The sequence below is a fragment of the Mesorhizobium sp. NZP2298 genome (genome assembly GCF_013170825.1).
GTDB lineage: Bacteria > Pseudomonadota > Alphaproteobacteria > Rhizobiales > Rhizobiaceae > Mesorhizobium.
The window spans coordinates 7,101,605-7,156,772 of sequence record NZ_CP033365.1 but is presented as its reverse complement, the minus strand read 5'-3'; the positions used below and the strand labels follow the sequence as shown (position 1 = coordinate 7,156,772).

Annotated in this window: 58 protein-coding genes and 2 pseudogenes (2 of these 60 cut by a window edge); 25 read left to right on the top strand and 35 right to left on the bottom strand. The window is 62.1% G+C overall.

Going from position 1 to position 55,168, the window contains the following annotated elements; genetic code table 11:
- The 3 genes from EB231_RS33940 to ggt all read left to right on the top strand — a co-directional run.
- Positions 1-1,224, top strand: the 3' portion of a protein-coding gene (locus EB231_RS33940) for a bifunctional rhamnulose-1-phosphate aldolase/short-chain dehydrogenase (RefSeq protein ID WP_172352592.1). 879 nt of this gene lie to the left of the window's left edge; only the last 1,224 of its 2,103 coding nucleotides appear in the window; the start codon falls outside the window, past its left edge; the stop codon is at positions 1,222-1,224.
- A gap of 153 nt (positions 1,225-1,377) precedes the next feature.
- Positions 1,378-2,670 carry an L-rhamnose catabolism isomerase gene (gene rhaI, locus EB231_RS33935; protein ID WP_172352591.1) on the top strand — a complete coding sequence of 431 codons (1,293 nt, stop codon included), beginning with the start codon at positions 1,378-1,380 and terminating at the stop codon, positions 2,668-2,670.
- A gap of 98 nt (positions 2,671-2,768) precedes the next feature.
- Positions 2,769-4,508, top strand: a complete 1,740-nt coding sequence (gene ggt, locus EB231_RS33930) for a gamma-glutamyltransferase (protein ID WP_172352590.1) — start codon at positions 2,769-2,771, stop codon at positions 4,506-4,508.
- Between the two features lie 47 nt (positions 4,509-4,555).
- Here the strand turns inward: ggt and EB231_RS35685 are convergent, their stop codons facing one another.
- From EB231_RS35685 to EB231_RS33910, 4 genes are all read right to left on the bottom strand, one after another.
- Positions 4,556-4,891: a hypothetical protein gene (locus EB231_RS35685; protein ID WP_445299339.1), complete on the bottom strand. Its 336-nt coding sequence runs from the start codon at positions 4,889-4,891 to the stop codon at positions 4,556-4,558.
- A 289-nt stretch (positions 4,892-5,180) separates the two neighbouring features.
- Complete coding sequence (locus EB231_RS33920) at positions 5,181-5,669, bottom strand: hypothetical protein (RefSeq protein WP_172352589.1); 489 nt, start codon at positions 5,667-5,669, stop codon at positions 5,181-5,183.
- Between the two features lie 198 nt (positions 5,670-5,867).
- The gene (locus EB231_RS33915) at positions 5,868-6,308 is read right to left on the bottom strand and encodes a hypothetical protein (protein WP_172352588.1); all 441 of its coding nucleotides are present in this window, start codon (positions 6,306-6,308) and stop codon (positions 5,868-5,870) included.
- Between the two features lie 433 nt (positions 6,309-6,741).
- Positions 6,742-8,109, bottom strand: coding sequence for an aminotransferase-like domain-containing protein (locus EB231_RS33910; protein ID WP_172352587.1), 1,368 nt, complete (start codon positions 8,107-8,109; stop codon positions 6,742-6,744).
- Positions 8,110-8,250: 141 nt separating this feature from the next.
- Here EB231_RS33910 and EB231_RS33905 point away from each other — a divergent pair, with 141 nt between their 5' ends.
- From EB231_RS33905 to EB231_RS33875, 7 genes are read left to right on the top strand one after another with little or no spacing between them, the layout of a single operon-like run.
- Entirely contained in the window at positions 8,251-9,570 is a 1,320-nt protein-coding gene (locus EB231_RS33905) for a hydroxymethylglutaryl-CoA reductase, degradative (RefSeq protein ID WP_172352586.1), read from the top strand.
- Positions 9,571-9,572: 2 nt separating this feature from the next.
- On the top strand, positions 9,573-10,580 hold the full coding sequence (locus tag EB231_RS33900) for an ABC transporter permease (RefSeq protein WP_172352585.1): 1,008 nt from the start codon (positions 9,573-9,575) through the stop codon (positions 10,578-10,580).
- 47 nt (positions 10,581-10,627) lie between these two features.
- The gene (locus EB231_RS33895) at positions 10,628-11,635 is read left to right on the top strand and encodes a sugar ABC transporter substrate-binding protein (RefSeq protein WP_172352584.1); all 1,008 of its coding nucleotides are present in this window, start codon (positions 10,628-10,630) and stop codon (positions 11,633-11,635) included.
- 15 nt (positions 11,636-11,650) lie between these two features.
- Positions 11,651-13,765 carry an ABC transporter permease gene (locus EB231_RS33890; protein ID WP_172352583.1) on the top strand — a complete coding sequence of 705 codons (2,115 nt, stop codon included), beginning with the start codon at positions 11,651-11,653 and terminating at the stop codon, positions 13,763-13,765.
- A complete protein-coding gene (locus EB231_RS33885) occupies positions 13,765-14,877 on the top strand; it encodes an SMP-30/gluconolactonase/LRE family protein (protein WP_172352582.1) in 1,113 nt (370 codons plus the stop codon). The genes EB231_RS33890 and EB231_RS33885 overlap by 1 nt, the downstream gene beginning before the upstream one ends.
- Positions 14,870-16,369: a sugar ABC transporter ATP-binding protein gene (locus EB231_RS33880; protein ID WP_172352581.1), complete on the top strand. Its 1,500-nt coding sequence runs from the start codon at positions 14,870-14,872 to the stop codon at positions 16,367-16,369. Before EB231_RS33885 ends, EB231_RS33880 begins: the two co-directional genes overlap by 8 nt.
- Entirely contained in the window at positions 16,353-17,243 is an 891-nt protein-coding gene (locus EB231_RS33875) for a hydroxymethylglutaryl-CoA lyase (protein ID WP_172352580.1), read from the top strand. The genes EB231_RS33880 and EB231_RS33875 overlap by 17 nt, the downstream gene beginning before the upstream one ends.
- A 165-nt stretch (positions 17,244-17,408) precedes the next feature.
- Here the strand turns inward: EB231_RS33875 and EB231_RS33870 are convergent, their stop codons facing one another.
- Positions 17,409-18,233 (bottom strand): universal stress protein, encoded by an 825-nt coding sequence (locus tag EB231_RS33870; RefSeq protein ID WP_172352579.1) that lies wholly within the window; start codon positions 18,231-18,233, stop codon positions 17,409-17,411.
- 91 nt (positions 18,234-18,324) lie between these two features.
- Positions 18,325-18,858, bottom strand: coding sequence for a flavin reductase family protein (locus EB231_RS33865; RefSeq protein WP_172352578.1), 534 nt, complete (start codon positions 18,856-18,858; stop codon positions 18,325-18,327).
- A gap of 404 nt (positions 18,859-19,262) precedes the next feature.
- Here EB231_RS33865 and EB231_RS33860 point away from each other — a divergent pair, with 404 nt between their 5' ends.
- From EB231_RS33860 to EB231_RS33850, 3 genes are all read left to right on the top strand, one after another.
- Positions 19,263-19,646 carry a phasin family protein gene (locus tag EB231_RS33860; RefSeq protein ID WP_172352577.1) on the top strand — a complete coding sequence of 128 codons (384 nt, stop codon included), beginning with the start codon at positions 19,263-19,265 and terminating at the stop codon, positions 19,644-19,646.
- A gap of 30 nt (positions 19,647-19,676) precedes the next feature.
- Positions 19,677-20,009, top strand: a complete 333-nt coding sequence (locus EB231_RS33855) for a c-type cytochrome (protein WP_172352576.1) — start codon at positions 19,677-19,679, stop codon at positions 20,007-20,009.
- Positions 20,010-20,146: 137 nt separating this feature from the next.
- Complete coding sequence (locus EB231_RS33850; protein ID WP_172352575.1) at positions 20,147-20,656, top strand: hydrolase; 510 nt, start codon at positions 20,147-20,149, stop codon at positions 20,654-20,656.
- 11 nt (positions 20,657-20,667) lie between these two features.
- On the opposite strand, the gene EB231_RS33845 is transcribed toward EB231_RS33850, so the two are convergent.
- The 5 genes from EB231_RS33845 to EB231_RS33825 all read right to left on the bottom strand — a co-directional run bounded on the left by EB231_RS33845 (position 20,668) and on the right by EB231_RS33825 (position 25,712).
- Positions 20,668-21,078 carry an amino acid kinase family protein gene (locus EB231_RS33845; RefSeq protein ID WP_246740842.1) on the bottom strand — a complete coding sequence of 137 codons (411 nt, stop codon included), beginning with the start codon at positions 21,076-21,078 and terminating at the stop codon, positions 20,668-20,670.
- Positions 21,079-21,372: 294 nt separating this feature from the next.
- Positions 21,373-21,801, bottom strand: coding sequence for a DUF2267 domain-containing protein (locus EB231_RS33840; protein WP_172352574.1), 429 nt, complete (start codon positions 21,799-21,801; stop codon positions 21,373-21,375).
- An 80-nt stretch (positions 21,802-21,881) separates the two neighbouring features.
- Positions 21,882-23,159, bottom strand: coding sequence for a 5-aminolevulinate synthase (hemA, locus tag EB231_RS33835; RefSeq protein ID WP_172352573.1), 1,278 nt, complete (start codon positions 23,157-23,159; stop codon positions 21,882-21,884).
- 464 nt (positions 23,160-23,623) lie between these two features.
- Positions 23,624-24,247, bottom strand: coding sequence for a response regulator FixJ (gene fixJ, locus EB231_RS33830; RefSeq protein ID WP_445299294.1), 624 nt, complete (start codon positions 24,245-24,247; stop codon positions 23,624-23,626).
- Positions 24,228-25,712, bottom strand: coding sequence for a PAS domain S-box protein (locus EB231_RS33825; protein WP_172353143.1), 1,485 nt, complete (start codon positions 25,710-25,712; stop codon positions 24,228-24,230). Before EB231_RS33825 ends, fixJ begins: the two co-directional genes overlap by 20 nt.
- A 265-nt stretch (positions 25,713-25,977) precedes the next feature.
- On the opposite strand from EB231_RS33825, the gene EB231_RS33820 reads away from it, so the two are divergent.
- Together EB231_RS33820 and EB231_RS33815 are read left to right on the top strand one after the other, a co-directional pair.
- A complete protein-coding gene (locus tag EB231_RS33820; RefSeq protein WP_172352572.1) occupies positions 25,978-26,787 on the top strand; it encodes a universal stress protein in 810 nt (269 codons plus the stop codon).
- A 10-nt stretch (positions 26,788-26,797) separates the two neighbouring features.
- The gene (locus EB231_RS33815; protein WP_246740841.1) at positions 26,798-27,241 is read left to right on the top strand and encodes a cation-transporting P-type ATPase; all 444 of its coding nucleotides are present in this window, start codon (positions 26,798-26,800) and stop codon (positions 27,239-27,241) included.
- A 219-nt stretch (positions 27,242-27,460) separates the two neighbouring features.
- Here EB231_RS33815 and EB231_RS33810 read toward each other — a convergent pair whose 3' ends face one another.
- Positions 27,461-27,928: a DUF2231 domain-containing protein gene (locus EB231_RS33810; RefSeq protein ID WP_172352571.1), complete on the bottom strand. Its 468-nt coding sequence runs from the start codon at positions 27,926-27,928 to the stop codon at positions 27,461-27,463.
- A 56-nt stretch (positions 27,929-27,984) separates the two neighbouring features.
- Entirely contained in the window at positions 27,985-28,251 is a 267-nt protein-coding gene (locus EB231_RS33805; protein WP_172352570.1) for a hypothetical protein, read from the bottom strand.
- Positions 28,252-28,378: 127 nt separating this feature from the next.
- Between EB231_RS33805 and EB231_RS33800 the strand changes: the two genes are divergently transcribed.
- From EB231_RS33800 to EB231_RS33790, 3 genes are read left to right on the top strand one after another with little or no spacing between them, the layout of a single operon-like run.
- The gene (locus EB231_RS33800) at positions 28,379-28,705 is read left to right on the top strand and encodes a PepSY domain-containing protein (protein ID WP_172352569.1); all 327 of its coding nucleotides are present in this window, start codon (positions 28,379-28,381) and stop codon (positions 28,703-28,705) included.
- Complete coding sequence (locus EB231_RS33795; RefSeq protein ID WP_172352568.1) at positions 28,702-29,367, top strand: response regulator transcription factor; 666 nt, start codon at positions 28,702-28,704, stop codon at positions 29,365-29,367. The genes EB231_RS33800 and EB231_RS33795 overlap by 4 nt, the downstream gene beginning before the upstream one ends.
- Positions 29,367-30,707 (top strand): sensor histidine kinase, encoded by a 1,341-nt coding sequence (locus EB231_RS33790; RefSeq protein ID WP_172352567.1) that lies wholly within the window; start codon positions 29,367-29,369, stop codon positions 30,705-30,707. The genes EB231_RS33795 and EB231_RS33790 overlap by 1 nt, the downstream gene beginning before the upstream one ends.
- Before the next feature lie 7 nt (positions 30,708-30,714).
- Here the strand turns inward: EB231_RS33790 and EB231_RS33785 are convergent, their stop codons facing one another.
- The 3 genes from EB231_RS33785 to EB231_RS33775 are packed head-to-tail and all read right to left on the bottom strand — an operon-like array spanning position 30,715 to position 33,753.
- Positions 30,715-32,226, bottom strand: a complete 1,512-nt coding sequence (locus EB231_RS33785; RefSeq protein WP_172352566.1) for an RnfABCDGE type electron transport complex subunit D — start codon at positions 32,224-32,226, stop codon at positions 30,715-30,717.
- Entirely contained in the window at positions 32,223-32,942 is a 720-nt protein-coding gene (locus EB231_RS33780; RefSeq protein ID WP_246740840.1) for an FAD:protein FMN transferase, read from the bottom strand. The genes EB231_RS33785 and EB231_RS33780 overlap by 4 nt, the downstream gene beginning before the upstream one ends.
- A 25-nt stretch (positions 32,943-32,967) precedes the next feature.
- On the bottom strand, positions 32,968-33,753 hold the full coding sequence (locus tag EB231_RS33775; protein ID WP_172352564.1) for an FMN-binding protein: 786 nt from the start codon (positions 33,751-33,753) through the stop codon (positions 32,968-32,970).
- Positions 33,754-33,942: 189 nt separating this feature from the next.
- Between EB231_RS33775 and EB231_RS33770 the strand changes: the two are divergent.
- The 3 genes and pseudogenes from EB231_RS33770 to EB231_RS33760 all read left to right on the top strand — a co-directional run.
- Positions 33,943-34,561: pseudogene (locus tag EB231_RS33770) on the top strand (VIT1/CCC1 transporter family protein); the annotation flags it as partial.
- A 193-nt stretch (positions 34,562-34,754) separates the two neighbouring features.
- Complete coding sequence (locus EB231_RS33765; protein ID WP_172352563.1) at positions 34,755-35,015, top strand: DUF6455 family protein; 261 nt, start codon at positions 34,755-34,757, stop codon at positions 35,013-35,015.
- A gap of 166 nt (positions 35,016-35,181) precedes the next feature.
- Complete coding sequence (locus EB231_RS33760; RefSeq protein WP_172352562.1) at positions 35,182-35,730, top strand: hypothetical protein; 549 nt, start codon at positions 35,182-35,184, stop codon at positions 35,728-35,730.
- A 111-nt stretch (positions 35,731-35,841) separates the two neighbouring features.
- On the opposite strand, the gene EB231_RS33755 is transcribed toward EB231_RS33760, so the two are convergent.
- From EB231_RS33755 to EB231_RS33710, 10 genes are all read right to left on the bottom strand, one after another.
- Positions 35,842-36,603, bottom strand: a complete 762-nt coding sequence (locus EB231_RS33755) for a CBS domain-containing protein (protein WP_340163199.1) — start codon at positions 36,601-36,603, stop codon at positions 35,842-35,844.
- The gene (ccoS, locus tag EB231_RS33750) at positions 36,603-36,773 is read right to left on the bottom strand and encodes a cbb3-type cytochrome oxidase assembly protein CcoS (protein ID WP_140775307.1); all 171 of its coding nucleotides are present in this window, start codon (positions 36,771-36,773) and stop codon (positions 36,603-36,605) included. Before ccoS ends, EB231_RS33755 begins: the two co-directional genes overlap by 1 nt.
- Complete coding sequence (locus tag EB231_RS33745; RefSeq protein WP_172352561.1) at positions 36,770-39,055, bottom strand: cation-translocating P-type ATPase; 2,286 nt, start codon at positions 39,053-39,055, stop codon at positions 36,770-36,772. Before EB231_RS33745 ends, ccoS begins: the two co-directional genes overlap by 4 nt.
- Positions 39,052-39,567: a FixH family protein gene (locus tag EB231_RS33740; protein WP_172352560.1), complete on the bottom strand. Its 516-nt coding sequence runs from the start codon at positions 39,565-39,567 to the stop codon at positions 39,052-39,054. The genes EB231_RS33745 and EB231_RS33740 overlap by 4 nt, the downstream gene beginning before the upstream one ends.
- The gene (ccoG, locus tag EB231_RS33735) at positions 39,564-41,123 is read right to left on the bottom strand and encodes a cytochrome c oxidase accessory protein CcoG (RefSeq protein ID WP_172352559.1); all 1,560 of its coding nucleotides are present in this window, start codon (positions 41,121-41,123) and stop codon (positions 39,564-39,566) included. Before ccoG ends, EB231_RS33740 begins: the two co-directional genes overlap by 4 nt.
- 169 nt (positions 41,124-41,292) lie before the next feature.
- Positions 41,293-42,156, bottom strand: coding sequence for a cytochrome-c oxidase, cbb3-type subunit III (gene ccoP / locus EB231_RS33730; protein WP_172352558.1), 864 nt, complete (start codon positions 42,154-42,156; stop codon positions 41,293-41,295).
- Positions 42,157-42,158: 2 nt separating this feature from the next.
- Positions 42,159-42,308 carry a cbb3-type cytochrome oxidase subunit 3 gene (locus tag EB231_RS33725; RefSeq protein ID WP_172352557.1) on the bottom strand — a complete coding sequence of 50 codons (150 nt, stop codon included), beginning with the start codon at positions 42,306-42,308 and terminating at the stop codon, positions 42,159-42,161.
- Between the two features lie 12 nt (positions 42,309-42,320).
- Positions 42,321-43,052 (bottom strand): cytochrome-c oxidase, cbb3-type subunit II, encoded by a 732-nt coding sequence (gene ccoO / locus EB231_RS33720; RefSeq protein ID WP_172352556.1) that lies wholly within the window; start codon positions 43,050-43,052, stop codon positions 42,321-42,323.
- Between the two features lie 10 nt (positions 43,053-43,062).
- A complete protein-coding gene (ccoN, locus tag EB231_RS33715; RefSeq protein WP_172352555.1) occupies positions 43,063-44,673 on the bottom strand; it encodes a cytochrome-c oxidase, cbb3-type subunit I in 1,611 nt (536 codons plus the stop codon).
- A gap of 229 nt (positions 44,674-44,902) precedes the next feature.
- The gene (locus tag EB231_RS33710; protein WP_172353141.1) at positions 44,903-45,616 is read right to left on the bottom strand and encodes a Crp/Fnr family transcriptional regulator; all 714 of its coding nucleotides are present in this window, start codon (positions 45,614-45,616) and stop codon (positions 44,903-44,905) included.
- 154 nt (positions 45,617-45,770) lie between these two features.
- Between EB231_RS33710 and hemN the strand changes: the two genes are divergently transcribed.
- Positions 45,771-47,120: an oxygen-independent coproporphyrinogen III oxidase gene (gene hemN, locus EB231_RS33705; protein ID WP_445299338.1), complete on the top strand. Its 1,350-nt coding sequence runs from the start codon at positions 45,771-45,773 to the stop codon at positions 47,118-47,120.
- A 20-nt stretch (positions 47,121-47,140) separates the two neighbouring features.
- Here hemN and EB231_RS33700 read toward each other — a convergent pair whose 3' ends face one another.
- From EB231_RS33700 to EB231_RS33675, 6 genes are all read right to left on the bottom strand, one after another.
- The gene (locus EB231_RS33700) at positions 47,141-47,572 is read right to left on the bottom strand and encodes a potassium channel family protein (RefSeq protein WP_172352553.1); all 432 of its coding nucleotides are present in this window, start codon (positions 47,570-47,572) and stop codon (positions 47,141-47,143) included.
- A gap of 93 nt (positions 47,573-47,665) precedes the next feature.
- Positions 47,666-48,112, bottom strand: a complete 447-nt coding sequence (locus tag EB231_RS33695) for a group III truncated hemoglobin (protein WP_172352552.1) — start codon at positions 48,110-48,112, stop codon at positions 47,666-47,668.
- Between the two features lie 24 nt (positions 48,113-48,136).
- Entirely contained in the window at positions 48,137-49,015 is an 879-nt protein-coding gene (locus tag EB231_RS33690) for a formylglycine-generating enzyme family protein (protein ID WP_172352551.1), read from the bottom strand.
- Positions 49,016-49,084: 69 nt separating this feature from the next.
- Positions 49,085-50,188: a copper-containing nitrite reductase gene (nirK, locus tag EB231_RS33685; protein WP_172352550.1), complete on the bottom strand. Its 1,104-nt coding sequence runs from the start codon at positions 50,186-50,188 to the stop codon at positions 49,085-49,087.
- 258 nt (positions 50,189-50,446) lie between these two features.
- Complete coding sequence (locus tag EB231_RS33680) at positions 50,447-50,893, bottom strand: pseudoazurin (protein ID WP_172352549.1); 447 nt, start codon at positions 50,891-50,893, stop codon at positions 50,447-50,449.
- 162 nt (positions 50,894-51,055) lie between these two features.
- The gene (locus EB231_RS33675) at positions 51,056-52,255 is read right to left on the bottom strand and encodes an NnrS family protein (RefSeq protein WP_172352548.1); all 1,200 of its coding nucleotides are present in this window, start codon (positions 52,253-52,255) and stop codon (positions 51,056-51,058) included.
- Between the two features lie 204 nt (positions 52,256-52,459).
- On the opposite strand from EB231_RS33675, the gene EB231_RS33670 reads away from it, so the two are divergent.
- Entirely contained in the window at positions 52,460-53,164 is a 705-nt protein-coding gene (locus EB231_RS33670; RefSeq protein WP_172352547.1) for a Crp/Fnr family transcriptional regulator, read from the top strand.
- Here EB231_RS33670 and EB231_RS33665 read toward each other — a convergent pair.
- Positions 53,161-53,361, bottom strand: a complete 201-nt coding sequence (locus EB231_RS33665) for a DUF1858 domain-containing protein (RefSeq protein ID WP_340163198.1) — start codon at positions 53,359-53,361, stop codon at positions 53,161-53,163. The genes EB231_RS33670 and EB231_RS33665 overlap by 4 nt on opposite strands.
- A 95-nt stretch (positions 53,362-53,456) precedes the next feature.
- Between EB231_RS33665 and EB231_RS35855 the strand changes: the two are divergent.
- A pseudogene (locus tag EB231_RS35855) lies at positions 53,457-53,600 on the top strand (hypothetical protein); the annotation flags it as partial.
- Between the two features lie 13 nt (positions 53,601-53,613).
- Positions 53,614-53,754, top strand: a complete 141-nt coding sequence (locus EB231_RS33655) for a hypothetical protein (protein WP_206681945.1) — start codon at positions 53,614-53,616, stop codon at positions 53,752-53,754.
- A gap of 216 nt (positions 53,755-53,970) precedes the next feature.
- Here EB231_RS33655 and EB231_RS33650 read toward each other — a convergent pair whose 3' ends face one another.
- Together EB231_RS33650 and EB231_RS33645 are read right to left on the bottom strand one after the other, a co-directional pair.
- Positions 53,971-54,486 carry a GNAT family N-acetyltransferase gene (locus EB231_RS33650; RefSeq protein WP_172352545.1) on the bottom strand — a complete coding sequence of 172 codons (516 nt, stop codon included), beginning with the start codon at positions 54,484-54,486 and terminating at the stop codon, positions 53,971-53,973.
- 45 nt (positions 54,487-54,531) lie between these two features.
- A protein-coding gene (locus EB231_RS33645) for a helix-turn-helix domain-containing protein (RefSeq protein WP_172352544.1) crosses the window boundary here: on the bottom strand, positions 54,532-55,168 show its 3' portion. 11 nt of this gene lie beyond the right edge of the window; 637 of the gene's 648 nt are visible here — the last part of the coding sequence; its start codon lies beyond the right edge, outside the window; the stop codon is at positions 54,532-54,534.

Sequence of the window (55,168 nt, the reverse complement as noted above, 5' to 3'; positions counted from 1 at the left end):
CCGCTAGCGGCACTGGGCACCTCGTGCCCCGACCATTTCCTGCGCACCAAGATCCGCCCGCTGGTCATCGAGTTCGATCCGGCCAAACCCGATGTCGATGCGGTGATCGCGCGCCTCGCCGACGACATCGCCGCATACCGCGTCGGCTACCAGGCCTATTACGACAGCTGCAAGCATCCGGATTCACCCGCCATCCGCGATCCCAATGCCGTGGTCTATCTGATGCCCGGTGTCGGCATGTTCACCTTCGCCGGCGACAAGGCGACGGCGCGTATCTCCGGCGAATTCTACGTCAACGCCATCAATGTCATGCGCGGCGCCTCGACCGTCTCGTCCTATGTCGGCCTGCCCGCCCAGGAAGCCTTCGACATCGAATACTGGCTGCTCGAGGATCTGAAGCTGCAGCGCATGCCGAAGCCGAAGTCGCTGGCCGGGCAGATCGCGCTGGTCACCGGCGGCGCCGGCGGCATCGGCCGCGCGACGGCCAATCGCCTGTTGCGCGAAGGCGCCTGCGTGGTGCTGGCCGACATCGACGAAACAGCGCTCGCCAGCGCCAATGAGGAACTGGCGAAGGCGTACGGCAAGGATTTCGTCCGGCCTGTGGTCATCAACGTCACCTCGGAGGATCAGGTCGTAGCCGGTTTCGCCGAAACGGCGGTCGAGTTCGGCGGCATCGACATCCTGGTGTCCAACGCGGGTCTCGCCTCCTCGGCGCCGATCGAGGAGACGTCGCTGGCGCTGTGGAACAAGAACATGGACATATTGTCGACCGGCTATTTCCTGGTTTCGCGGGAAGCGTTCCGGCTGTTCAGGGTGCAGAAGATCGGCGGCAATGTCGTCTTCGTCGCGTCCAAGAACGGCCTTGCCGCCTCGCCCAACGCCGCCGCCTATTGCACCGCCAAGGCCGCCGAGATCCATCTCGCCCGGTGTCTGGCGCTGGAGGGCGCGGAGGCGCAGATCAGGGTCAATGTCGTCAATCCGGACGCGGTGCTGCGCGGCTCCAAGATCTGGACCGGCGAGTGGAAGGAACAGCGTGCCGCCGCCTACAAGATGTCCACGGACGACCTCGAGGAACATTACCGTTCGCGCTCGATGCTCAAGCGCTCGGTCTTCCCGGAAGACATCGCCGAAGCGATCTATTTCTTTGCCTCCGACATGTCGGCCAAGTCGACCGGCAACATCATCAACGTCGACGCCGGCAATGCGCAGAGCTTTACGCGCTAGGCCCCGTTCACAGGGGTGAGAAGTGGTCCGCGAAGCGGTCGGGGAGCCAATTGCTAGGCTTCCCGAACGACGAACGCCCGGCGCGATAGCTAAGGGCTGCAGTGCCGGCAGGCGGGACGGCGCCGACGGAACAAATATTGGGAGGAATAGCAGTTGTCCGAAACGATCATTTCCGCCGACGTCGTCGCCAGCCACAACGCCGTCCGCAAGGTCGATCTCGAGCGCGACTACGCCTCGCTCGGCGAGCGCCTCGACCGTCGCGGCATCGCCATCGACGCTATCCGCGACAAGGTCGAGAAATTCGCCGTGGCCATCCCCTCCTGGGGCGTCGGCACAGGCGGCACCCGCTTTGCCCGCTTCCCCGGAGCCGGCGAGCCGCGCGACATCTTCGACAAGATCGAGGATTGTGCCGTCATCAGCCAGTTGACGCAGGCGACACCGACCGTTTCCTTGCACATTCCTTGGGACAAGGCCGACCCGAACCGGCTGAAGCAGGCGGCCTCGCGTTTCGGTCTCGGCTTCGATGCCATGAATTCCAACACCTTCTCCGACGCGAAGGACCAGGCGCTTTCCTACAAATTCGGCTCGCTCTCGCATGCCGATGCCGGTACGCGCCGGCAGGCGATCGAGCACAATCTCGAATGCATCGAGATCGGCAAGACGCTCGGCTCCAAGGCGCTGACGGTGTGGATCGGCGACGGCTCGAACTTTCCGGGCCAGGTCAATTTCGCCAAGGCATTCGAGCGCTATCTCGATGCGATGAAAGAGGTCTATGCCGGGCTGCCCGCCGACTGGAAGCTGTTCACCGAGCACAAGATGTATGAGCCGGCCTTCTATTCCACCGTCGTGCAGGACTGGGGCACCAACTACATCATAGCGAAAGAACTCGGCGACAAGGCGTTCTGCCTCGTCGACCTCGGTCACCATGCGCCCAACGTCAACATCGAGATGATCGTGTCTCGGCTGATCCAGTTCAAGAAACTCGGCGGCTTCCACTTCAACGATTCCAAATATGGCGACGACGATCTCGATGCCGGTTCGATCGATCCCTACCGGCTGTTCCTCGTCTTCAACGAACTGGTCGATGCTGAACTTTCCGGCGCCGACGGCTTTGACCCGGCCCACATGCTCGACCAGAGCCACAACGTCACCGATCCGATCGAAAGCCTGATGCTGTCGGCGGTCGAAGTGCAGCGCGCCTATGCGCAGGCCCTGCTGGTCGACCGCAAGGCACTCGAAGGTTTCCAGGACGGCAATGACGCGCTGATGGCGACGCAGACGCTGAAGGCGGCCTACCGCACCGATGTCGAGCCGATCCTGGCCATGGCGCGTCTGAAAACCGGCGGCGCCATCGATCCCGTCGCCGCCTACCGGGCGGCTGGCTACCGCGCCAAGGTAGCGGCCGAACGCCCTGCCGTCGCCGGCGGCTCGGGCGGGATTGTCTGACGCGCCTGACATCTGAATTGATCCGTCTGGCCCACCATTGATGGTGGACTTGACGGCGGCGACAGGGTCTTCTGGGCACCCCACCCAGGAGCACCGCCATGCGCCATATCAGCCAAACCCTGATCGCCGTCAGCCTCTCTTTTGCGTTTGCGATAGCGCCACTTCAGGTGACGTTTGCGGCGTCGCCAGCGCCCGCCAAAGGCGAACACGGCATGGTGGTGACGGCTCAGCATCTGGCGTCGGAAGTCGGCGTCGAGGTGTTGAAGAAGGGCGGCAACGCGGTCGATGCGGCGGTCGCGGTAGGCTATGCGCTGGCCGTCGTTTACCCCAATGCCGGCAATATCGGCGGCGGCGGCTTCATGACCATCCGTTTCGCCGACGGCAAATCGACTTTCCTCGATTTTCGCGAGCGCGCGCCGCTGGCGGCGACCAAGACCATGTATCTCGACAAGGACGGCAAGCCCGTGAAGGGCGCCAGCCTGGACGGCTATCTCGCGGTCGGCGTGCCGGGCTCGGTGGCCGGTTTCGAGATGGCGCGCGAGAAATATGGCACCTTGTCCAGGCAGGACCTGATGGCGCCGGCGATCAACTATGCCAAGGACGGATTCATCCTCAATCAGGGCGATGCCGCCTCGTTCGCCAGCAGCGCTGAAAGGTTGGCGAAGGACCCGGCCGCGGCTGCCGCCTTCCTGAAGGCCGATGGCAAGCCCTACGGCATCGGCGAGCGGCTCACCCAGCCTGATCTTGCCGCTTCGCTCTCGGCGATATCCGAGAAAGGCCCTGACGCCTTCTACAAGGGCGCTATTGCGGACGCGATCGTCAAGGCGAGTGGGGCCAATGGCGGCATCCTGGCCAAGGCCGATTTCGAGCAATATGCGGTGCGCGAATTAAAACCGGTGACCTGTTCCTATCGCGGCTACGAGATCACGTCCTCGCCGCCGCCGAGCTCAGGCGGTGTCATCATTTGCGAAATCCTCAACGTGCTCGAGGGCTATCCGCTGTCCTATCTCGGCGCTGGCTCGGCCGAGACGGTGCATGTCATGGTCGAGGCGATGCGCCATGCCTATGTCGACCGTAACTCGGCACTCGGCGATCCCGATTTCGTCGACAACCCGGTCTCGAAATTGCTTGATAAAGCCTACGCCAAGGACATCCGCGACAAGATCGACCCGTTCCGCGCCGGCGTGTCGCAGGACCTGATGCCAAAGGGTTTTGGCGAGTCGAAGGAGACCACGCATTATTCGATCATCGACAAGGATGGTAACGCGGTTGCAGTGACCTATACGCTGAATGGGTCCTTCGGCGCAGGCGTCGTCGCCGACGGCACCGGCATCCTGCTCAACAACGAGATGGATGATTTCACCCAGAAGCCCGGCGTGCCGAACCTCTATGGCCTGATCCAGGGCGAGGCCAACGCCATCCAGCCGAAGAAGACGCCGCTCTCATCGATGAGCCCGACCATCGTGGCCAGGGACGGCAAGCCGTTCATGGTCATCGGCAGTCCCGGCGGCTCGCGCATCATCACCATCACGCTGGAAGCGATCGTCAACGTCATCGACCACGGCATGAACATCCAGGAGGCGATCGACGCGCCGCGCATCCACCACCAATGGCTGCCTGATACGGTCTATGTCGAGCCGTTCGGACTTTCGCCCGATACCGAAAAGCTGCTGGCCGGCATGGGCTACCACCTAGATCTCAGCGACCAGACCTGGGGCCAGGCGGCCGGCATTCTCGTCGGCGGCAAGAGCCTGGCGGAAATCGAGAAGGGCGGCGGCGCACGCTACAATGGCGCCATCGACAGCCGTGCGGCATCGGGGGAGGCTCTCGGATATTGATATCCGGGTAAACCCATTGGACAGGCGCCGGCTCATGGCCGGGGCCGTCAAGTGACCAGCGTGATAGTCGATGCAATCAGCATCAGGGCGGCGATGCCGACGAACAGCGCATAGATGCGCGGCCGGTCGAGCAGAAGCGCATTTCCCGATATCCAGGCCGAGGTCGCCCCGCCAAGCGCGAAGAGGAATCCGTTGCGATGGCCGAAGGTCATCGACGCGGCCATCAGCCCGCCAATGATCAGGGCGCCGAATACGATGATCACGGCGACCGCGTATTTTTCGAAGTCGTTGCCGCCGCCCATGGCCGGGCCGATTGCATTCAGATTCGGCAGGTCGTCCGGATCGAAAGACCCGTATTCGTCTTCACCGATGGATTCTCGCATCACTCGTTCTCCGCTGACCGGCAACAAACCATCAACACTTGCCGAGTGCAACCCGATCGCACGTTCCTCTCCATGTTGACCGCCGTCTTCAACACGTTCCGGCGGCACTTGTCATCGATTTTTCGGCCATCTGGCTCGAACGCGACACGAGTCCGTGCCCCGGGGCACGCCGCCATCCCATTCCATATGGACCATGTTCGCGGAAAAAAGATGATGCCGCCGATCAATTCAGCATGCTGAGGGTTCTGCACGACTGCGGCGGCGAGTCGCAGTGCCCGCCACTGCGCCATCATTCTCGTGAAGGGGAGGCGCTCAATCGACGATAAGGGACGCCATCGAAGCTTGCCGTCACAAAATCGGTGACGGACATCTTGCGCTTTCGTCCGTCGCTGCAGGTGTAAACCGGCCAACCGGCATCGCTGCATTCGCTGGCAGCGCAGATACGCGCCAGGCAGTTGCCGATAGTCAACCGGAAGCCGCCCTTGCCGGCGAAGCCTTGCAACAAGCTGCCGTCCGCCGAGCGCCATGTCCGCGCACGGAATTCCGCCCGTAAAAGCAATGGTTCGAGAGAAACCGCAAGATTGGTTTCGCCCGCACGTCCCGCGAACTGCAGACGGAAGCGTGCCATTGCGGTCGTGTATGCGGTCACGAGATCCGATTCGCTAAGATAGGAGGTCGGCAGGTTGGAGCGGTCGAGCAGATGAGACACACGCTTGCTCGCCTCTACCGGCGTCAGCAAGGCAACAAGGGTAAGAATGGCGAAGAAAGCTCGCGACATTTTCAGCAGCCATATCGATCTCGGCCTGCCGGTCTGGCCCCGGTTGCCCCTTCGTAACATCCCGCCAATCGTCGCCCTGCGCAAGCCGCTTGCCCACGCGGTCCATAAGGCGGCCGAGTGTGCAACTCGCAAGGCCACCGATGGCGAGGTACAGTCGGCGTTGCGGCAAGGAGGAGACCTGCCACCAGCCAGGATTCCTCAGCTGGCGCGCGCCGGCGGCAGTTCGAACAGATTGGCGCCGTTCTCCTGGCCGCGCTCGACATAGCCGATGACGCTGAACCATCTGGCGACGTCAGGCCCCTGCAACCAACTGCGTGAGTGGATGGGGAGGTTGCCGGCGAGCGCCTGGATGTGGCGGATGTGCCGCTTGCAGAAACGCACGGTCGAGGCGCGGAAGAAATCCTCCTGCGCGGCAAACAGCGTATCGGCGGCGTTGCTGTTCTCATGCCAGGCGATGATCGCTACGGCCTTGTCACCCTCGACAAGCGCGTGCGCGCGGCCTTCCTTCAAATTCATCATCAGATTGTCGTAGGCGATCTTGCTGTCCTTACCGGCCGCCGCGTATTCGTCCGACATCCGCTTGGACAAACCATGGAAGACATCCTCGAGATCCCCGAGCGTCGCTGCACGTGCTCTCATTTCACCTCCTGCAGCCCCTCCGGGAAGTTTGCCCTAAGGATGGGGGATCACCAAGCAAATCAATTCCGCTGACGGGTCGAGTAGAGCAAAGTCATTCCAGGCCGACACCACCTAAACTGCCGAACGCATTCTGGCGCTCGACGCGCTCTTCGCCACAATCCGCGTAAAGCGGCGAAGCCGAGCAGGTACAACACGCTGCCTACCCAGAACGACACGACGGTCGCGGCGCTGGAGAGACCAACCGAAGCCAGCTTTCCGTCTCCCCACGCGCTTCTTGGGGTGGCGGCAGCCGTACGGGCGGCAAAGATCCAGGCGTGCTTCCCAGCCGATTTCGAAAGTGCCGTACTGCACGCGATCAATGGCGGCGGCGTCCGAGTGCGCAGAAGGTTCACTGCTTTGCCCATTCGATCAGGAAACAGTGAGTGATGCCGCGTCAGGACGTTCTTGCTCGCTGCATGAATTCAAAGAAACGAGGGTCCGAAGCCCACGCAATGTTCACGCGAATACCAGCTTTGCCTGGCCGGCGTTCCGGCGAAAACACCGTGCCTGGCGCGATGAAAATCCCTTCGCGAGCCCCTTCCCGGGCAAGAGCGATGTCGTCGACGTGGTCCGGCAGCTCCAAATAGACGTAGTACCCGCCGGTGGGCTCGGCAAAGAGCCGCAGGCCGATCTTCTGAAGACGGGGGACGACCGTTTCGGTCGCCTGGCGCACACGTTGCCCGAGGCGCTTCAGGTGCCGCCGGTAATGGCCCTCGTTGATCAACCCATGGATCAACCGCTCGATATGGCCAGAGCTGTTGACGGTCGTCAGCATTTTCAGCTCGGCCAGCGAGGCGATGAGGTCGGGTCGTGCCGCGATATAGCCGCAGCGCAGGCTGGCCGACAGCGTCTTGGCGAAGGTGCGCACGCAGATGACGTTCTGCAATTGGTCGAGCGGTGCCAGGCCCACGCCGCGCACGGTTGGCAGATCGATGAACGGGTCGTCCTCGACCACCAGCATGTCGTATCGCGCGGCGATCGTCAGGATCGAATGGGCCGTCGGGAGGTTGGTCGAACTGCCGGTTGGATTGTGGGCGAGCGATTGGGTGAAAAACAGCTTCGGGCGCTCGCGCTCGGTCTTGCCGGAGAGGTCCTCTATATCCGGCCCGTTCGCGGTTCGCCTGACGCCAACCATGCGGACCTGCGCCAGCTTCAGCTTGGCGAACAGCGGGTAGTAGCCGGGATCGTCGACCAGCACCGTGTCGCCGGACACCAGAAAGCGGCGTATGATGAGGTCGAGGGCATGGTTGGCGCCGAACGTCAGCAGGATCTGATCCGGCGTAGCCTGCACCTCGCGTTCCATCAGATCGAAGGCCAGCCGCTCGCGCAGCGCCGGCAGCCCCATCGCCGAACCGTAGCCGTCACTGCTGGATCGGTGGTTTCTGCCCAGCAGCCCGAGGTGACGCCGCACCTCGGACTCCTCCATCCATGAGGCCGGGGGGCGGCCGTCGCCGACGCGGATTGAAAAGCTCTCCTCCAGCTGTGCATTGAGCAGGGAGGCGATGTCCACCGCCTCGGCCACATGAAGCGGGCGCTCGCTTGGCTTCTGCCGGCGTCGTTCGGCGACGGTGAAGCCCGCGCCCGGTCGTGACAGTGCAATTCCGGCCGAAACCAGGCGGTCGTAGGCATCGACAATCGTGTTTTTGGAAACGTCGAACTGCTCGGCGGCCTTGCGTATCGACGGAAGCTTGGCGCCGGCGATGAGTGAACCCGTCTCGATGCGCTTTCTGATTTCGTTGGCCACGGCCTCGGCGCGCGTCATCTTCTGTTCCTTGCGGCGGCGTGCCCGGAAATGAACTGGTACAGTTGGCCGCTGTTTCTTAAAACTGTACCTTGCCTGATGGTATCAGTTGGACGATAGCTGGCTCAACAAGAAAACAGCATTCGCAGGGAGGCGATGGTGATGGGGGCAGTCTTGGACGGCGTCGAGCCGCGGCTGAATTCCCGCATCGAGAAGTTTCGCGATCTGTCACCGGCAGATCGCCTGGCGAAGGCTGGCGAGGCCGCGGGCCTTTCTCAGGCGGACCGTGACGCCTTGCGCGGGCAAGGCGCGCTTCCGCTCAACATTGCCGACGGCATGATCGAGAACGTGATCGGCACATTCGAGATCCCGCTCGGCGTCGCCACCAATTTCACCATCAACGGACGCGATTATCTCATCCCGATGGCGGTGGAGGAGCCTTCCGTTGTCGCCGCCGCATCCTATATGGCGCGCATCGCTCGCGGCTGTGGCGGGTTCGAGACGTCTAGTACGGCGCCGATCATGCGGGCGCAGGTTCAGATACTCGACATATCCGATCCGCATGGGGCGCGGGCCCGGCTTCTGTCGAGCCGCGACGAGATCGTGGCCGCGGCCAATGAAAAGGACCGGGTTCTGAACCGGCTCGGCGGCGGATGCCGCGATATCGAGGTGCAGGTGTTCGAAGACACCGCCGTCGGGCCGATGGTGGTGCTGCATCTTCTCGTCGACGTGCGTGACGCGATGGGCGCCAACACCGTCAACACCATGGCCGAAGCGGTCGCGCCGATGATCGAGCGGTTGTCCGGCGGTGTCGTTCGGCTGCGCATTCTTTCCAACCTTGCCGACCTGCGGCTGGCGCGAGCGCGGGTGCGCCTGACGCCGGAGGCATTGGCAACGCAGGAGTTCACCGGCGAGCGCATGGTCGCCGGCATTGTCGAGGCCTGCTCGCTGGCGGTCGTCGATCCGTATCGCGCCGCAACGCACAACAAGGGCATCATGAACGGTATCGATCCGGTCGTTGTCGCGACCGGGAACGACTGGCGCGCGATAGAGGCCGGCGCGCATGCCTGGGCGGCGCGCACTGGGCGCTACACGTCGCTCAGCCGTTGGGAAGCCGATGCGGCCGGCGCCCTTGTCGGCACGCTGGAAATGCCGATGGCGCTCGGCCTTGTCGGCGGCGCCACCAAGACGCATCCGGCCGCGCGCGCCGCGCTGAAACTGCTTGGCGTGAAGACCGCGCAGGAGCTTGCCGAGGTCACGGTGGCTGTTGGTTTGGCGCAGAACATGGCAGCGCTGCGGGCCCTGGCCACCGAAGGCATCCAGCGAGGGCATATGGCCCTGCACGCCCGCAACATCGCGATCGTGGCGGGGGCGGTTGGCGATGACATCGAGACAGTGGCCAAGGAACTTGCCGCCAATCACGATGTCCGTGTCGATCGCGCCAGGGAAATTCTATTGAGACTCGGCAAGGAGAAGGGCTGAGCGTGAGCGACGCAACCGCAAACGGCTATCCGGCAAGGGCTCAAAGCCTGCTGAAGACCCAGGAAGGCATCGTGCTGGTGCTGGCGGTGCTGGCCTTTGCGCTCTTTTCCTTGCTGCTGCCGTCCTTCTTCAGCGCCGGCAACATCCTCGCTCTGGTACGAAGCGTGTCGATCCTCGGCATCCTGGCGCTGGGCATGGCGCTGGTGGTCATCGCCAGGGGCATCGACGTCTCGATGATAGCGACGATGGTGGTTTCCGTTTCATGGGCATTCGTGATCGCGCGCTCGGGCTATTCGCTGGAGTTCGCATTGCTGATCGGAGCCCTGTTCGCGATCGGCGCCGGGCTGCTGATTGGGGCATTGATCGCTTTCGGCGACGTTGCGCCCATCTTTGCAACACTTGCCGCCGGTTCGGTGATCTATGGCCTCGGCAGGACCTTCTTCTTCACGCTGGAAATGCAGAACGTGCCGCCGGGAGCCGAATGGTTTTCACTTATCGGCCAAGGTCGCATTCTCGGCATTCCGGTGACCGTGGTGGCGTTTGCCCTGCTTTGCCTGGTTCTGCACCTGGTGCTCAGCCGCACACGGTTCGGCTGGCAGATCTATGCCATGGGCAACAACCCGGCGGCTGCCAAGATCATCGGCATTCCCTATCGGCCGATGGTCGTTGCGCAATATGCGATCAGCGGACTGATCGCCTACGGTGCCGGACTGATCCTTGCCTCGTCTGCTTCGGCGATCAATGCCCGGCTTTTCAACTCGACGATGATCTACGACATCCTGCTGGTCGTGGTGCTCGGTGGCATTGGCCTGAATGGTGGCCACGGCAAGGTCCGAAACGTCATTCTGGGCACCATCTTCGTGGGCGTCCTGCTCAACGGCATGACGATCATGAACATCGACTACACGATCCAGAACCTGGTCAAGGGCGTCGTGCTGCTTCTGGCGATCGTCATCGATTCACTCGTCAATCCACGTGACGAGCAGACATCCCAGCAAGGGGATCTCTGAGAACCAACCAAAACGCCAAATGCAATGGGAGGAAACCAATGCGACTTATGAAAACGACAAGATGGCTTGCCGCGGCCTGTATCGCCCTGGCGGGAGTGGTCACGGCCAGCGCGCAGGACAAGGGCCTGGAAAATCCACGCTCGACGACGTTCCACAAGACGCTTGAAGGCAAGAAGGTCGTCTTTCTGCCGCTGTCGATGGGCTTCGACCTCACCGAAGGCTGGGCAGCCGTTATGCGCCAGCAGGCCAAGCGGCTCAAATACAGCTTCGAGATCCGTGATCCCGCCTGGAGCACCGACGCCGGCACCAAGGCGCTGCAGTCGCTGATAAGCGAGAAACCCGATCTGATCGTCGCGCACAATCCCGACATCCAGTCCTACGCCCGCCTGCTGGCGCAGGCGCAGGCCGCCGGTATCAAGGTGGTGCAGATCAACCTCGAATCGAACACCCAGACCGACTCCTATGTCGGCGCCGACTGGACCGAGATCGGCGAGCAGGCGGCGCAGGCCGTGGTCGACAAGTGCAGCGCCGGCAAGGGCGCCTCGACCAAGGTGGCAATCGACACCGGGGTGCCGACGGCGGCGTCGGACGTCTTTCAGCTCGACGGCATCTATCGCGTGCTGAACCAGCATCCCGATATTCAGGTCGTCTCGCAGCAGGCCACCGAATACAATCCGGAAAAGGCGCGTTCGATCATGGACACCGTGCTGCAGCAGCATCCGGACCTCTGTGGCGCCATCGGCATCTGGGACAACCAGGATACCGGCACGGCGTCCGCCATCCAGCAGGCCGGCAAGAGTGCCCAGGTCTTCCTCGTCACCAGCGGTGGCGGCAACAAGGTCGGCTGCGAGAATGTCGAGAAGGGCCTGTTCAACCTCTACATCAGCTACAACGTGCCGCTGCAGGGCGAAATCCTGAATGCGGAGATCGCGCGCTTGCTGCTTTCCGACGGTGCCGCGGGCGAGACCAAGACGCTCTACTTCAATCCGCTTACTCAGATCACCAAGGCAAACGTCAACCAGCGCAATTGCTGGACCCTGGACGACCTGAAGTAACGGATAACAGGACCGATGGCCGCCAGTGACGTGCTGCTGCGACTGCGCTACCGGTTCGTGCCGGACCGCCTGTTCGGCGAACTTCTGACCAAGAGCTGGATTGACAACGTCATTCCGGCCCTTGCGTTGGTGGTTACGGTTCTGGCCATGATCTGGACCATTCCCGGCTTCGTGTCGGTCGGGACGTTCTCGGATCTTGCCCGCCAGGTGTCGGAGTTCGGCCTCGTCGCGCTGGCCCTGACGATCGTCATCCTTTCGGGCGGCATCGACCTCTCGGTCGGCTCCGTGTTCGCCCTTTGCGTGCTGGCCGCGCTGGTGTCGATGAACGTGCTTGGCCTGCCGATCGGCGTGGCGCTCATTGCCACGCTGGCGACAGGAATTGTCTGTGGATTGCTGAACGGCGTTCTTATCGGCTACCTCAGGCTGCGCGCCTTCATCACCACGCTGGTGACGCTGGTCATCTACCGCGCGCTCTATGACATCATCTTTCCGCGCCTTGCCAGCGCCATCGTCGGCTCGATGCCGGTGTCCCCGACATGGGACCTGATCGGCTTCGGTTCGTTCTACGGCGTGCCGGTCTCGTTCGTCATCTTCGCCATCATTGCCATCGGCGCGCATGTCGTCCTGTCACGGCTCAGGCCGGGCTGGCGTCTGCGCGCGGTCGGCGGCGCGCGGCGGTCGGCATACAATGCCGGCGTCAACGTCAAGCTGACCGTCTGCCTGGCCTATGTCGCCTCGGGCGTGCTGACCGCAATTGCCGCCTTCCTTTTTTCAGCCCGGCTTGGCAGCACCGGCGCCGACACCGGAATAGGATTGGAGATTTCGGTGCTGACCGCCGTCGTGCTTGGCGGCGTTTCGCTGGGTGGTGGCCGGGGTTCGGTAGGCAATGCGGTGATCGGCTCCATTCTGGTGCTGATCCTGACGAACGGGCTCATCCGGCTGTCGATGCCGGGCTCGGTCAACCAACTGATCCTCGGCCTGGTTCTGATCGCCGCCGTGCTGTTCGACGCCAAATGGGTGAAGAACCGCGGCAAGCTCTTGAACAAGGTCTATGTTTCGCCGACGTATCTGCGCCTTCCCGAGCAAGCGGCCACGGTGGGAAGCAGCGTGCTGGCCGTCAACGACAAGCTTGGCGCCACGAAACTGATCGGGCTCGGCGACGTCGAAGGGCCTGAAGATGTTGTGCTCGACCGCGACGACAATCTCTACACGGGAACGCGACACGGCACGATCATGCGCTTCCTGGCGCCGGATTATGGGCGCTGCGAGGTCTTCGCCCGCATTGGCGGGCATCCGCTGGGTCTCGCTTTCGCGCCGAACGGCGATCTTTTGACCTGTGTCGGCGGCATGGGGCTCTATCGCGTTGCGCCCGACGGAAAGGTCTCGAAAGTCACCGACGAAACCAACCGCAGCCTGCTGTCGGTGATCGACGATTCGCGGCTGCGGCTTCCTGACGATCTCGACATCGCGCCGGACGGACGCATCTTCTTCAGCGAGGCGACGATCCGCTACGAGATGTCGGAATGGGCGGTCGATGCTCTCGAGGGCAGAGGCAATGGGCGCCTGATATGCCATGATCCGAAGACGGGCTCCACGCGCACCATCCTGCGCGGCCTGATTTTTCCCAACGGGGTCACCATCTGCCGCGACGGCCAGTCGCTGCTTTTCGCCGAGACCTGGGCCTGCCGCATCAACCGCTACTGGTTCGACGGGCCGAACAAGGGCAAACGCGAGATCTTCGTCGACAATCTTCCCGGCTATCCCGACAACCTCAACCGCGGCTCGGACGGCACTTATTGGATCGCGCTCCTCGGCATGCGCACCAAGACCTTCGACCTGGCCATGCGCAAGCCTGCCTTCCGCCGCCGTATGGCCAGGCGTATCGCCGCCGATGAATGGATGTTTCCCAACATCAATCGCGGCTGCGTGTTACGCGTGTCGGCGACCGGCGAGATCATCGATGCACTCTGGGACAAGGCTGGCGAGAACCATCCCTCGATCACCTCGACCTGCGAGCACAAGGGCTGGCTCTATCTGGGCGGAGTGTCCAACAACCGCATCGGCCGCGTCCGCGTCGAGGGCGCCGACCCGCAATGGACGGCGCATGACGATTATTGGGGGAAGCGCTGATGGTGGGCCTGGGCACATTGGTGCGCCGGCTGTTTTCAGCCGATGATGCCGGCATCAGCGTGCCGGCGATGGACGGCGTCTTCAAGCCGGACAACCGGCTGGAAGAGGCGGAGCGGCTGCTGGCCCTTCCCGGGATTGACAATCTCGTCGTATCGCCGACAGGGCTGCTTTGCAGCAGCGACAAGACGCTTCTCAGGATTGACCTCGACGGCGCGCGCGTTTCGCCTGCCGCCGTGGCGGAGTTTCCCGCACCGGTGACCTTTGTCGCATCGGCGCCCGGTGGCCGGCTGGCCGTCGGCATCGAAGGCGATGGCTTGCATGTCGGCCAGGCAGGCACCTGGAAGCGGATCGAGCTCGCGCCCGACATGACGTCGTGCCTCACCGCCGGCGTCTTTGCGCCTGATGGGGCGCTGTTCGTCTGCGTCGGCTCGCGCAAGCATTCGACGCGCCATTGGAAACGCGATCTGATGGAACACGGCGCAAGCGGCGGCGTGTTCGCGGTCGACCCCACCGAGGGCTCAGGCCGCGCGCTTGCCCAGGGCCTGGCCTTCCCCAACGGCGCGGCATTCCTCGGCGACGGCCGCCTGGCGATCAGCGAAAGCTGGCGCCATCGTGTTATCGTCATCGACCTGAAATCCGCAGCGCGTCCCATGGCGATGCTGGAGGATTTGCCGGCTTACCCCTGTCGGCTTTCATCCGCCGCCGGCGGTGGCCTGTGGATAGCGCTGTTCGCACCGCGCCGGCAATTGTTCGAACTGGTGCTGCGCGAGGACGACTACCGCCGCGAAATGATGGCGACGATCGATCTTGACGAATGGATCGGGCCGGAACTCGCCGGGTCGGCGAAACCCGACCAGCCACTGAGCCAGGGTTCCATCCGGCAGATGGGCGTGCTCAAGCCCTGGGCGCCGTCGCGGTCTTATGGCCTGGTCGCCCGCTGCGACGACAAGGGCCTGCTGCGCGAGAGTTGGCACAGCCGCGCCGATGGCTCCATGCACGGCATTACTTCCATTTGCGAATATGGCGGCCGCGTCTATGCCACGTCGCGCGGATCGGGCACGCTGCTGCGCTTGGCAGTGCCGGCAAATGACGGTGGATCCGTGCATGGCTGACATCGTCGAATTTCGCAAGGCGACCAAGGAGTTCCGCGGCAACGCGGCGGTGCGCGCCGTCGATTTCACACTCCGCCGCGGCGAAGTCCATGCACTGCTCGGCGAGAACGGCGCCGGCAAATCGACGCTGACAAAAGTGCTCGCCGGCCTCTATCCTTTGACCTCTGGCGAAATGCTGATCGACGGCAAGCCGGTGAGCTTCTCGTCTCCGGGCGAGGCCATGAAACATGGCATCGCCATGGTGTTCCAGGAAACCAACCTCGTCCAGTCCATGAACGTCGCCCAGAATATCTTTCTCGGCGAGGAGCGTTTTTTCAACCGGCTGCGCGGCGTCAACATCCGCGCGCAACAACATTTGCAGCGGCTGAACTTCCATGTCGAACCGACAGCGCTGGTGTCGACGCTCGGCGCGGCCAAGAAACAGATGGTCGAGATTGCCCGCGCCGTCCATCACAAGGCCCGCATCTTCATCTTCGACGAGCCGACGGCAACGCTCACCCCGGAGGAGAAGCAGCACTTCTTCGCGCTGGTCGAACGGCTGAAGGGCGAGGGCGCCTCCGTCATCTTCATTTCGCATGCGCTGGAGGAGGCGCTGTCGATCGCCGACCGCATCAGCGTGTTGCGCGACGGTGCGCTGATCGCCACCGACGATGCCCGCAATCTCACCCGTGAGAAGATCGTCCAGGCCATGGTTGGCCGGCAATTGACCGATGCACTCTACGGCGATGCCGCCGCAAGGCGTGTCGCCCGCCGTCCCGGCGACAAGGTCCTTGCCCTGGAAAACGTCTCGATGGGCAAGGCGGTGCGCAGCGCGACACTATCGGTGTTCGCGGGCCAGGTCACCGGCCTGTTCGGGCTGGTGGGTGCCGGTCGTACCGAAATGATGAAGATCGCCGCCGGCGTGCTGAAGCGCGACTTTTTCCATGGCGGGCGCATCCAGCTGCGCGGCGAGACAGTGCGCTTTCGCGTCCCGCGGCAGGCCGTGCGGCGCGGCGTCGCCTACATCACCGAGGACCGCAAGCTTGACGGTCTGTTCGACACGATGGGCGTCGTCCAGAACGTGTTCCTTGGCAAGCTGGCGAAGGGGTCCAATCCGGTCACCATGGTCGGCATGAGCGAGGCCAAGCGACAATCGGCCGAATGGATCGAGGCCATGAAGGTCCGTTCGATCGGCGGCAACGCCAAGGTGGTGGAGCTGTCGGGCGGCAATCAGCAGAAGGTCGTGATAGCCAAATCGCTGATCCAGGAGCCGTCACTGATCATTTTCGATGAGCCGACCCGCGGCGTCGACGTCGGAGCGATCGCCGAGATTCATCGGATGATCGAGAAACTCGCCGATGCCGGCGCGGCCGTCGTGGTCATCTCCTCCTACCTGCCCGAAATCCTCAACCTGTCGGACCGCATCCTGGTGGCGCGTCAGGGGCGCATCGTCGAGGAGATGACCATCGACGAAGCATCGGAAGAAAAGATCATGTATGCCGCCGTCCACTGAACCGTTGCGCGTGGAGCGCCAGGTTACGATCGTCGAAGTCGGTCCGCGCGATGGGTTGCAGAACGAAAAGCATTTGGTCTCGACCGGGCTGAAGCTGCGCCTGATTCGCATGCTGGCTGATTGCGGTTTCGCCCGCATCGAGGCGACGGCCTTCGTCTCGCCGAAATGGGTCCCGCAGATGGCCGACCATGACGCCGTCATGCGGGGCGCGGTGCGTCGTGCAGGCCTCGTGCTTTCCGCCCTGGTGCCCAATGAGCAAGGCGCCCAGGCGGCGATCACGGCGGGCGCGCAGGAGCTTGCGGTCTTCACCAGCGCCTCCGAGACGTTTTCGAGGCGAAACACCAATTGCACGATCGAGGAGGGACTGGCCCGTTTCGTGCCCGTGATCGCATTGGCGGCCGAACACGCCTTGCCGGTGCGGGGCTATGTTTCCTGTGCCGTCGACTGTCCCTATGAAGGTCCGATCGAGCCTGGCGCGGCCGCGAAAGTCGTCGCGCGGCTGCGCGATCTCGGCTGTGCGGAAATCGCCGTCGCCGATACGATCGGCATGGCAACCCCCGAACGCGTGCACGCCATGGTGCTGGCATGCCTCGCGGAGGCGGAGGCGACGCAACTCGCCGGCCATTTCCACGATACCGGCGGCATGGCGCTGGCCAATGTCGATGCGGCATGGAGCCTCGGGCTCAGGGTCTTCGATTCCGCGGCCGGCGGGCTCGGCGGCTGCCCCTACGCCCCCGGTGCGGCGGGCAATCTTCGTAGTGGTGCGCTGGTGGAGCATTTCGCATCGAGGGGGATCGCGACCGGAATAGACAGCGAGCTGCTGGCCAACGTGGAAAACATGCTTGCCGACCCCGTGTTTCTTGGCAAGCGGTGAGGGTTAAAAAGCCAAATATTCCATGGGTTTGCCATACCCCGAGGCGTAGAGGCTTCGGCGAAAGGTCCGATGGCTTAAGGAGTATTCTTCTCGCAGATACGCTGAGGCGTAACTGCGCCCAAGGTCGATCGTATCAAGACTTAGCATCTCCCGGACCCACTAACATCAGCTCGACATCAGCCGATTAAGCCAGACCTCATCCAGCAGCGAACGGGTAACGCCGCCGAACGCCCATTCCCTCAGCCGGCTGTGCCCGTAGGCGCCCGACACGATTAGGTCTGCTTTGACGGAGGCCAAGAAGTCTATGAGTCGATTTCCTTCCTCGTCTGACTTCAGGATTTCGGTCCCCGCCTTGATGCCGTGCCCGGCGAGGAAACTGGCGACATCCTTGACTCCGTCCCCGATCCAGTCACCCGGATTGCGATCAATCGCCACCACAGTGACTTCATTGGCCATGGCCATCAGTGGCACCGCATCTGCCACGGCGCGCCTTGCTTCCCGCGTGTCCTTCCAGGCGACGACCACCCGGCCGAGCGGCAAACTCGCCGCGCCACGGGCGGCGACCAGGACAGGTCTGCCGGCGCGCAGCACCAAACTGCCCGGATCAGCCATACGGTAAGCGTCGCCCGTGGATGCGCCAAGCGAAGCGCCAGTGACGACGAGGTCGGCGAGAAGAGAAGCTCTGGCGAGGGCGTGATCTGGATTCTCGACCGTGTCACGCCATTCCGCCCTGACCGTTCCGGCGACGAGCCTGTCGAACTTGGAATGCCTGTCATTAAGCCGTTGCCGGATCTCGGTCCTCGATTGATCCCAAAGTTCAGCAGCGATCGCCGCGCCCTCGGGCGCCATCGTGACCGGCAGCGGAGCGTCCGCGGCGCAGAAACCGATCAGCTTTGCATCGAAACGTTTGGCGAGATCGATGCCGACCCGCGCGAGCGGTTCGATCGAACCATCGATGCCCAAGTTCAACAGAATGGATTTGTAGCTCATCGGGGCGCTTCCGTTTGAGAGATTCGGTGCACCGAAGCTAGCCTTGCAGGAACGTTCTCACCTTGATGTCGATCAAAATGGTTGCAGCGGCTCAGGGGATACGGGATTGGAAATGAACCACTTCGCCGTCCACGACGAAGGCGCCATTTCCGATGTGATGGATCGTCTTCGGTTTCGGTTGACCCGGGTCGATCCATGCTTTCAGGACCTCGAGAACGAACAGATTATATTTGTTCACCAGGCGTATATCGATGACCCGGCATTCGAGGTTGGCGAAGCACTCGGCGATCAGGGGAGCCGAAACGCGCTCGGCGGGAAGGGGCGTCAGCCAGGCTGTCGCGAATTTGTCAGTGTCGCGTCCGGAGCAGTTTCCGACCTTGACGACTTTCTCCGCAAGGCCAATGGCAGGGATCGCGACTACGCATTCCTTCGTTTGACGCAAAGCGAAAAAGGAGAAGTCGTCGCTCGACACGACGCAAGCCATGGTCGGTGGCGCGATTCCCGCCATCATGTGCCAGGACATGGTCATGACGTTCGCGCGGCCCTGCTTTGACCTGGTTGTCAGGAGGACAACGGGACCGGGCTCTATCAGCCGATAGACTTCGGCAAGCGGCAGTTCCTTCATCGCGTCCTCATTTCCACTTTATGCAAGGCAGTTGCTCCGCCGATATCGTGCCAGGCAATGCCCTTCCTCGCCTTGATCAATGTCAAAGTCGGGAAGCGGCGGACGAGGACGGGGCAAGTCTGTGCCGCTGGGGCCGATTGATCTTGATCAATGCGTGCCGGAATTGACTTTGCGATGTTCGATCAGAGCCACACAAGGATCAGTTCATGTCCGCTGGAGGCATTCTCTTTTTGGGCGTCCTGCTTTGCTTCGCTTGTATCGCCGGGATCGGCATCTACTTCGAAATGGCGTCCTCCAAGAGACGCAAGCTCCCTGCGGTGAGCTATGGATTCGGCCGCCGTTCAAGGCCGCGCCACCCGAAGACTAGGCATTGACGTGGAAGACGGAAGCCAAGGAATTTTACAATGACCTGGAAGGCAGAAGAATTCAGCGCGCCAGACCTGTTCCCGTTCGCCAAGAAAGGGCAGAAACTATTGGATGCCGCTGCGGCATGGCAGATGCATTCCACCTGTGCGCTGTTCAGCCTGCAGATGGAAGGAGCGTCCTTTTTCAGTCGGCGTTTTTGGGACGATCTGAGGCTAATCGAAACGCTGATGAGGCGGGACGGATTAGCTGATACCTACGACGTGGTCGTCAACTTTTTCCAGAACGCTACGTCCGACTATACCAGCGAGGTCGCGAGGTTTGCGTCCTTGGGCGCTGGGTTCGCTTCGGAAACGGCGGGACGTGTTCGAGAAGGGGCGGAAGCCACGATCGACGACATGCGCGCGGCCACCCTCGCTCCTTAAACTGACACGATCAAGCAAGGCCCGTCGACCATGCGACCCCGCCCAGCGTTCTCGATCCCACTACTTGTGTTCGCACTCGGCTTTGCATCGTCAGCCTATGCTGTCGAAGACCCGCAGGTCGCTTATGGAAAAAGACTGGTCGAGAAAAACTGTGCCCGCTGTCACGCGGTCGGTCCGGGCGGCGAGAGCGCCCATCCGGACGCGCCGCCTTTCCGGTTGTTACACCGGCGGTACCCAATAGAAGATCTTCAGGAAGCTCTGGCCGAGGGGATATCCACCGGACATCCGGACATGCCCGAGTTCGTAGCTTCTCCTGACCAGATTTCCGCGATTATCAGTTATATCCAAAGCCTGGGCCGATGATGGCGGTCGATTAGCAATCTCATCTTGGCCACGGACCGGCTTCAACCTGCGTCGATCGTGGTTCTCGGCGGCGTTGACAGTAATCAATGATGGCGGGGTCGTCAGCTGGTTTGATGTGCTCATGTCAGGAGGTAGCCATGCAGACGAACGAAACACCGCATTATGATGCGAGCGTGAATACGACGGGTTGCTGCCCAAAATTCAACCCGGGCGGCTGGGACGATCAGGAATTGCACTTCGCCGACAAGCCGTTCGTGAGGGCGACGACCCACAGCGTCATGCATGTTCCGGTGAACATGGGCAGCGTCTTTGCCCGTGTTAACGAGCACATCGACGACGCCGGCGCTTCTGCCGAAAGCCAGTTCATCGTCCTAAGCCGTGATCTCTCGCCTTGGACGAGCGAGCATCTTTTTTCGGTTTCAAAGGCCGTGCCCGAGGAGGAAATGGCTACGCTGACAGGCGACTTCGTCACCAAAGTGTTCGAGGGGGCATTCGAGCAGGTAAGGGGTTGGCACGAGGAAATGCTTGAACTCGCGCGCCAGCGCAATCCCAAAGCCAGCGACGTGTATTTCTTTTATACGACCTGCCCAAAATGCGCCGCGGCATATGGCAAGAACTACGTTGTAGGGGTAGCCAAGATTTCCTGAGCCTGGCAAGGCTAGGGTTCGAACCAGGTGCCCTGAAGCCGTTCGACGATCTCCGCCGCGTCCTCAAGCCGGCCGATCGCTGCGGGATTGCCCGTCGCCTGGACGAACTCGATTGCCGCACTGATCTTGGGTCCCATCGAGCCGGCGGGGAAATCCTTTCCCGAAAGTTCAGTTGCTCCGACATTGCGCAATGCGCGGGCATCCGCCGTGCCGTAGCCCAGATAGACCGCATCGACATCCGTGAGCATCAGCAGCATGTCAGCGCTCAACTGGCGCGCCAGCAGCGAGCTGGCCACGTCTTTGTCAATGATGGCTTCGACGCCGACCATGGCGCCATCTTCGCGCACGGCAACGGGCACGCCGCCGACAGGGGCGGGTCTTTCGCGCGATATGTTGCCCGGCGCCGCTCCAATTCCGGCCATTCCTGCGCGATCAAAACACGAAGGGCGCTGTCATCAAGAGCGTAAGCTTCGACGATCTCCCGGTTGAGAACGACGTCCGGAGGGTCTCCGTCCACAATGGCGGCCACGGCAAGTTCCGGATTTCCCGGTGCTCCGACTTTACGAACGATGATCAGATCCAGCGGTGCGTCCAAGGCCTTGGCAATCTCGGCAGCGACCACGTGGCAAGGCGAGCACGATCGGATCCTTCAACTGAAGCGCCTGCAGCGAGACACCAAGCTTTCGCCCCGTATCCTGGCGATCGCGAAACATCGGTCATCCCTCCGGCCAGAGTTGGCGCAATGACTTCTTCATCGAGTTTCGGACCTGGACGATTTCGCCATGCGAAATGTGACGGTCGAGAAGTCGGAACACCGCCCCGATTGCCCGATCGATGTCGATCTCCGGCTCGTAGCCAAAGCTGTCGCGGACGCAGATGACGAAGTCGCGCTTTTTCCGTTCCCATGCCGGTTCGGCCGGGTTCCAGCCTTCGAAATAGATGCCTCGGATCAGGGTTGGCAACTGGGCCGACAGATCGGCCATTTCCTCCGGCGAGAGCCAGTCGCGCAAGGTATGCAGCACCGATTTCAACAAGCGGAATGCGCTCTGCTCGTTCCAGTCCAAGTCCTTGGCAAGTTCGTTCACCCATTGCTGCGCCTGCTCGGCGGCATGCGCGATGGAAGTGTGCGAAACAGGGTGCGTCATCATTGTCATCCTCCGACTGTTTCTATTCTCCCTTCCCGGAACCCGCGCATTGCTGCGGATCAAGTTCTACGCCTTGGATTTCAGCCGCCTGCTTTGTTCACCAGGAGCGGAATGATGCGGTCGCTCTTGGCGACAGCGGGACGGCCGGAACTGGCATAGGGGATGCCGAGCGCATCCCAGGTCTCGACCAGCGCATCCTGCAGTTCCGCGATCAGCGCATCCGAATGGAACGGCGTCGGCGTGATGCGCAGCCGCTCGGTGCCGCGCGGCACGGTCGGGTAGTTGATCGGCTGGATGTAGATGCCGTGAACGCCAAGCAGCCGGTCGCTCGCCATCTTGCAAAGCTCCGGATCGCCAACCAGGACCGGCACGATATGGGTCGGAGAGTCCATCACCGGCAGGCCGGCGGCCGCCAGGATCTGTTTGGTTCGGCTCGCCTGCTGCTGCTGCGCGTCGCGCTCGGCCTGCGATTGCTTGAGATGGCGGATGGAGGCGGTGGTGGCGGCGGCGATCGCGGGCGGCAGCGCCGTGGTGAAGATGAAGCCCGGCGCATAGGAGCGAACCGCGTCGATCACCGCGCTGGTGCCGGTGATGTAGCCGCCCAGCGTGCCGAACGCCTTGGCCAGCGTGCCCTGGATGATGTCGATGCGGTCGGCGAGGCCTTCGCGCTCGGTGATGCCGCCGCCGCGCGGTCCGTACATGCCCACGGCATGGACCTCGTCGATATAGGTCATGGCGTTGTAGCGTTCGGCGAGCTCGACGATCTCTCTGATCGGCGCGATGTCGCCGTCCATCGAATAGACGCTTTCGAAGATGATCAGCTTGGCGCGCTCGCGGCCCGCCGCCTGCAAGAGGCTTTCCAGATGCGCGACGTCATTGTGGCGGAAGATCTTCTTTTCCGCGCCCGAGCGCCGCACGCCCTCGATCATCGAGGCGTGGTTCAACTCGTCCGAGATGATCAGGCAGTTCGGCAAAAGCCGCGCAATGGTCGAGATCGAAGCTTCGTTGGAGACGAAGCCGGACGTGAAGACCAGCGCTGCCTCCTTGCCGTGCAGGTCGGCGAGTTCATGCTCGAGCTCGACCAGCGGGTTGGACGTGCCGGAGATGTTGCGGGTGCCGCCGGCTCCCGAACCCATCTTGCCGGCCGCATTCTGGAAGGCGGCGATGACATCCGCGTGCTGGCCCATGCCGAGATAGTCGTTGGAGCACCAGACGGTGATTTCCTCGGCGCGGCCGTTCGAACGCCAGATGGCGCGCGGAAACTTGCCCGCGATACGCTCGAGATCGGCGAAGACACGATAGCGACGCTCCGCATGGAGCTGATCGATCGCTTCTTCGAAGAACCGCTGGTAGTTCATGTCGAAATGTCCTGTACAAGAAGCCGGCCACGATCTGCGACGGTCGGCCTACCTAAGGGCTGGGAGCGGTCTGCGCTTTGAGCTATGTCAAATTACGGGACTCGCAGATGCCTCGTTGCAGGCAGGTCTCCTCGCCGCAAGCCGCCCAAAAACTGATTCAAATCAAAGCGCGGAACTGCAATTTCGCCGACGCTGGCCGGATGTGGAATCCAATAGCAAGCGCTCCGTTTGGCCGCAGCCTCGAACTAGCCGTTCTGGATGAAGAAGGCTTACATCCGCTTGTATTTCCTTGTGAAAAAGGCCGGGAGGGATGGCGGCATGCCGTTACCGGTATCCGCGTCGATATTCGGCCGACCCACTGGCGCGACTGGCATCTCCGAGAAGATAAGGTGGCTTCACTTCGAAACGCGCCTTAGCGCGGCGGCTCCGGGCGGAGAACCCCTGCTCGTCTTTCCTGGGATGCACTAATGTTTGGGGTCGGCGATCAGGGCCATGCGCACCAGATGCGAGAGGCTGCCGGCGCCCATCTTGCTCATGACATTGGCGCGATGGATCTCGACCGTGCGCGGGCTGATCCCCAGATCGTAGGCAATCGTCTTGTTCGGTAACCCGGAAACAAGCCCTTCCAGCACCTGGTGCTCTCGCTCCGATAGCGTGGCGAGATTCTTCCTGATCTCCGTCGATTGTGGGTGTGCCGCGGCGGGCTGGCTGCGGTGGTCCAGGGCCGAGCGAATTGCATCGATAAGCACCTGATCGTCGAACGGCTTCTCGATGAAATCGGCAGCGCCCTCCTTCATCGCCTGGACGGCCAGGGCGACGTCGGCGTGCCCCGTCATCACGATCACCGGCACGCCGAGGCCCCGGGCTTTCAGTTGCCGCAGGAACTCGATGCCGTCGATGCCGGGCATGCGTACATCGCTGACGATGCAGCCATGGATCTCCTTCGGTTCCGTCGCCAGGAATGCCGTTGCCGATTCATAGAGGCGCACGGCAAAGTCGGCTGTCGCCAGAAGGAAACCCAGCGACTTGCGAACGTCGACATCGTCGTCGACCACATGAACAATATCATTAGCCACCAGCGACCTCATCCTTCTCCACGGCGCGCAAAGTGAATCGGAACGCTGTCCCGCCGCCGGGCATTGCTTCCGCCCAAATACGACCGCCGTGCGACTCGACGATAGTGCGACAAATGGACAGACCGACACCCATTCCGTGCTTTTTGGTGGTAACGAAAGGCTGAAAGAGCTGGGCTGAAACTTCCGGCGCCAGCCCCGGGCCCGTATCAATCACACCAACTTCAGCCATGCCATCCTGCCGTGCCACCGTAACGACATGCAATTCCCGCCTGGGGATACCCTGCATGGCCTCCACGGCGTTTCTCATCAGATTCAGCAATACCTGCTCGATCTGGATTCGATCGGTCAAAACAAGCTCGGCCGCCGGGTCAAGATCGTAACTGACGCGCACGTCTGCTTCCCTGGCGCCGACCAAGGCGAGCGATGAGGCGTCCTCGATGAGTGTTGGCAGACGTTCGATCTGACGCTCGCTTTCGCCCCTGGCGACAAAATCCCTGAGGCGACGGATCACGTCGCCGGCGCGCAGGGCCTGCTCGGCAGCCTTCTCGACAGCATCCTGCAGCATGGCGGCGTTCTCGTCCTTGCTTTTCTCGAGGAGACGGCGGCTGCCCTTGAGGTAGTTCGTGATGGCCGTCAGCGGCTGGTTTATCTCATGCGCCAATGTCGAGGCCATTTCGCCAAGCGCGGTGAAGCGTGCCATGTGAAGCAGCTCCTGCTGCTGCTCCTGCATCCTGGCCTGAGTTCTGTGGCGTTCCGTCAGGTCGCGACAGAAGCCGGTGAAGAAGCGGCCTGTTCCCGGATGCATTTCGCCGACAGCGAGTTCCATCGGAAACGTCGATCCGTCCTTGCGCATCCCGGTTACGGTTCGGCCAAGTCCGATAATGCGGCGTTCTCCCGTCTTCAGGTAGCGCTGCATATACGTGTCATGCTCCTCCCGGTAAGGCGAGGGCATCAGCATCTTGACGTTCTGCCCGATGACCTCGCTGGCCTTGTAGCCAAACAACATCTCGGCCGCCGTGCTGAAGGATTGGATGTTTGCACTTTCGTCGATGACGATCATCGCATCGGGAACTGTCGCCAGGATCGAACGCAGGTGATCCTCCCGCAGCTGCAGCGCAGCATTGGCGAACGACAGGTCGCTGACGTCGGTGCCTTGAACAAAGATGGCGGTGATCTGGCCGTCGGCCGCCCTGACGGGTTGATAGACGAAGTCGAGGATCCGTTCCTCTGCGGCGCCTGTTTCGACGTTGCGATAGACGACCTTCACGCTTCGGCCCACATAGGGCTCGCCGGTTTCGTAGACGCGATCCAGCAGCTCGAAGAGGCCTTGACCTTCGAGATCGGGAAACGCCTCGCGCACGGATTTGCCGATAAGTTTCCGCTCTCCGACCATTCGCTTGTAGGCGGCGTTCGCAAATTCGAACACATGGCCAGGTTCTTTCAGCAAGCTCATGAAACCAGGAGTCTGGTCGAACATCCGTGCGAGAAGCTGATGGCCGGGCACATCGTCATGCCTTGCCGGATGCACTGACGGAACGGGCGACTTGGCGACTGCGTCCGCGGAAGAAACTGGCCCCTTCTTTGTCACATCTTGCCCTGCATTTGAGACGCACTACCGGTGGCAGGTTTAGCACCCATGCATTCGTTCGCAAACAACTCACTCCGTCATTTTGACCCACATCAAAGTGCTTAGGCTCGCGAGGGAGCATTAGGGACCCACCTATTTTCTGTGAGGTGCCTGCGTGTCCTACAAAACGATTGTCGTCAACTTGGCCGTTGATGCAGAGCCAGGACCTCTCGTGAAACTGGCGGCAGAAATGGCGCATCGCTTCGATGCTCACCTCATCGGCTTCGCTGCCGCGGACGTTCCGCCATTGGTGGCCACGGGCGAAGGCCTGGTCTATGAAGGCGAGGTCATGCAGGTCAAACGGCAGGAGATCGAGAAGCGTCTTGCTGAACTGCGAGACACCTTTGAGAAGCTTGTCCCGCACTCCATCAGCAGCGAATGGAGACAACATGTTTGCGGTCCGACGCGCGCTTTAGGGCTGGTGGCCCGTTCAGCTGATCTCATCGTGACCGCCGATGGCGGCGACGACGTCTTCCGTGCACTCGATATAGGAAGCTTGGTGCTCGGGGTCGGTCGTCCCGTGCTGGTTGCTGCGGGCAACGCCGAACACCTGCTTGGAAAAACCATCCTGGTCGCTTGGAAGGACAGCCGGGAGGCACGAAGGGCCGTATCCGACTCCTTGCCCCTCCTTGCCGAGGCCAAAGAGGTTGTAGTCGCCACAATGGAAGAAGCTTCGGGAGAGGACGTTCGAAACAGCCTCGCCGACGTCGCGGTGTTTCTTGAGCAGCATGGCATCATGGCGCAAACCGAAGTGTTCGCCGGTACCGCCGACGGCGACGGGTTGATGGCATTCGCTCGCTCGGTCCACGCCGATTTGATCGTTTCCGGCGCCTACGGCCACAGCCGGCTCAGGGAATGGGCCTTTGGCGGCATCACACGCTCCCTGATTGGCGAGAACGGCATCAGCCGCCTGTTCTCGAATTGACTTTGCGACCATGGCGGCCAGAACGGCAGATAGCCCGGACCAGCTGGAGGAAGTTCCAGATGAGAAGCGACCGGTCAGCCGCCTTTCCGGCCATGTCGAGCCTGCCTACTGGTCGCTCGAAACGAGTGAGTTGGTCGGCCGGCTGGAGACCTCGACTTCCGGTCTGCTGAGCGTCGATGCGGCAATCCGACTTGCCAAATTCGGCCGCAACGCACTGGCGTCTCGGTCCGGTGGATCGGCATTGGCTGTATTCGCGCGCCATTTTCGCAGCCCACTCGTCCTGATCCTGGTCTTTGCCGCCGCCGTTTCAGTGTTCGTCGGGGAGGGTCATGAAGCGGCGATCATCGGCGCGATCGTGCTCGCCAGCTGTGTCTTAAGCTTCACTCAGGAATATGGCGCCTCTCGCGCGATGGAGGTCCTGCAGCAGCGGATCTCCCGCGACCACCGTGCTTAGGGATAGATTCGAACGGACTGTCGATGTCGAGGAGATCGTTCCCGGCGACGACGAGAGCCCCTACGAATTTGTTCGCAAGCGCTTGTCCATCGTCGTGCAGGACAGCGCACATGAACAGCTCCTCATCACCAAGGGAGCCGTCCAGAACGTTCGTCGAGGCGTGTGCCTGAAGGCATGCCCTTCTTGCGTGGCGATGGATCGAGGTCGAACGTCGAAAGGTCACCCTCCGACCGCGGCCTTGGTGACGTTCACGCCAAGGTCGTAAACCAGCTGCCCGCCATAATAACCTGTTACGGTAACCAGCGCCGCGCCGGCTATTTCAATCGCGGGAATGGCGAATGTCAGCGTACCCAGCTCTCGATTTCTCACCCACAGCACGAGCCGGAGCAGGCCCCAGCCCAGAAAGGTCAAGGCGCTGATCTCGCCCAAGCCCTCATGGATTTCCGCTATGTCGCTGCTGAAGCCGGCGGCCTCCGCGTGGTCGAGGGCCATGCCGCCAAAGAACCAGGTGCAGACCGCAAAGAGTCCTGCGGCGACGGCGGCAAAGGTGGAAATCGTCCCCACGCCCGAACGCGTCGTCACGGGGTTGCGATTGGCGAGCGCGGCAAGGTCGATGACCACAAGCACGTACATGAGCACGATAGGGAAATGCACAAGAATGGGATGGATATGCTGAATTTCCGGCATTGCAGATGTTCTCCAGGAGGATAGTGGGTGATGGTCGGTGGACGCTCGATCGGCCGTCAGTCGTCGCTGTCCCCGAATTTCTCGTCTTCCCGATCACCGCGGGCGCCGGATACAGTCTTGCCGTCGCTGCATTCATCGTCGCCGACACCTTTGACTGACTTGGGACCAGTGGCGCTCATCATGGGGATGGCCTCGAGGTCGATTGTTGCCGAAGAAGTGGCGGACGCGGTTGCGCATGATCCGTGGTCGGATTCCGCGGCAGCGGGTATGACAAAGGCGGTCAGGCCTCCAAGGGCGACAAGCAAGACAGGAAAATTGCGCATGGTTTCGTATCCTTCTCTGCGCACCCATCATCGGGCGCGATGGCCCTTGATAGAGGCGTGGTCCTTGCCGCCGGCTGACAATGATTGACAGCGGTTTGACAGCTTCCGCATGCGACAGCTCCTTTCCATGAAAACCGTGTCGATGAGCCTGGCAGCTCTGGGCGTGGCCGCACTTGTGCTGGCCGCGCCATTGTCCGTCAGGGCGCAGGATGACGACGATGACCACGATCGGGCGCGCGATCTTTATGAGCGCGGCGAAATCGAGGGCCTCGCCGATATCATGGCCATTGTCCGCGCCAAGGCTCCCGGTGAGATTGTTGCGATCGACCTCATTCGCGCCGGAGGCAAGTGGATCTATCGGTTCCAGGTGGTCGCTGCCGATGGCAGGCGCCGGATCATTGATGTCGATGCCGGCGCGGGCGGTGTTTTGGGCGGTGAAGGCGACCACAAATGAAGATCCTCGTGGCTGAAGACGAACCACGCATCGCGGCCGACATCGCGATGGTTTTGAAGGCGTCGGGCATGGCCGTCGACATCGTGGACAATGGTGAAGCGGCCTGGTTTGCGGGCGATGTCGAGAACTACGACGCGGCGATTCTTGACCTTGGACTGCCGAAGCTCGACGGCCTTACCGTGCTGAAGCGCTGGCGCGCCAATGGCCGCCGCTTTCCCGTCCTCATCCTGACGGCGAGGGGGCTGTGGACCGAGCGCGTGGAAGGCATCAACGCGGGCGCCGACGACTATCTTCCCAAACCCTTTGAAATGGAGGAGCTGCTGGCGCGGCTGCGAGCCATCCTGCGCCGTTCAAGCGGGCAGGCCGCTCCGGTGTTGAAATCAGGCCCTTTGCTGCTCGATACACGCCAGATGCGCATCTTGCTTCGCGGCGTTCCGGTGGCATTGTCGCCGCTGGAATACCGGCTGCTGGCGTTCCTGATGCATCATGCCGGCCGCGTGGTCGCGTCGACTGAACTTGCCGAGCATCTGTACAGTTCCGACAATGAACGCGACCCGAATACGATCGAGGTCATCGTGGCGCGCCTGCGACGGAAACTCGGCAATGATGTCATCGAGACACGACGCGGTTTTGGTTACTTCGTGCCCGACGGGCCGGATTGATGCGCAATTCTATCCGTTTCAGGCTCTGGTCGGCCGCGGCGATATCGATTGTCATCGCCCTTGCCATCGCCGGTGTCGGCCTTCGCTATCTGTTTGAACTGAACGTCGAGAGGCGTGTCGTCAGTGAGTTGACGGTCGATCTCAATGAACTGATTGGGGCGACGAGCTTTACAGCCGATGGCCGGCTCTCGGTGGCCTCGACGCTGGCCGATCAACGCTTCGCCAGTCCGCTGTCTGGCCACTACTGGCAAGTGGAGGATATGGCTACCCACAGCCTCGTTCGATCGCGTTCCCTGTGGGATGCAACGCTGGCCTTGCCTCAACAGCCAGCCAATGGCGAACTGCTGAAGGAAGAACTCAAGGGGCCGGGCGGCGAGCTCACCGTTGCCGTCATGCGCACGATCACCGACGCCGACGGGCGGGCCTTTCGCGCCGTCGTGGCGGAAGACCATCGCAACGTGGAAGTTTCCGTTGGCGAGTATGTTCGTGATCTTGCGCCGGCGCTCATTGTGCTCGCGTCTGCTCTGATGGGGGCTTTCTTCATCCAGATCACTGTCGGCCTGGCGCCGCTGGAAGGCCTAAGGGTCGCCGTCAAAGACGTGATTGCGCAGCGGACGGCGCGGCTTGGCGCGGCCGCGCCGAGCGAGGTGCAGCCACTTGCCGACGAAATCAACCGCCTGCTCGACGCCCAGGAGAAAGCCCTCTCTCGCGCGCGCTCGCGCGCCACTGACCTTGCGCATGGCCTCAAGACGCCCCTGCAGGTCCTGTCCGCCGATATCCGGACTTTACGAAAAAAGGGCGAAAGCGAGCTTGCCGACGAAATCGAGAAGAGCGCGAGCGCAATTCGCCGCCATGTCGAGCGGGAGTTGGCGCGCGCTCGTCTGGCGCCTGGCGTCTCCGGCGATGCCGCGTGCCTTGTCCGAGACGTGGCGAGCGGCGTGGTCGCTGTCGTCAAACGTACGCCAAGGGGCAAGCAACTCTCATTCGTGATCGATGCCGCCGAGGATTTCATGGCGCCGGTCGATGAAGGCGACCTATCCGAGATTCTCGGCAATCTGGTGGAAAACGCGACGCGTTTCGCGAAATCCCTGGTTCATGTGAGCGCATCCGCGAGCGCCGGCGAGGTGATCATCAAAGTCGTCGATGATGGACCGGGCATTCCCGAGGCCGCCAGGGATGCCGCCTTGTTGCGCGGGGTTCAGCTCGACAGCAAGGGCGGCGGCAGCGGCCTCGGCCTGGCGATCGTTTCGGATATCGTCGAAGCCTATGGGGGCCGCCTCGAAATGGCCAACGCCTATTCCGGTCTGGCGGTGACCATCCACCTGCCGCGGCATGGGTGAGCGGCGTTCAGGCAAATCCGGGGAAGTAATCGACCTTGATCCTGGAGCGGCGAACGCCCATTGCCAGAAGCTTCTTGCGCACCGCCTTGACCATGCTCTGCGGCCCGGAGACGTAGAAGATGCGTTCGAGGTAGTCGGGCATGGTGAGGCGCACCAGGCGCGCGTCGATATAGCCGGGATACTGGCCCCCCACCGCGCCTTTGGCCACGGCGTGGAATATTCTTATGCCCAGTTTGCGCCGCGCGGAGTCGAGCACGTCGCGATAGGCGATGTCGTCTTGGCTCTCTGTTCCATAGAGGACGACGACAGGCCGCGCTTCCTTGCGATCGATGAGATATTGCAGCATCGAACGGAACGGCGTGATGCCGATGCCGCCTGCCAGGAAAGCGATCTTGGTCTTCGGATCGGAGGGAAGCGTGAAATCGCCGGCCAGTTGTGCAGCGTGGATCGTGGCGCCGGGTTTCATGCCGCCCAGCGCCCGTTTGAAGGCGCTCGACCGCGGATAGAACTTGACGCCCAGCCGCACGGATTGCTCGGTAGGCGATGAGGCGACCGTGAAGTAGCGCCGGTTTCCGCGGTTGTCGGAACGGTCGAGGCCAAGCGTCCATTCAAGGTACTGGCCCGCCTGGAAAGCGAGTTTTCGCTGCGACCTGAAGATAAAGTCGTAGCTGTCGACGGCTGTTTGCTCGATGCGCTCCAAAGTCAACACAAACCGACCCTTCGGGCTCACGGCGTAAGCGAAGAGGTTACCCGCCAGGAGAGCGAGTTCGGGTGTGAAATAGAACGAGCCGATATGGACGTTGGGTGCGAACAGAAAGCCGACGACGCCGGCGAAGGCGATGCGCGCCCAGCGCGTCGTGGGCGCCGTCAGCGGCTCGGTCAGCATTACGAAGGCGAAGAACAGCAACGGCGACGAACCGAAGGTCTCCGCGAGAGCGGTGCCATATCGAGACGGGTCGGTGGTTGCCAGTATCGTCGCCAGCGCCACCCCGACGAACGTGGCCACGAGATCGAGCCGACGCAGCTTACGCACCACGAGAGCGCCGCCCACAAGCACCAGGGGGAGCAGCCAGAGGTTTCCCGCCACCCACCATGTGGCGGGACGATCGAGCAACAGCGCTGTCAAGGCAACGCCCAGAGCGGCCGGATTGAACAGGTGTTTCCTGCCCACGGCCAGGATGTATTTCGACGAAATCGCCCAGACCGAGGCGAGTGCCACGGCGCCGATGGCCTTGGCATCGGTGGCGGCAATCGGATCGAGGATGAGCGCCAGGATCATCGCGGTAATGTGGACGGACTCGCCATTGGCCGGAACCTCGAAGATACGTGCAAAGACCTTGTTGGTGATCCAGCAGGTGGCCAGCACCAGGGCGGTCGTAAAGGCGAGTTCTCTCGGATCATGCGGCACAAGGTTCAGGAAGCCCAGGACAAAGGCGGCACCCAGCAGCGCCACCAGGTAGTAGAGAACCAGCCGATACATCGTGAGGTGGTCGAGAAGCCGGTCTAGGGTCTTGATCATGGCTGGCAGAAGACTCCAAAGCCGCTTGTCGGTGTCGCACGGCGGTTGCTGTCGATGAGATATCCTTCGAGCCCTTGCGTCTGCTCTATGAAGAGGATGCCGTCCCTGCCCATCGCAAAGGCGGCTGTGGCGAAGCGGTCGGCCTCGAGCACATCGGCGCCGATAACGGTCAGGCTGACGATGTCGCTGATTGGGTCATGAGTCGCGCGGGGATTGTAGATGTGCTGCCCGCGCGCATATGTGCCGGAAGTGGCGACGCCATGTCCACGCGGATAGACCACCTTGACGATCTCATTCGCCTGGAAGGGATTGCGGATGCCGACGCTCCAGTCTCGACCGGACGCATTCCTGCCGGAGGATTGGATGTCGCCGCCCGCCTCGATGAAGAAGTCGCTGACGTCCGCCCGACGGACGATTTCGGCTGCGTTGCGGATGGCCCAGCCCTTGACGATGCCGGAGGGGTCGAGCGCGCCGTCGGGCCTGTGGATGTCGAAATACCCGGCAGTTTCCCTTCTGGTTTGCTCCGCAATCCTGATCACGTCCATCATCTGTCCGCTCCAGTCGCGGACCGGAATGTCGCCCCGGTTTATGGCCGAGATCTCGCTGTCCTGACGGTAAGTGCTGAAACGCCGGTCGACATCGTCGAAATAGTCGAAGACCTGCCCGCCGAGGTCGCCAGCCGAGCGGCCGAGGTCGACGGTAATGGGCATGCCCATCATTATTCTCGTCTCGCGCATGAAATTACGATGAGGCCTTCTTCAAGGCGCCGCCCAGTGATTGGATAAAGGCCCTGCTGGTCAGCGTGGCGCCCGAGATGATGTCGACATCTGCGCTTTGCGCGCTGATCGCCTCATCGCGCAGCATGGGCAACGCCTGCCGGTTGATGCTGATGGAGGTGCGGCGGTCATTGGGGTATTTCAGTACCTTGAGCGCCGTCAGGCGGCCGCCCTGGACGAGCGCCTGGATTTGGATGATACCGTAGTAGGCGTCGGCCGCGGGGCCGGTGTAGACCCCGTCGGCATAGCCGTGGGCCGCGACCTTCATCCCGGTATGAATCACGCGCGCGGTTGCTTGCGGGTATGCCGGCCTCGGCTGCGGGATTGGAATATAGACCGCAGGCGTCACCGCGAACGTTGGTGCATCCGGCATGCGCGCCTCGGCAATCGCCGGCGCGGCATTTTGCTTCGGTGGAGGAGGCGCAAGCCTCGCGGCCTGCGGCGGGCTGGGAGCAAGTACCGGCTTTGGAGCGGCTGCAACGGCTGCCGTGTTGTCCGCTCTGGCATCAATCGGCCTCAGCGGAGTCGGCTCCCGCTGCGCATTCTGGGGAATTTTGCGCAGCGACGCCGCTGGCACTGCGACCGGATCGGCCGACGCCTGTGGAACGAATGGCTGCGGAGTGCTCTGCGTTGCGGCATTGGCGGCACCGTCCGCATCGATCAAGTCGTTGGCCGGCGCTGTGCCTGCCTGATCCCAGACATAGGCGCCTGATGAGGCGATCACGAAGAGCGATAAGGCGATTTGTTTCATAAGAATTGCATCCTGGCTTCAGGCGCAGCGGCCGGACCGTTGCATGCCTTCTGGCGACAATGTCTCATGAGTTAGCTGACAGCTGGCTGTCAGCGCGCCTTGGCCCGCGAAAAGTGTCGCAGGCCGAATCGGCGCAGCCATTTGACTTGGATCAGGGTATTTGTTCCGGTCAGGGAGTAATGAAGCTGCATTCCTGCGCTTGAGGGCATCGTTTCGAGGGCCAGCCTGATCATCGGGGTTGCAGCCGCCAACGCCACCACGACCAATGTCCTGGTGGCAGGCGTCGCCAGCCTCGTGGCGGGCGCCATGTCGATGGCGGCCTGCGAATATGTGTCCGTCAGTCCCCAGGCCGATACCGAGAAGGCGGATCTCGCCCGTGAGCGAGACGAATAGGCGACGCAACCCGAGTTCGAGAGGCAGGAGCTTGCCCTGATATACATCGATCGCGGCGTGGGGCCTCAATTGGCGTTGCAGGTGGCTGACCAATTGATGGCCAAGGACGCGCTTGGCGCACACGCCCGCGACGAGCTTGGTATTTCCGAGATTACCGCTGCACCACCGATCCTGGCGGCGCTGGCTTCGGCGGCGGCGTTTTCAATCGGTGCGATCATGCCATTGGCAATGGTGATGCTTGCGCCACCCGCGAGACTGGTTGCGGTAGTCTCGATTGCATCGCTGCTATTCCTTGCGGTGCTGGGCGCGATTGGCGCGCGGCGCCAACGTATTGAAGGCCACCGCTCGGGTCACCTTTTGGGGAGCGCTGGCGATGGCGCTGACCGCGGGCATTGGCGCTATGTTTGGGACCGCAGGCCAGGACGGCGGCTTTACCGAGGTCATCATATCCAGGCGAGCCACGCTGTATTCAGCGCTGACTGCGCTGGGCGAGAAGGTGGCCTTGTCCAGCGGAAGCAATTCCCGGAACGGAACGGCCCTCGTTGATGGAGATCAACGTCACACGCCGCTTGGCATGGCAATGATTGCTGTGTGAGGAGTGTGACGACATGAACTTTCTCGAATATCTGATTGGACTTGATGCTCGAACGGCCTTGATGGGGCGCATGATGCAGAAATTGGGCGTCGACAGGCCGCTGAAAATCGTGGCGGATCACGTCGCCGTCACCAATCGCGCGGTGGACCGGTGCCGGTCCTGCCGCCACCAGGAGGAATGCGCGACCTGGCTGGATCAGACGGCGCATGCGGATCACCCGCCGGCCTATTGCCGCAATGGCGATTTGATCGCCCGGTTGCAATCTATCCGTTGATGGAACACCAACGCCGTAGCCGGATTGGCTGCTGCGGTGCGCCCTTGTTCCAGCCGGCGACGGACGATTTCGCCCTTGCGACGAGCTGACGGTCCAGGAGGCTTTTGACGACAGTCTGCTCAAGTGGACTGCTGTCGTTGACAGGTTCGCATACGAGGCAGGCAGTTTGGATAATCTGCATTTTCTGGAAGCATTCCTGCTTTTTGCCGCGCCGGGGCCAACCAATGCTCTTCTGGCGGCGGGCGCAGTCAAGCGAGGGAACGCCGCTACGCTCCTTGTCGCGCAGGCATGCGGATACGGGATCGCGGCAGCCTTCTGGCTTTCCCTGCGTTCCCTGGTGCCGCCTGGCACCATCCAGATGGTTCAACTGGTTGCCGCTGCATGGCTCGTAATACTTGGCTTTCGCCTGATCGCCGTCAAACGCGACGACGCAACCGGGAACGGTGGTGGCATTTCCATCGTGGCAACCACCGTCCTCAATCCGAAGGCGTTCATCTATTGCGTGGCCATCGTGCCGATGGACATCGAAGCAGCCGCGCGGGGCATCGCTTGGATCGCGCTGCTTATGATCACGGCAATTACCGGATCGATGTGGCTGTTGCTGGGCAGGCGGCTGAGCGGCGGCAGGAAGATAGCAGATACAATCGCCGGCGCGGCGCTCATTGCCTTCGCGCTGTTGTTGGTTCGGCCCTTGATACCCTCGTTCGCGATTTAAGGGGGAAGCGGGCGCCGGAATGCTGGACTGGACCGGGCGGCCATGCAGCCCGAAATCTCCCTTTGGCGATGCGCTGTTGGGGAGCGGTTCCGCCAGGCTCTGTGGCGTCTTCTAGGAGAGAAGCAGGACCGAGAACGGCCCGGCGCAAAAGAGTTTGTCCGTGACCTTCTTGACCCCGGCGACGTTCTCGGCCGCAACGACAGCGGCCTTTCGCTGACGCTCGTCGAAAATGGCGCCGCTCAGTTCAACGTCACCCCTATCGACAGTAACGCCGATAAGATCGCCGCCGCTCCAGGATTGCCCCTGCAGCTCGGCAATGATCTTCCTGCGTATGACCTCGTCATCGGTAGTCGCGGCGCCGGTTTTGGGCAGGATCCGCAGCAGGGCGCGCAACAAGTCGGAGCGGGTTATGATCCCGGCCAGTCTGCCCTGATCGAGGATCGGCACATTCTTGATGTCGTGGTCAGCCATCAATTCGACGATCTCGCCCAGCGATGCCCCAGGCGGTGCCGAGACGACGTCCGTCGTCATGACGTCGCCAACCCGGCGGCCGGCTGTGTGCACATACTCATCGGCGATCTTGCCGGGGCCGGTCAGAAATTCGAGCCAGCGAGGACGAACACGCTGGGTGCCAAGTTCCTTGCGCCGGAGGAAGTCACCTTCGCTGATGATGCCAACCACCACACCGTCGCGTGTGGCCGGCAGGCAGCTGATCTTCCTGGTCAACATCAGGTCGGCCGCGTCGGCGATCGAGGCCGAAGCATCGATTGAGATCACCGGTGTCGTCATGATGTCCTGCGCTTGCATCGGTGCCTCCTGCTCTTCCTCAGGCATTTTCTGGAACGCCGGGAGCGTCGGCGCTTTGATCTGCATCAGTTTGATCGCAGGCCTTCATTGTCTTGCACATCGGGCTCGATCAGTATCCGCTCGGCAGCTCCGTCGAGATCCTCGTACTGGCCGCTGCGTAAGGCCCACAGGAAGCCGGACAAACCGAGCGCCCCCAGGAAGAGGGCTACCGGAATGAGGTAGACGAGCGTGGTCATGGATGGGCCGCTTGGATGACGTCGGTGCGGCGCCTGGCCGGAGCCGCGTCAGGTGCCGCTTTCGCCGTGGCCTGAAGCCGCATCGCATTTGCGATCACGATCAGCGATGAAGCGCTCATCGCGATCGCCGCGATGAGCGGCGTCACATATCCGAGGATGGCGATCGGCACGGCGAATGCGTTGTAGATGATCGCGATTGCGATGTTCTGGCGTATGAGCCGGCCAGCCTTGCGCGAGACATCCAGGGCGAGCGGTACGGCCAACAGGCTCTCGCGCAGGAAGACGAAATCCGCGGCTTTGCGACCAATGTCGGCGGCGGTCGCCGGAGCCATCGAGACATGAGCGGCGCCAAGCGCCGGCGTGTCGTTGAGGCCATCGCCCACCATCAGCACCTTGTGACCGGCGCGGGTCAACGTCTCTATCCTCTCGACCTTTCCCGAGGGCAGCAAGGCCGGCACAAAGCGATCGATGCCGAGGATCCCCGCCACCTCGGCGCAGGCCCTCGCAGTATCGCCGGAGAGCATCTCGACCGGGATGCCGGCATCCTTCAATCTCCCTACCGCCGCCTTCGCATCGGGTCGCGTGGCATCCTCGAAGGCGAAGCAAGCGACGATCCTGCCATTCTTGGCGAGAACCGTGCCGCCAAGGCCGCCATATTTTCCTTCACCGCCCGTACGGGCCTTCCACCCTGCCCAGCCGCGCCGGCCAAGGCGCCAGGTGTCGCCGCCGGCGAACGCTTCGATGCCGAAGCCGGGCTCTTCCTGCACGCGGTCGAACTTGGTTCGGCTACGATCGTTTCCGTATGTCGCCAGAGCCTTTGAAAACGGGTGCCGGGAATGAGCTGCCATGTCGGCCGCGATCGCCAGCATGGCCGGATCGATTGATGCGGCATTGACCAGTCTGGGCAGCCCCAGGGTCAACGTCCCGGTCTTGTCGAACACCGCCGCGTCGATCACCGCGAGACGCTCCATGGCCGAACCGTCCTTGACCATGACGCCGGCCTCGAACAGGCGCCGGGCTGCCACGACCTGGACAATCGGCACGGCCAGGCCGAGCGCGCAGGGGCAGGTGATGATAAGCACGGCGATGGCGATGGTCATGGCCCGGTGCCAATCGCCGGACGCAACCATCCAGCCGAGGAATGTGACAAAGGCCGCCAGATGGACAACGGGCGCGTAGAGTGCCGATACCCGGTCCGCAATCCGCCTGTAGCGTGAGCGGCCGCCCTCGGCGGCCTCCATCAGTCGAACCATTTCCGCAAGGAAGGAATCCTTCGCTGCGGCGGTTGCCTGCATCGTCAGCGGACCCGTCAGGTTCAACGTGCCAGCCTGGACATGTGTGCCGGCACTCACGGTCTTGGGCGCGCTCTCGCCGGAGACGATCGAGCAATCCAGGTCGGAATTCCCGCTGATGATGTCGCCGTCGACCGGTATCCGCTCTCCGGCCGCGATGAGAAGATGCATTCCTGCCGCGAGCTCGGCGACGGGCACGTATTCGCGTGTTCCGTCGTCGCGCAGGACAATGGAACCCCGCGCGGCTAGCCGCGACAGGCCATTGACCGCGGTTCGCGCTCGCTCACGCATGACGTGGTCCAGCGTGCGGCCGATCAACAGGAAGAAAAGCAGCGATACCGAAGCGTCGAAATAGGCGTGCTCGCCGTGGTTGATGGTCTCATAGAGGCTCATCGCGTAGGCCAGCGAAACCCCCACCGCGATCGGCACGTCCATGTTCATCCGGCCATGGCGCAGCGCGTTCGCCGCGGAGCGGAAGTAGATGCCGCCGGCGAAGGCGAGCGCCGGGATGGCGATCAGCGCGGACAGCCAGTGAAACAGATCGCGTGTCGGACCTTCCGCGCCGGACCAGACCGATACCGAGAGCAGCATGATGTTGCCGGCGGCGAAGCCCGCGACGGCGACAGCGCGGATCAGCTCCGAAAGCGTCCTGTCCTTCTCGTGAATTTCCGGGTCGAACAGGTGCGCCTGATAGCCGAGGCGGCCGAGCACGGCAAAGAATGGCGGGACGCTATCGCCGTGCCAGCGCACCGACACACGCTTCGTCGACAGGTTGACGCGAGCGGAATCGACGTTCTCGACCGAGCCCAGCGCAGCCTCGATGGCTTGGATGCAAGCTCCGCAGTGAACCGTCGGCACCGACAGGTCGGTCTGGTGAATGTCGCTGCCCAGAAAGCGGCTCGCCAGCTTGATCTCCTCGCTCGACGGCGGTGCGGACGCGGCGGCGGCAACTTCCGACGCCATTCCAGCCCCTGGCGCGCAGCAGCTCATTGCAGGGCTCCGTTCGAGATCATGACGCGGCGAACGTCACGGAACGGTGACGTCAGTCCGGCGTCCGCATCGATCTCCACGATCCAGACGCCATCCTTCGGCGTGTGCCGGACGGCAAACTCCTGTATGTCGCCCGGAGTGCCTCCGAACACCGCGGCAAGTGTCAGGGTTTCATCCTCGGTCTCATAGGCCGGGTGGCGGAACAGCATCTTGACGCCGTGCAGCGGCACTGGCTTGCCCTTCCTGTCGGCAAGGCTGTAGCGGACCTCGCCGGAGGTGATGGTCAGCCTGCCCGTCCAGCCTAGCGCCGCCTGTGCCCTTCCTTTCCGTGCTTTTTCGTTGAACTGCTGGCTTGCGACATAGGTGTTCTCGACAACGAGGCCGGTCCAGCTCTTCTGGGCGAGCGTGGCCAGGGTGAGGTTGACCCCAATCACCACGGCGAAGAAGCTGAGGGTGACGATCAACATGTGCCTGCCGGTGAACTCGCGTGGCTTCCGCATTTCGGCGCTCATCTGCTGCTCTCCGGCGCGTTGAAACTGGCGGTGTATTCGGCGGATTCGGAACTCGCCCTGTCGTCGATGCGAAATTCGAAATTCTGCACCGGCTTCTTGATGCGGTCCGCCGGCTGCCTGACGAAGATTCTGAGCGTCTTCAGCCGGTCGGGTTCGACCGGAATCGCGAACGAGCGACTTGCGGGCTGGTCGATGCCAACGATGCTCATCTCGCCGCCGTCGAGACCCTGCAGCGTGACCTCGATCGTCCTGGGCTGGGGTATCATGTTGAGCAGCTTGACCGTGTAGCCGTTCCGGATCGAGCCGTCCGAGAGCGTCACGAACTGCGGATTGCGATCATGCAGGACATTCAGCTCCAGCCGCTCGCGCGTCAGCAGCGAATAGACGAGCACCAGGCCGATCGCCGACCATGCGCCGAGATAGATGTAGGTGCGCAACCGGAAGATCTTGCCGAGATGGAAATGTGCCAAGCCGTCGGCGAAGCTGCCGCTCGCCGTTCTTACGAGCGCCGGATTGACCGGACCAGTGCCGCCGGAAGTGGCCACTGCCATGTTGGCGTTGTAGTCAGCCAGGGTTGCATAGGAAATCAGCCCGTGTTCTCGGCCGAGCTTGTCCATGACGCTGTCACAGGCGTCGATGCACAGCGCGCAGGTGATGCATTCCAGCTGCTGACCGTCACGGATGTCGATGCCCATGGGGCAGACGGCGACACAGGCGTTGCAATCGACGCAGTCACCGACCGATTGCCCGGCCGCCGAGGCCTTCTTGGCGTGGCGCGAACGCGGCTCGCCGCGCCAGTCGTTGTATGTGACGGTCAGCGAGTTTTCATCGAGCATGGCAGCCTGAATTCGCGGCCAGGGGCACATGTAGGTGCAGACCTGCTCCCGCATCAGCCCGCCAAACACATAGGTGGTGCCGGTGAGCACGGCGATCGTGACATAGGCCACGGGCGCCGCCGTGCCAGTGACGACTTCGCCAAGCAGCTTCGGCGCGTCGGCGAAGTAGAAGATCCAGGCGCCGCCCGTGGCCGCTGCGATGACGAGCCAGACGGCGTGCTTGGAAACGCGCAGGAGGAGCTTGCGAACGGTCCACGGGGCAGCGTCGAGCTTGATGCGGGCGTTGCGATCGCCTTCAATCGCCCGTTCCACGACAAGGAACAGGTCCACCCAGACGGTCTGCGGGCAGGTATAGCCGCACCAGGCCCGCCCGACCGTCGATGTGATCAGGAAAAGACCAACGCCCGCCATCATGAGAAGGCCGGCGACGTAGTAGAATTCCTGCGGCCAGATCTCGATGAAGAAGAAGTAGAAACGGCGGTTCGCCAGATCAATCAGAACGGCCTGGTCCGGAGCGAAGGGCCCGCGATCCCAGCGCAGCCACGGCGTCAGGTAATAGATACCGAGCGTGATCGCCATCACCAGCCATTTGAACTGGCGGAAACGGCCGGAGGCCCGCTTCGGAAAGATTTTCTTGCGCGCGGCATAAAGCGGCTGTCGCGTCTTTGCGGAATTGACCGCTTCGGCTTCGAGCCGTTCTACCTGCGACTGATCCAGCACCACGATCTCCAATCACGGCGAAGTGACGCCGCCTGTCTCCAGCAGTCTTGCAGTCGCCCGGGCGCGTCGCGTTGATGCAGGTCAAACTGAGACATCAAAAGCAAGTCGAGGCCCGGCATGGCCGGGCCTCGTCGCTTGAACGGCCGAGGGCTGAGAACAGGCCCCGCTCCTATTCTCCGCCGCCAAGCGAATGGACATAGACAGCCAGTTCCTTGACCGTCGTCTCGCCAAGGCGGCCGACCCAGGCAGGCATCACCCCGTTCTTCGGGGCTCGCACCTGAGAAGCAATCGCGGCTTCGCCGGAACCGTGAAGCCAGATCGCATCGGTGAGATCGGGTGCCCCGAGTTCCCGGTTGCCCTTTGCGTTCTCGCCATGGCAGGCGGCACAATTGTCCGCGAAAACCTTGGTGCCGGGCTCGATCAGGGTTTTGTCCTGTACCGGCCCGGAAAGGCTGGCCACGAAGGCGCTGACCTGCGCGATCTGCTCGGGCTTGAGCACATCGAGGAAGGCGGGCATCTCCGACTGACGGGTATCGGCGTCCGAGGCGAAACGGATGCCGTGCGTGATCGTCTGCTGGATCTGCTCCGTCTTGCCGCCCCAAAGCCAATCGTCATCGTTCAGGTTCGGAAACCCTGTCGACCCTTGCGCGCCGGAGCCGTGGCACTGCACGCAGTTGACCTTGAATGCCGCGCCGCCGGCCGCGACGGCGAACTCGCGCAACGCATCGTCCGAGGCAATTTCCGAAACGGTTTTAGACTGCATTGCCGCGAGGTATTTGGCCTTGCCGGCTTCAGCCGCGGCCATTTCGTTCTTGACGTCATTGCGGCTGGAAAAGCCCAGAACGCCCTTGGTTGCGGAACTCAGCATCGGCCAGGCGGGATAGGCAATCGTGTAGGCCAGCGCCCAGGCGATGGTGACGTAGAAGGTGATCACCCACCAGCGCGGCAGGGGATTGTTGAGCTCCCTGATCCCGTCCCATTCGTGGCCGGTCGTCGTCACGCCCGAGATTTCGTCGACATGCTCGCTGCTCATGATCAATCGTCCTTAAGAGGAATCCGTGCGGCGTGATCGGCATGCGCTTTGCCACCCGGACGAAGCGCGAAAGCAATGCAGCCTACAAAGAACAGGGCCATGGCAAGCAGACCCCAACTGTCGGCGAACTCCCGCATCAAGTTGTATTCCATCGGTTGCTCTCCTCAGCGGTAGCCAGCTGCTTCGTCGTAATTCCTGAAATCGACCAAGGTGCCGAGCATCTGGAGGTAAGCCACCAGGGCATCCATCTCGGTGACCTGCTGGGGGTTGCCGTCGAAGTCGCCGATCTTGGCTTTCGGATAGCGGCTCTCCAGTCCGGATGTGTCGGCGTTGGGATCGGCCTGCGCCATCAGGTCGGCGTTCGCGTGGGAGATCATGTCGTCGGAGTAGGGCACTCCGACGCGCCTGTTCGCTACCAGATTCGTCGAGAAATCCTTCACCTCGATCGGCGTGTCCTTCAGGAACGCATAGCCCGGCATGATCGACTCGGGCACGACGGAACGTGGGTCCGTAAGGTGCTGGACGTGCCAGCTGTTGGAATAGCGGTCGCCGACGCGAGCGAGATCGGGTCCGGTCCGCTTGGACCCCCATTGAAACGGATGGTCGTACATCGACTCTGCCGCCAGGCTGTAATGGCCGTAGCGTTCCACCTCGTCCCGGAACGGCCTGATCATCTGGCTGTGGCAGAGGTAGCATCCCTCGCGCACATAGATGTTGCGGCCCGCGAGTTCGAGCGGCGAGTAGGGCCGCATGCCATCGACCTTCTCGATCGTATTGTCGAGATAGAACAGAGGCGCGATCTCGACGATACCGCCGACCGTCACAACCAGCAGGGATCCGACAAGAAGCAGCGTGGCGTTCTTCTCGATCAGCGCGTGTTTATCCATCAGGCCCATATCTGGCTCCTTATTCGGCAGGCTGGAGGACGGGGGCGGAACCGGGCAAAGGCTGCTCTTCGCGCTGGTAGCCACGGATGGTCATGGTGACGTTCCAGGCCATGACCAGCATGCCGGCGAGGTACATGGCGCCGCCCGCGGCGCGCATGACGTAGTAGGGATGCATGGCAGCGACGGTCTCGGCGAAGGAGTAGACGAGGAACCCCTGCTCGTCGTACTCGCGCCACATGAGTCCCTGCATGATGCCCGACACCCACATCACTGCCGCGTAGACAACGATGCCGAGCGTCGCCAGCCAGAAGTGCCAGGTGACAAGCCGCAGCGAATAGAGCCGCTCGCGGTTCCAGAGCTTGGGCACCATGTGGTAGATCGCGCCGAAGGTGATAAGGCCGACCCAGCCGAGCGCGCCCGAATGGACGTGGCCGATTGTCCAATCCGTGTAGTGCGAGAGCGAGTTGACCGTCTTGATCGACATCATCGGGCCTTCGAAGGTCGACATGCCGTAGAAGGCGATGGCCGCAACCATCATGCGGACAATGGGATCAGTGCGGATCTTGTCCCAGGCCCCGGAGAGGGTCATGAGGCCGTTGATCATGCCGCCCCAGGAAGGCATCCACAGCATGATCGAGAACACCATGCCCAGCGTCTGCGCCCAATCGGGCAGGGCGGTGTAATGAAGATGATGCGGGCCCGCCCAGATGTACAGGAAGATCAGTGCCCAGAAGTGGATGATCGAAAGGCGGTAGGAATAGACCGGCCGATTAACCTGCTTGGGCACGAAATAATACATCATGCCCAGGAAACCGGCGGTGAGGAAGAAGCCGACCGCGTTGTGGCCATACCACCACTGGGTAAGTGCGTCCTGAACGCCGGAGAAGGCCGAGTAGCTCTTCGATCCCAGCAATGATGCCGGCATCGACAGATTGTTGACGACATGGAGCATCGCGATGGTGACGATGAAGGCGAGATAGAACCAGTTGGCGACGTAGATATGCGGTTCCTTGCGCTTCAGGATGGTGCCGAGGAACAGGATCAGGTACGCGACCCACACGACCGTCAGCCAGATGTCGACATACCATTCCGGCTCGGCATATTCGCGGCTTTCGGTGATGCCGAGCAGATAGCCGGTCGCGGCCATGACGATGAAAAGCTGATATCCCCAGAAGACGAACCAGGCGAGATTGCCGCCGAAAAGGCGTGCTCGGCAGGTGCGTTGGACGACGTAAAGCGAGGTGCAAATCAGCGCGTTGCCGCCAAAGGCAAAGACCACGCCGGAGGTATGGACCGGCCGCAACCGACCGAAATTGAACCAGGGCTCGATGTTGAGGTGAGGGTATGCAAGCTGCAGCGCGATGATCACGCCGACCAGCATGCCGACGACACCCCAGAACACCGTTGCGATGGCTCCGTAGCGGATCGGACCATCCATGTAGGCGGAGGGGTCGATCGGCGCCGCGGGCTTGAAATCCGTATTGCGCAGCAGGATCGCTGTGAAGCCGGCCACGGCGAAGAACAAGACCCACATGTGCTGGCGAAAAGGGACATCCACGCCGAAGCCGGCGGCCACGAGGGCACCAAAAGCAAACAGGCTTAAAAGGACGATCTCCGTGCCAAATTTCATCGCAAGTCCCCGATCGCGTCTCGAAAGTTCCGGCGGAAATGCCCGCTCGCGGCACCATTTCGGGATTTTCCGCTGCCGGGCCTTGATCCAGGTCAAACGCGGAGAGCTTTTGTACGGGGAGGATTTACGGCGACCGGGAGCGTAGCTCTGGCAGTGACGTGACCAGGCAGGAAGCGCCGATGAAACGACCTTTGGAAAGGTCAAAGCTGGACGACGGTTCGGCAGCGGGCTAGTTGCCGCAGCGTTCCTCGATCCGAGCTGTGCTTGCGAGGCTTATGTGTCGCTTGTTTGCGATCCGGATCGCGCCGTCCACTCGCAACCTGGAGAATTCTCGACTTACCGTCTCGATCGTCAGGCCGAGAAAATCGGCGATCTCCCCGCGTGTCAGCGGCAGATCGAAGCTGATAGGGTCTGCTGGGTGTTTGGACGGGTCGATGTTTCTGGCGAACATAAGAAGGAAGCTTGCGACCTTTTCGGAGGCGGTCTTGCGCCCCAGTGCCGCCATCCAGTCGCGCGCTTCGTCCAGTTCGTTCAGCGCACGCCTCAGCAGCAGGCGTCCAAGTTCCGGCTCCTCGCTTGTCATTCGATCGATGATCGTTCTTGGAAACGAACATAGCGCCACATTCGTCAAGGCTTCGGCCTTGATCGGCCTTTTCGCCTCGAACGGCCTGCCCAGAAAATCGGGCGCGAAATGGAACCCGACAATCTGCTGACGACCATCGGAAAGATTTCTCGTGAGCTTGACCACGCCGGACAACAGGTTCGAGTAGGTTCCCTCGTCGTGCAGTTCCGTCCCTGCCAAAACCTCATGCCTGGACGAGGCTTTGGCCAGCTCGGCAAGTTGGCGGGCATTGAGCGCGCCGCATAACCCGCCCTGCCGCGCTTCGCAGGATTTGCAAATTGCGGGAACATCAGCTTGTCGAGCATCCTGTCTGGCGGCCATTGCAACGCCCGTGATCAATAGGGACGGCAATTTGCGCCCGTTGTGACCTGAGTCGCCTTGATCGAGATCAAGGTTTTGCCGGCGTGGTTCAGGCAGTCTGACCATCATGACCCCTCCCGCCGCCGCCATCCATTCCCCGTGCCCAACCCCGGCCCTGAGCCCAACACCTCCCGTGGGCCTTGTCGACAACGTGCCGCGTTACACGAGCTATCCGACGGCGCCGCACTTTCATCCGGGCGTCGATGCGGTCACGGTTCGCGGGTGGATGGACGCGCTCGACGGCGATGACGAGATATCGCTGTATCTGCATATCCCCTATTGCGACCGGCTGTGCTGGTTCTGCGCCTGCCATACCAAGCAGACGCGTCACTATGCGCCTGTGGCCACCTTCCTGCGCTCACTCCACAAGGAGATCGAAACGGTCGGCGGCCTTGTGAGGGGGCGGGGCAGGGTTCGCGCCGTTCATTTCGGCGGCGGTTCCCCGACAATGCTCAAGCCCGACGACATCCTCGTGCTCGGAAGAGCGCTGCGGGATCAATTCGACTTCCTCGACGATGCCAGCCTCAGCGTCGAGATCGACCCGAACGACATGGATGAGGGTCGGCTTGATGCCTTCGCCGCGATCGGCATGACAAGAGCGAGCCTCGGCGTGCAGGATTTCGATCCCAAGGTGCAGAAGGCGATCAATCGCGAGCAGGGTTTCGCGCTGACCAAAAGCATTGTCGATGCGGTGCGCGCACGAGGCGTCACGTCCGTCAACCTGGATCTGCTCTACGGTCTGCCGCACCAGACCCGCGAGAGTGTCGCGGCGACCGTCGCCCAGGCGCTGACGCTGGCGCCAGACAGGCTTGCCCTGTTCGGCTACGCGCATGTGCCTTGGTTCAAGAAGCACCAGACGATGATCGATGAAGCCTGGCTGCCCGATTCCGCTGCACGTCTGGCGCAGTCGCAGCTTGCGGCGCAACTGATTGTCGACGCCGGCTACGAGGCATTGGGATTGGACCATTTCGCAAAGCCGGAGGACACGCTGGCGGTTGCCGCCCGTGCCGGCAAGATCCGCCGCAATTTCCAGGGCTACACCGAGGACCAGTGCGAAACCCTGATCGGTCTCGGTCCCTCGTCGATCAGCCGGTATCGCCAGGGCCACGCACAAAACATCGTTGCCACCGGCGAGTACGAAAAGGCCGTGGATTCCGGACAGCTGGCGATAGCGCGCGGCATTGAGTTCAGTCTCGATGATCTGGCGCGGGGCTGGATCATCGAGCGTCTGATGTGCAACTTCACCTTCTCGGCGGTAGACCTTGTCGAACGCTTTGGAGCGGGCGGCCAGACGCTGCTCTGCGAGGCGAGCCGGCTGGCCATCAGCAGTGCCGGCCAGCTTCTTCGGCTCGAAGGTGAAAACTTCGTCGTGCCGCGGGAAAGCCGTCCCCTGGTCAGGACGGTGGCGGCGAGATTCGACAAGTATCTCGGCAATGGAACCGGCGGGCACTCGCCAGCGGTTTGACCGATGGCTCGGGTGGCGGGTCAAAAGTGCTCGCCGACCCTGAAGGGACCGACACGGGTGCCGGCAGCGATCAGATACGCGGTCGACCAGCCGATCAGCAGAAAGCCATTAATGCCCTCCAGGGCCGCAAGCACGCGCCAGCCATGGGCGGGCACCACGTCTCCATAGCCGACCGTCGAAAAGGTGATGGTCGAGAAGTAAAGCGCCGTCTCGAAGTCATTCAGGATTCCGAGTAGCCGATAGATTCCGGCCCATAGCCAGACCTCCGCCGTCATGACAGCGAAAAGCCCCATGACCACGCTGATCATGGCCAGGACCCGGCTGCGCCGTCCGTGCATGCGAAAGAGTGCAACAAGCCGTCCCGTCGCGTGAGTGATGGCGATGAGGCCGAAAGTATGGATCAGTACCGTCAGGCTGATGACGATCGTGCCGACGAAGAGATTAAGGATCATCGGCGGAAATTACGGGCCCCGACGGCCACAGTCCTTGCGCACGATCAAACGGGACATCAGCTCGGTCCGAGTCCACCGCGCCGGCGGGATTTGCTAGCCGGGCACCTTGGTGGCGCGGCCGAGGTGGAAGAACATGGCGAGCTTCAGGCTCGTTGCTATCCTTTCCGCTCGTTCCACGAATACCGCCGCGATCTCGGCCGTGAAGAGCTCGGACGCGGTCTCGCCGAAGAGAGCCAGCCAAATCTCGAAGTCGGCTTCGGTGACATTCTTGAGCTTCAGATGAGCAGGCACCGGCCGGCCATGATAGTCGCCGCTTTTCAATATGACGGAGCACCAGAAGTCCGTCATCTTCTCCAGATGGGGCTCCCAATCGCCAACGATTTCTCGGGCGAAGACGGGTCCGAGCCGCTCATCCTTTCTCACCCTGGAATAGAATTTGCGGACCAGCACTCCTATCGAGGCCCGGTCGACGCCGGGGCGCGCCAAGGGCTGTTCGGCGGCAGGGCGAACCCTGTCAAGCGAGGCCGGCTTCGGAGTCATCCACGTTCCTTTCTTCTCGAGCAATCAGGTGAGGCCCAGTCGTTGACGGGCGGCCTGCAGGAAGCCAGCAGGATCATGGACAAGGCGGAAACCGAGATTGTCGGGCGGCGTGCCGACCGCGCAACCGCCGCTTTTGCCGTCGCGAATGAAGTTCGACATGTAAGTACGGTGGAAACCCTCCACGACATGCACACCGCAATTGGTGATCGAACTGGCGATACGCACGCCATCACCTGACATCGTCGCATGGGCATAGCAGGTCGCCGTCCACTCCCAAACATTGCCGGCAATGTCCGCAACACCTTTTGAATTGGCTCCAAATGCCCCAAGGGGCCGGGGTTCAGGATCCGGTTTGCGGCCGAGCGCCGCCTCATTGCGATATTGCCTGAGCCATCGCCTCGCCGGATCGGCCGGATCGCCATCACCACCCTCTATATCGATATCGGCTCGAAATCGCTCACCCGCGGCATAGGCCCATTCCGCGTCGGTCGGTAGCCGCCACGCTTCACCTGTCTTCTCGGACAACCAGTTCGCATAGGCCTGTGCATCAATGAAGCTGACGCCGGTCGCCGGAACGTTGCCGGCGAGGCGCGAATCAGCCGGCTTGCAGGCACGATCCAAGACGCAACGGTCATAGTCCGACGCCGTCACCTGGAACCTCATGATTTCCAGCGGCGCGTCGATAGTCTCCTGCAAGACTGGCGCAGGCGCGGAATGGTCGTCCTTGAGGAATTCGCCTAGTTGCGGGTGGTTGAAGGAGCCAGGCGCCAAGTGGACCATGTCGGTCAAGACAACTGGCCTCCGAGGTTGCCCGGACATGCCGTCGACCGCGTGGTTGACACCCAGTCCGATGAGGGCGGCAGCCGCGATGGTTCCGAATGTGAAGACAGGATCGTAGGACATGCCCAAACTCCGCCTGCCGTGCAATTCGCCGGCGGTGCCAGCGAATTGCAGGGCGATCGACTTTTCTTCCTATGAGGCAATCGCCTTGGGAGCTTCGACCTGCATCATCAGATCGTCGTCCCACGTTCCATCGACCGTGAAGTGCGCGGTTGCGCCGAGTTCGACGGCCTCGATCAGATTGTGGTTCACGTAGGCGTAGACCCCCGGCTGCAGGAACGTGTAGAGAGCGGCGCCCGCCGATCCACCCCGAATGAACCAGGTCTCGAGATCCTTCGCCGGGGGATTGCCGAACTTGCCCTGTTCCCAGACGAAGTCGCCGTGGCCGCCGATCAGGTGCGGGCGAGTGTCGCGATTGGCCTGGGAATGGACGATCAGCACCGTTTCCCCGACCTTGGCCTTCATGGCGTTCTCGCCGGTCAGCGATCCAGCCTTGCCGTTGAAGACGACATGCGTCGGGATCAGGCCGCGCATCACCTTCATGGTATCGTCGTAATTGTCGCCGGCCGAGTCGTACTTCTTGAATTTTCCTTGCTCGTCGCGGGGGATGTAGAAGTCGTTCTCGCCGATATAGTAGATGTGGTCGTAGCGGACGGGCTTGCCTTTTTCGTCCTTCAGGCCGTCGCGCGGCAGGACCATCACCGCTCCGCTCATTCCCGACACGACATGCCAGGGGATCATCGCGCCGCCCGGTGCGCAATGGTAGACGAATGTTCCGGATCGGGTCGCCTTGAAGCGCAACGTCACTTGCTCTCCTGGGTTGATCAGTGTCAGTGCGCCGCCGCCGAGCCCGCCGGTCGCCGCATGGAAGTCGATATTGTGGGCGAGCGTATTGGTGTCGGGATTGATCAGCGTGAGCTCGAGATAGTCGCCTTCATGCACGACCATGAGCGGGCCCGGAATGGAACCGTTATAAGTCATGGCATTGAGCTGCGTGCCGTCGGCGTCGATGACCATCGGCTTCTCCTCGATCTTCATGGTGAACTCGACAACCTTGGGGCCACCCTTGGCCACCTGGTCGTGAGCGTGCACGAAAGGCGGCGCGACAAGGGTCACTTTTTCGCGCGGCAGTGACGCCACATCCTTCACGGTCGCCATTGCCGGCACCGGGCCGATGGCGGCAACGGCAGCGGCGGTAAGAACAGAACCCAGCAGAGCTTCGCGTCTCGTAAGCATTTTCATGTCCTCGACTTCAACGGTTTCGATGGAATCAGGATAGTGACTTGACGCGGCACGTCTTTGCGTTTGCGCAAATCTGAGCCAGATGAATTTTGACTTGAAGGCAGTTGCCGAAGCATGTCTTTGCGATGACCCTGGTCACGGCGGCGTGCCAAACGGCAGAAATGAAAATGGCCGGGTCGGACCTCTCCCCAGGTCCGCCCGGCCAGTGCTTCCGGCTCGCCATCACCGGAGGCAGGCTCAAATGATGTCGGGTCAGTTCGAAGCAGCTTTGGTCGCCTCGGCGAACAACTCGGCAAAGACCGGCTTTGCCTTGCCGATCTGCTTGACGGCTTCCGCCGCATCCAGGTTGACCGGCTTGCCGACGACGATCAGCGCCACCATGCCCATGCCATAGTGGGGCGCGCACTTCACGCCATAGACACCTTCCTTGGTGAGGGTGACCGCGATCTCCTCGCTCGCCTTGCCCTTGAAGGGCTCGGCGCCGTCCGGAATCATTCCCTTGATGATCTCTGCATTGTGGGTCTTGTCGGTCGGCACGAACTTGATGGTGTCGCCGGGCGCCGCCTGGACGAAGTCGGGCTGGAAGACCATCGAACCCTTGTCACCCTTGTTCAGCATCTGGACGACATGTTCTTCGGCATTTGCCGCGCCGGTGATTGAGAGCAACGCGATCGCCGCGGCGATGAGGGGCAGTTTCATTGGAATAGTCCTTTCTTTGGTTCATCACGGCATCAACCGCTGCGTCCTTGTAGGCCGTCGGACGGCCTGGCAATTTGTGCTGGCGCAAATTGTTTCGACGAAAAATGATTGGCGCGGGACTGGTAGGAACTGGGCGACCGCGGAACGTCGCCAGCCAACCTTTCATGCGCCGCTCTTGCCGCGCGCTTGCCGGCGCGGTCGCACGAGCATTCCGCCAAAGAGAACGGCGTAGCCAATGAAGGCGGCAACCCAGAAGGCCGCCGAGATATACAGGAGAATTGCTACGGCGGGAGCCATAGCGGCGGCTACCCGCAGGATGGCGGCAATGACGATCGCAGCGAAAATCGCACGTGTTCCGGCGCTTGCCGTCGGTTCGCGGCCGGTATGACCGAGGGAGGCGCGGGTCATGACGGCAAGCGTCATGCATGCCACCGCTCCCACAGCCAATGCATGAATGCCGGCCACCGCAGGAACTGCTCCCGGCGCGAACACGGCCAGTCCGGCAAGCAACAGGCCCAGAGGCACAAAGGCGAACGCAATGTGCAGGATCAGAACCAAAGGGTCGGCCGGCGTCCGGTCGCCCGCCCAGCGGGCAAGCCGAACTGCGTTGAAGACTGCTGCGGCGATCAGCAATGCGCCGGTTGCAGTATTATCGGGAAAGAAGGTCCACGCTGCGAGGCCGACGGCAGACAGCGCGATTGTTGCGATATCGAACTTGCCAAACGATACCGGGAGCCGGCCGGGGTTCTCGCGAGCCAGCCAGTTACGGGTGAAGCTTGGGATTATCCGCCCGCCGACAATCATGATGAGGACGACAACCGCTCCAAGGCCGAGACGCCGGCTCATGTCGGAGGCTCCCTGATAATGCGCCTCCAGATGAAACATGACGTTTGCCGCAAAGAGGATCGTGACGGGCAGCAGCACCTTGAGGTTTCGCCAGTTTCGCCCGGCAATGATTTCCGTTGCGGCGGCCGCCACCACCGCGAGAAGAAAGGAGCAGTCCATGACCGCGCTCAGGAGCCATCCCGTTTCCGCGGAAAGGAACACGGCCGCCCGACCAGCAACCCAGAGCAGCACCAGCATCAGCAGGCGAAGATCCTGAACGGGAAGCCGTCCGGTCCAATTCGGAATTGCAGTGAGCAGGAATCCGGTCACGACTGCCGGCAGGTAGCCGAAAAGCAATTCATGAATATGCCAGTCCACGGGCAGGAAGGCGCTGAAGGTTTCGAACTTGCCGTAGTAGAGGGGCAGCCAAAAAAGGATCGCAGCAGCGGCTTGCAGGGAGCCGAGCAGAAAGAAGGGCCGGAACCCGTAAGAGAGAATTGCCGGATAGGCGCTTGGTCGCGTCCGTGGAATTGCCATGAGATGCCTCATCGAAACCAGGCAGGGCGCCTGTTTGGGGTCTTCTATCCCGGTCGCGAAGGGTGGAGCTTGCCCCAGCGCAAACAAGCGGGTGATTGTCAGTGGCAGCCAAGGGAGGCTCCACTTGTCGAGGCGCGGTGGTCCGTGACACACTCGGGCAGGGGCCTGAGCGCGTTGCATTGTTGAAGTTGGGGAGGAGGGCGTTTGGCAAGCCTTGATCGATCACTGATTGCCGGGCTGTCCGTATTCGAGGGGATCGCTTCCGCGGACCTCGATCGCGTGGTCGGACAGGCAAGGTCTATTCGGGTCGCCAAGGATCAGCCGGTGTTCGAGCAGGAGCAGGAGGCCCATTTGTTCTTCCTGCTGCTCGACGGTCATGTGCGCGTGGTGAAATCGACTCCGGATGGGCATGAGGTGACCGTGCGCTATATAAGCCCGGGCGAATTGATGGGGATTGCCAGCGCGCTGGGTCGGACGACCTATCCGGCAAATGCCGTCGCGGCCGTCGATTGCGTGGTGCTTGCCTGGCCGAGCCAGCTTTGGTCCACATTCGCCGCGAGCTTTCCGAGCTTCAGTGCCAATACCTATAAGGCGGTGGGAGTGAGGCTGCAGGATGCCCATGCCCGCGTCATCGAGATGTCCACCGAGCAGGTGGAGCAGCGCGTTGCGCATGCCTTGCTGAAGCTGATCAAGCAGTCAGGAAAAAAGACCGAGGAGGGAATTCTGATCGACTTCCCGATTTCACGCCAGGACGTTGCGGAAATGACGGGCACCACGCTTCATACGGTCAGCCGGCTGCTTTCCGCCTGGGAGGACCAGGGGCTGGTCAAAAGCGGACGGCAGAGGATAGTCGTGATCGAGCCGCATCGTCTCCTTGTCATCGCTGAAGGTCGCGCGGCAAAGAGCTAATCCACGTCATTTTCGATGGCCGCCTCCAGATCGTGGCGAAGCTGATCCTCATCCAGGTCATGCTCGCGCGCCGCGTCGAAAACGGTGTGAAAGGGCGCGATCGGGCAGCCGACGCACAGCATTCCGTGCTGGAGAACGACCCGAATTGTCGCCGGCGCCTCGCGCATGATCCCGTCCATGGTCGCATCGGCGTTCAATTTGCGTTTCATGTTGCTTGTCCGCATCTTGCAAACGACTATCCTGCCTAGCCTTTTCAGGGCGTTCGTTGCTCTGAAGCAAAGACGGCGCTGTCTTGTCCTGCGAGTCGCGGCTTCGAAATGGGTTTGGAGCCGCGGTCGGCGTCAACCCGCGTGATGGGCAGTTTCCTGCGCGACGTCATGACGTTGAACCGAAGCGCCAGGAGTTTCCGCTCGTCGGGCCCGACGAGACGGCTTCGAACCGGTTGCAGGATGTCTTCGAGGAATGCGAACGGCGAAGAATTGGCCAGCGCCCCGGATACCCTCGTCGACGTGCTTCTCATTCCAGCCGACGAGGAACGTGCGGTGGCTGCAGAGTTGCTCGGCTTCGAGGCAATCCCGGTGCCGCGCTAGAGTCGGATGATTTCAGGTCGAATCGACCTGAAATCCGAATCCGTATCAAGATCAAATGGATAGAACACAATGTCGCCGGAAAACCGCTTCGCGTTTTTCCGCATCATGCCCGGATGGCAAAAAGCCAGAGCGCGTCGCGCTGAAACGGATTCAGGCGACGCACTTTGGGCCATTGCCTTATGCATGCCATGGCCGCGCATTTCCGGGCTGCATGCTTTAGCTCGGTATCTTGGCGCCGAGCTTGCGCCGAACCAGAACGAGCGTCGGGTCGTCGGAATCCATTGTGACGGTGAAACCCATCTCACGTTCGAGTTCGATCGCCGCGCGGTTCTCACGGTTCTCGATCGACTCGATCGTCTTGATGCCGTGCTCGTCCGCGTAGCGCGCGATATAGCCGAGAAATTCCCAGCTGACGCCGAGATGCTTGCGATCCTCGCGGATGCAGATGGCGACTTCGCCACGCTGGTCGGCCGGATCGGCGGCGAGGGTCGCCACCGCGATCAGCATTCCGTCGGCCGAGAAGGCAAGAAAATTATGGACATGCGGATCATCGGTGCGGGTCATTGCCACCAGCCGCTCGTGCGAAACCTCCTTCACGGCCCCGAGGAAGCGGAAGCGCAGGTCTTCCGGCGTCACATGGGTGAAGAACTCGGCAACGATCGGCTCATCATCGGGGCGCGCATGACGCACTTCGAAGCGAAATCCAGTGTGAGTTGTAAGTGTGGTTTTCATTTTGCGCCCCTTTCAGGATTGATGCGCGGGATTGGCTCGAATGGCCTATTCCCCCATTGCCAGCAGCGTATCGCGCTTGAGAATTTCGATGCTGCGCAGGGTGAGCAGGCGGATTACGCCTTTCTCCTTCAGGCGGGTGAAGACCCGCGACACGGTCTCGATGGTAAGGCCAAGATAGTCGCCGATGTCGTTCCGCGACATTGGCAATTCCACCTGCCGCAGCCCGCCCTGACGCTCCGACATTTCGACGAGGAATGCCGCGACGCGCTCGATGGCGTTCTGGCGGCCTAGCACGAGGAGATGTTCCTGTGCCCGGGTCAGGCCCTTGAGCGCGAGAGGCAGGAGCTGGCGGGACATGTCCGTGCCTGATGGAGCGCGCAAGGCCCGGACACCGGTTGCGCTGATCGCTTCGGCGAAGAAGTGGTGAGTGGCGTCGGCCTCGAACCCGAAGGTTTCTCCCGCCAGATGGAACGCGCTGATCTGCCTGCGGCCATCGGCGAGCAGCCGGTAGATGCGGACCGCGCCGAACTCGACGTAGTAAAGAGCTCCGGCCTTTTCGCCTTGAGCGTAAATCTCGGTGCCTGCCGGGAAGAAGCTCACTGGCTGCACGGCCGCGCCGTCAAAGATGGCGGCTGGGTTCTGCTGGAGAAGATAGGACGGCAGTTCGATCTTGGCGGAGGCT

What these genes read in the sequence shown, in the direction of transcription:
- EB231_RS33815 (WP_246740841.1), top strand. Translation starts at nt 26,798, where the DNA reads ATGGCGGCCAGAACGGCAGATAGCCCGGACCAGCTGGAGGAAGTTCCA.
- EB231_RS33915 (WP_172352588.1), bottom strand. Translation starts at nt 6,308, where the DNA reads ATGAGAGCACGTGCAGCGACGCTCGGGGATCTCGAGGATGTCTTCCAT.
- EB231_RS33810 (WP_172352571.1), bottom strand. Translation starts at nt 27,928, where the DNA reads ATGCCGGAAATTCAGCATATCCATCCCATTCTTGTGCATTTCCCTATC.
- EB231_RS33875 (WP_172352580.1), top strand. Translation starts at nt 16,353, where the DNA reads ATGCCGCCGTCCACTGAACCGTTGCGCGTGGAGCGCCAGGTTACGATC.
- fixJ (WP_445299294.1), bottom strand. Translation starts at nt 24,247, where the DNA reads ATGAGGTCGCTGGTGGCTAATGATATTGTTCATGTGGTCGACGACGAT.
- EB231_RS33755 (WP_340163199.1), bottom strand. Translation starts at nt 36,603, where the DNA reads ATGCAGATCAAAGCGCCGACGCTCCCGGCGTTCCAGAAAATGCCTGAG.
- EB231_RS33680 (WP_172352549.1), bottom strand. Translation starts at nt 50,893, where the DNA reads ATGAAACTGCCCCTCATCGCCGCGGCGATCGCGTTGCTCTCAATCACC.
- EB231_RS33845 (WP_246740842.1), bottom strand. Translation starts at nt 21,078, where the DNA reads ATGGCCGGAATTGGAGCGGCGCCGGGCAACATATCGCGCGAAAGACCC.
- EB231_RS33780 (WP_246740840.1), bottom strand. Translation starts at nt 32,942, where the DNA reads ATGGGCATGCCCATTACCGTCGACCTCGGCCGCTCGGCTGGCGACCTC.
- EB231_RS33825 (WP_172353143.1), bottom strand. Translation starts at nt 25,712, where the DNA reads ATGTTCGACCAGACTCCTGGTTTCATGAGCTTGCTGAAAGAACCTGGC.
- EB231_RS33790 (WP_172352567.1), top strand. Translation starts at nt 29,367, where the DNA reads ATGCGCAATTCTATCCGTTTCAGGCTCTGGTCGGCCGCGGCGATATCG.
- EB231_RS33880 (WP_172352581.1), top strand. Translation starts at nt 14,870, where the DNA reads ATGGCTGACATCGTCGAATTTCGCAAGGCGACCAAGGAGTTCCGCGGC.
- ccoS (WP_140775307.1), bottom strand. Translation starts at nt 36,773, where the DNA reads ATGACCACGCTCGTCTACCTCATTCCGGTAGCCCTCTTCCTGGGGGCG.
- EB231_RS33840 (WP_172352574.1), bottom strand. Translation starts at nt 21,801, where the DNA reads ATGACGCACCCTGTTTCGCACACTTCCATCGCGCATGCCGCCGAGCAG.
- EB231_RS33905 (WP_172352586.1), top strand. Translation starts at nt 8,251, where the DNA reads ATGGGGGCAGTCTTGGACGGCGTCGAGCCGCGGCTGAATTCCCGCATC.
- EB231_RS33920 (WP_172352589.1), bottom strand. Translation starts at nt 5,669, where the DNA reads ATGTCGCGAGCTTTCTTCGCCATTCTTACCCTTGTTGCCTTGCTGACG.
- EB231_RS33725 (WP_172352557.1), bottom strand. Translation starts at nt 42,308, where the DNA reads ATGGAATACAACTTGATGCGGGAGTTCGCCGACAGTTGGGGTCTGCTT.
- ccoN (WP_172352555.1), bottom strand. Translation starts at nt 44,673, where the DNA reads ATGAAATTTGGCACGGAGATCGTCCTTTTAAGCCTGTTTGCTTTTGGT.
- EB231_RS33785 (WP_172352566.1), bottom strand. Translation starts at nt 32,226, where the DNA reads ATGATCAAGACCCTAGACCGGCTTCTCGACCACCTCACGATGTATCGG.
- EB231_RS33745 (WP_172352561.1), bottom strand. Translation starts at nt 39,055, where the DNA reads ATGAGCTGCTGCGCGCCAGGGGCTGGAATGGCGTCGGAAGTTGCCGCC.
- EB231_RS33860 (WP_172352577.1), top strand. Translation starts at nt 19,263, where the DNA reads ATGACCTGGAAGGCAGAAGAATTCAGCGCGCCAGACCTGTTCCCGTTC.
- EB231_RS33650 (WP_172352545.1), bottom strand. Translation starts at nt 54,486, where the DNA reads ATGAAAACCACACTTACAACTCACACTGGATTTCGCTTCGAAGTGCGT.
- EB231_RS33890 (WP_172352583.1), top strand. Translation starts at nt 11,651, where the DNA reads ATGGCCGCCAGTGACGTGCTGCTGCGACTGCGCTACCGGTTCGTGCCG.
- ggt (WP_172352590.1), top strand. Translation starts at nt 2,769, where the DNA reads ATGCGCCATATCAGCCAAACCCTGATCGCCGTCAGCCTCTCTTTTGCG.
- EB231_RS33895 (WP_172352584.1), top strand. Translation starts at nt 10,628, where the DNA reads ATGAAAACGACAAGATGGCTTGCCGCGGCCTGTATCGCCCTGGCGGGA.
- EB231_RS33765 (WP_172352563.1), top strand. Translation starts at nt 34,755, where the DNA reads ATGAACTTTCTCGAATATCTGATTGGACTTGATGCTCGAACGGCCTTG.
- ccoO (WP_172352556.1), bottom strand. Translation starts at nt 43,052, where the DNA reads ATGGGCCTGATGGATAAACACGCGCTGATCGAGAAGAACGCCACGCTG.
- EB231_RS33655 (WP_206681945.1), top strand. Translation starts at nt 53,614, where the DNA reads ATGTCTTCGAGGAATGCGAACGGCGAAGAATTGGCCAGCGCCCCGGAT.
- EB231_RS33690 (WP_172352551.1), bottom strand. Translation starts at nt 49,015, where the DNA reads ATGTCCTACGATCCTGTCTTCACATTCGGAACCATCGCGGCTGCCGCC.
- EB231_RS33855 (WP_172352576.1), top strand. Translation starts at nt 19,677, where the DNA reads ATGCGACCCCGCCCAGCGTTCTCGATCCCACTACTTGTGTTCGCACTC.
- EB231_RS33805 (WP_172352570.1), bottom strand. Translation starts at nt 28,251, where the DNA reads ATGCGCAATTTTCCTGTCTTGCTTGTCGCCCTTGGAGGCCTGACCGCC.
- EB231_RS33675 (WP_172352548.1), bottom strand. Translation starts at nt 52,255, where the DNA reads ATGGCAATTCCACGGACGCGACCAAGCGCCTATCCGGCAATTCTCTCT.
- nirK (WP_172352550.1), bottom strand. Translation starts at nt 50,188, where the DNA reads ATGCTTACGAGACGCGAAGCTCTGCTGGGTTCTGTTCTTACCGCCGCT.
- hemA (WP_172352573.1), bottom strand. Translation starts at nt 23,159, where the DNA reads ATGAACTACCAGCGGTTCTTCGAAGAAGCGATCGATCAGCTCCATGCG.
- EB231_RS33775 (WP_172352564.1), bottom strand. Translation starts at nt 33,753, where the DNA reads ATGAAACAAATCGCCTTATCGCTCTTCGTGATCGCCTCATCAGGCGCC.
- EB231_RS33850 (WP_172352575.1), top strand. Translation starts at nt 20,147, where the DNA reads ATGCAGACGAACGAAACACCGCATTATGATGCGAGCGTGAATACGACG.
- EB231_RS33695 (WP_172352552.1), bottom strand. Translation starts at nt 48,112, where the DNA reads ATGACTCCGAAGCCGGCCTCGCTTGACAGGGTTCGCCCTGCCGCCGAA.
- EB231_RS33885 (WP_172352582.1), top strand. Translation starts at nt 13,765, where the DNA reads ATGGTGGGCCTGGGCACATTGGTGCGCCGGCTGTTTTCAGCCGATGAT.
- ccoP (WP_172352558.1), bottom strand. Translation starts at nt 42,156, where the DNA reads ATGAGCAGCGAGCATGTCGACGAAATCTCGGGCGTGACGACGACCGGC.
- EB231_RS33910 (WP_172352587.1), bottom strand. Translation starts at nt 8,109, where the DNA reads ATGACGCGCGCCGAGGCCGTGGCCAACGAAATCAGAAAGCGCATCGAG.
- EB231_RS33865 (WP_172352578.1), bottom strand. Translation starts at nt 18,858, where the DNA reads ATGAAGGAACTGCCGCTTGCCGAAGTCTATCGGCTGATAGAGCCCGGT.
- EB231_RS33710 (WP_172353141.1), bottom strand. Translation starts at nt 45,616, where the DNA reads ATGGCCGCCAGACAGGATGCTCGACAAGCTGATGTTCCCGCAATTTGC.
- EB231_RS33870 (WP_172352579.1), bottom strand. Translation starts at nt 18,233, where the DNA reads ATGAGCTACAAATCCATTCTGTTGAACTTGGGCATCGATGGTTCGATC.
- EB231_RS33700 (WP_172352553.1), bottom strand. Translation starts at nt 47,572, where the DNA reads ATGATCCTTAATCTCTTCGTCGGCACGATCGTCATCAGCCTGACGGTA.
- EB231_RS33795 (WP_172352568.1), top strand. Translation starts at nt 28,702, where the DNA reads ATGAAGATCCTCGTGGCTGAAGACGAACCACGCATCGCGGCCGACATC.
- EB231_RS35685 (WP_445299339.1), bottom strand. Translation starts at nt 4,891, where the DNA reads ATGCGAGAATCCATCGGTGAAGACGAATACGGGTCTTTCGATCCGGAC.
- EB231_RS33800 (WP_172352569.1), top strand. Translation starts at nt 28,379, where the DNA reads ATGAAAACCGTGTCGATGAGCCTGGCAGCTCTGGGCGTGGCCGCACTT.
- EB231_RS33740 (WP_172352560.1), bottom strand. Translation starts at nt 39,567, where the DNA reads ATGAGCGCCGAAATGCGGAAGCCACGCGAGTTCACCGGCAGGCACATG.